This is a genomic window from Citrobacter sp. MGH 55 (assembly GCF_016906145.1).
Taxonomy (GTDB): domain Bacteria; phylum Pseudomonadota; class Gammaproteobacteria; order Enterobacterales; family Enterobacteriaceae; genus Citrobacter_A; species Citrobacter_A amalonaticus.
In genome coordinates, this window is the sequence record NZ_CP070239.1 from 3,906,730 (window position 1) to 3,963,616 (window position 56,887).

The 56,887-nt window shown below is 54.7% G+C and carries 55 protein-coding genes, 2 tRNA genes and 2 pseudogenes (1 of these 59 cut by a window edge); 34 read left to right on the forward strand and 25 right to left on the reverse strand.

Features of this window, described 5'->3' with window-relative positions; translation table 11 throughout:
* The 7 genes and pseudogenes from JTI98_RS16080 to gstA all read left to right on the forward strand — a co-directional run.
* Positions 1-255, forward strand: a pseudogene (locus tag JTI98_RS16080) (electron transport complex subunit RsxC); the annotation flags it as partial.
* Positions 256-1,314: an electron transport complex subunit RsxD gene (gene rsxD, locus JTI98_RS16085; RefSeq protein WP_216081525.1), complete on the forward strand. Its 1,059-nt coding sequence runs from the start codon at positions 256-258 to the stop codon at positions 1,312-1,314.
* A 3-nt stretch (positions 1,315-1,317) separates the two neighbouring features.
* Positions 1,318-1,938: an electron transport complex subunit RsxG gene (gene rsxG, locus JTI98_RS16090; RefSeq protein WP_044254656.1), complete on the forward strand. Its 621-nt coding sequence runs from the start codon at positions 1,318-1,320 to the stop codon at positions 1,936-1,938.
* Positions 1,939-1,941: 3 nt separating this feature from the next.
* On the forward strand, positions 1,942-2,640 hold the full coding sequence (locus JTI98_RS16095) for an electron transport complex subunit E (protein WP_102948039.1): 699 nt from the start codon (positions 1,942-1,944) through the stop codon (positions 2,638-2,640).
* Positions 2,637-3,272 (forward strand): endonuclease III, encoded by a 636-nt coding sequence (nth, locus tag JTI98_RS16100; protein WP_044328194.1) that lies wholly within the window; start codon positions 2,637-2,639, stop codon positions 3,270-3,272. The genes JTI98_RS16095 and nth overlap by 4 nt, the downstream gene beginning before the upstream one ends.
* 607 nt (positions 3,273-3,879) lie before the next feature.
* Entirely contained in the window at positions 3,880-5,385 is a 1,506-nt protein-coding gene (dtpA, locus tag JTI98_RS16105; protein WP_044328051.1) for a dipeptide/tripeptide permease DtpA, read from the forward strand.
* A gap of 105 nt (positions 5,386-5,490) precedes the next feature.
* On the forward strand, positions 5,491-6,096 hold the full coding sequence (gene gstA, locus JTI98_RS16110) for a glutathione transferase GstA (protein ID WP_043000793.1): 606 nt from the start codon (positions 5,491-5,493) through the stop codon (positions 6,094-6,096).
* A gap of 48 nt (positions 6,097-6,144) precedes the next feature.
* Here the strand turns inward: gstA and pdxY are convergent, their stop codons facing one another.
* From pdxY to anmK, 5 genes are all read right to left on the reverse strand, one after another.
* Complete coding sequence (pdxY, locus tag JTI98_RS16115; protein ID WP_043000794.1) at positions 6,145-7,005, reverse strand: pyridoxal kinase PdxY; 861 nt, start codon at positions 7,003-7,005, stop codon at positions 6,145-6,147.
* A gap of 66 nt (positions 7,006-7,071) precedes the next feature.
* Positions 7,072-8,346: a tyrosine--tRNA ligase gene (tyrS, locus tag JTI98_RS16120; protein ID WP_043000795.1), complete on the reverse strand. Its 1,275-nt coding sequence runs from the start codon at positions 8,344-8,346 to the stop codon at positions 7,072-7,074.
* Positions 8,347-8,472: 126 nt separating this feature from the next.
* Positions 8,473-9,129: a pyridoxamine 5'-phosphate oxidase gene (gene pdxH / locus JTI98_RS16125; RefSeq protein WP_043000796.1), complete on the reverse strand. Its 657-nt coding sequence runs from the start codon at positions 9,127-9,129 to the stop codon at positions 8,473-8,475.
* A 58-nt stretch (positions 9,130-9,187) separates the two neighbouring features.
* On the reverse strand, positions 9,188-9,511 hold the full coding sequence (gene mliC, locus JTI98_RS16130; RefSeq protein ID WP_044254665.1) for a C-type lysozyme inhibitor: 324 nt from the start codon (positions 9,509-9,511) through the stop codon (positions 9,188-9,190).
* A gap of 92 nt (positions 9,512-9,603) precedes the next feature.
* The gene (gene anmK, locus JTI98_RS16135; RefSeq protein ID WP_090050050.1) at positions 9,604-10,725 is read right to left on the reverse strand and encodes an anhydro-N-acetylmuramic acid kinase; all 1,122 of its coding nucleotides are present in this window, start codon (positions 10,723-10,725) and stop codon (positions 9,604-9,606) included.
* A gap of 271 nt (positions 10,726-10,996) precedes the next feature.
* Between anmK and slyB the strand changes: the two genes are divergently transcribed.
* A complete protein-coding gene (gene slyB / locus JTI98_RS16140) occupies positions 10,997-11,464 on the forward strand; it encodes an outer membrane lipoprotein SlyB (protein ID WP_043000799.1) in 468 nt (155 codons plus the stop codon).
* A 44-nt stretch (positions 11,465-11,508) separates the two neighbouring features.
* Here slyB and slyA read toward each other — a convergent pair whose 3' ends face one another.
* A complete protein-coding gene (slyA, locus tag JTI98_RS16145; protein WP_080343305.1) occupies positions 11,509-11,949 on the reverse strand; it encodes a transcriptional regulator SlyA in 441 nt (146 codons plus the stop codon).
* Between the two features lie 222 nt (positions 11,950-12,171).
* Between slyA and JTI98_RS16150 the strand changes: the two genes are divergently transcribed.
* The 3 genes and pseudogenes from JTI98_RS16150 to JTI98_RS16160 all read left to right on the forward strand — a co-directional run bounded on the left by JTI98_RS16150 (position 12,172) and on the right by JTI98_RS16160 (position 15,315).
* Positions 12,172-12,381: a DUF1656 domain-containing protein gene (locus tag JTI98_RS16150; RefSeq protein ID WP_043001939.1), complete on the forward strand. Its 210-nt coding sequence runs from the start codon at positions 12,172-12,174 to the stop codon at positions 12,379-12,381.
* A 2-nt stretch (positions 12,382-12,383) separates the two neighbouring features.
* Positions 12,384-13,241, forward strand: coding sequence for an HlyD family secretion protein (locus JTI98_RS16155; RefSeq protein WP_216081526.1), 858 nt, complete (start codon positions 12,384-12,386; stop codon positions 13,239-13,241).
* Positions 13,242-15,315, forward strand: a pseudogene (locus JTI98_RS16160) (FUSC family protein).
* On the opposite strand, the gene sodC reads toward JTI98_RS16160, so the two are convergent.
* The 3 genes from sodC to JTI98_RS16175 form a co-directional block, all read right to left on the reverse strand.
* Positions 15,258-15,779 carry a superoxide dismutase [Cu-Zn] SodC gene (gene sodC / locus JTI98_RS16165; protein ID WP_044328055.1) on the reverse strand — a complete coding sequence of 174 codons (522 nt, stop codon included), beginning with the start codon at positions 15,777-15,779 and terminating at the stop codon, positions 15,258-15,260. The pseudogene JTI98_RS16160 and the gene sodC sit on opposite strands and share 58 nt — an antisense overlap.
* A 78-nt stretch (positions 15,780-15,857) precedes the next feature.
* On the reverse strand, positions 15,858-16,754 hold the full coding sequence (locus tag JTI98_RS16170) for an aldo/keto reductase family oxidoreductase (RefSeq protein ID WP_043000803.1): 897 nt from the start codon (positions 16,752-16,754) through the stop codon (positions 15,858-15,860).
* Between the two features lie 49 nt (positions 16,755-16,803).
* Positions 16,804-17,043, reverse strand: a complete 240-nt coding sequence (locus tag JTI98_RS16175; RefSeq protein WP_043000804.1) for a DUF1289 domain-containing protein — start codon at positions 17,041-17,043, stop codon at positions 16,804-16,806.
* Between the two features lie 101 nt (positions 17,044-17,144).
* Between JTI98_RS16175 and JTI98_RS16180 the strand changes: the two genes are divergently transcribed.
* The 5 genes from JTI98_RS16180 (at position 17,145) to JTI98_RS16200 (ending at position 24,976) form a co-directional block, all read left to right on the forward strand.
* Positions 17,145-17,744, forward strand: a complete 600-nt coding sequence (locus JTI98_RS16180) for a TetR/AcrR family transcriptional regulator (RefSeq protein ID WP_058588016.1) — start codon at positions 17,145-17,147, stop codon at positions 17,742-17,744.
* Between the two features lie 57 nt (positions 17,745-17,801).
* Entirely contained in the window at positions 17,802-18,899 is a 1,098-nt protein-coding gene (locus JTI98_RS16185) for an alkene reductase (RefSeq protein ID WP_044265372.1), read from the forward strand.
* Between the two features lie 98 nt (positions 18,900-18,997).
* The gene (gloA, locus tag JTI98_RS16190) at positions 18,998-19,405 is read left to right on the forward strand and encodes a lactoylglutathione lyase (RefSeq protein ID WP_043000807.1); all 408 of its coding nucleotides are present in this window, start codon (positions 18,998-19,000) and stop codon (positions 19,403-19,405) included.
* 104 nt (positions 19,406-19,509) lie between these two features.
* Positions 19,510-20,157 (forward strand): ribonuclease T, encoded by a 648-nt coding sequence (rnt, locus tag JTI98_RS16195; RefSeq protein ID WP_043000808.1) that lies wholly within the window; start codon positions 19,510-19,512, stop codon positions 20,155-20,157.
* A gap of 145 nt (positions 20,158-20,302) precedes the next feature.
* The gene (locus tag JTI98_RS16200) at positions 20,303-24,976 is read left to right on the forward strand and encodes an ATP-dependent helicase (protein ID WP_216081527.1); all 4,674 of its coding nucleotides are present in this window, start codon (positions 20,303-20,305) and stop codon (positions 24,974-24,976) included.
* A gap of 65 nt (positions 24,977-25,041) precedes the next feature.
* On the opposite strand, the gene grxD is transcribed toward JTI98_RS16200, so the two are convergent.
* On the reverse strand, positions 25,042-25,389 hold the full coding sequence (grxD, locus tag JTI98_RS16205) for a monothiol glutaredoxin 4 (RefSeq protein WP_042319226.1): 348 nt from the start codon (positions 25,387-25,389) through the stop codon (positions 25,042-25,044).
* A gap of 335 nt (positions 25,390-25,724) precedes the next feature.
* Between grxD and JTI98_RS16210 the strand changes: the two genes are divergently transcribed.
* The gene (locus JTI98_RS16210; RefSeq protein ID WP_044265376.1) at positions 25,725-26,558 is read left to right on the forward strand and encodes a C40 family peptidase; all 834 of its coding nucleotides are present in this window, start codon (positions 25,725-25,727) and stop codon (positions 26,556-26,558) included.
* 126 nt (positions 26,559-26,684) lie between these two features.
* On the forward strand, positions 26,685-27,266 hold the full coding sequence (sodB, locus tag JTI98_RS16215; protein WP_043000811.1) for a superoxide dismutase [Fe]: 582 nt from the start codon (positions 26,685-26,687) through the stop codon (positions 27,264-27,266).
* 46 nt (positions 27,267-27,312) lie between these two features.
* On the opposite strand, the gene JTI98_RS16220 is transcribed toward sodB, so the two are convergent.
* Entirely contained in the window at positions 27,313-28,479 is a 1,167-nt protein-coding gene (locus tag JTI98_RS16220) for an MFS transporter (protein WP_043000812.1), read from the reverse strand.
* 167 nt (positions 28,480-28,646) lie between these two features.
* Positions 28,647-28,736 carry a YnhF family membrane protein gene (locus tag JTI98_RS16225; protein ID WP_086512609.1) on the reverse strand — a complete coding sequence of 30 codons (90 nt, stop codon included), beginning with the start codon at positions 28,734-28,736 and terminating at the stop codon, positions 28,647-28,649.
* A 293-nt stretch (positions 28,737-29,029) separates the two neighbouring features.
* Between JTI98_RS16225 and purR the strand changes: the two genes are divergently transcribed.
* The gene (purR, locus tag JTI98_RS16230; protein WP_216081528.1) at positions 29,030-30,055 is read left to right on the forward strand and encodes an HTH-type transcriptional repressor PurR; all 1,026 of its coding nucleotides are present in this window, start codon (positions 29,030-29,032) and stop codon (positions 30,053-30,055) included.
* Here the strand turns inward: purR and punR are convergent.
* Positions 30,052-30,984 carry a DNA-binding transcriptional activator PunR gene (gene punR, locus JTI98_RS16235; protein WP_216081529.1) on the reverse strand — a complete coding sequence of 311 codons (933 nt, stop codon included), beginning with the start codon at positions 30,982-30,984 and terminating at the stop codon, positions 30,052-30,054. The genes purR and punR overlap by 4 nt on opposite strands.
* A gap of 111 nt (positions 30,985-31,095) precedes the next feature.
* Here punR and punC point away from each other — a divergent pair, with 111 nt between their 5' ends.
* Positions 31,096-32,301 (forward strand): purine nucleoside transporter PunC, encoded by a 1,206-nt coding sequence (gene punC / locus JTI98_RS16240; protein WP_058588012.1) that lies wholly within the window; start codon positions 31,096-31,098, stop codon positions 32,299-32,301.
* 291 nt (positions 32,302-32,592) lie between these two features.
* Positions 32,593-33,741: a cyclopropane fatty acyl phospholipid synthase gene (gene cfa / locus JTI98_RS16245; protein ID WP_043000816.1), complete on the forward strand. Its 1,149-nt coding sequence runs from the start codon at positions 32,593-32,595 to the stop codon at positions 33,739-33,741.
* A gap of 41 nt (positions 33,742-33,782) precedes the next feature.
* Here the strand turns inward: cfa and JTI98_RS16250 are convergent, their stop codons facing one another.
* Positions 33,783-34,424: a riboflavin synthase gene (locus JTI98_RS16250; protein ID WP_043000817.1), complete on the reverse strand. Its 642-nt coding sequence runs from the start codon at positions 34,422-34,424 to the stop codon at positions 33,783-33,785.
* Positions 34,425-34,643: 219 nt separating this feature from the next.
* Here JTI98_RS16250 and mdtK point away from each other — a divergent pair, with 219 nt between their 5' ends.
* The 4 genes from mdtK to JTI98_RS16270 all read left to right on the forward strand — a co-directional run bounded on the left by mdtK (position 34,644) and on the right by JTI98_RS16270 (position 36,985).
* Positions 34,644-36,017, forward strand: a complete 1,374-nt coding sequence (gene mdtK / locus JTI98_RS16255; RefSeq protein WP_216081530.1) for a multidrug efflux MATE transporter MdtK — start codon at positions 34,644-34,646, stop codon at positions 36,015-36,017.
* 151 nt (positions 36,018-36,168) lie between these two features.
* Positions 36,169-36,245 (forward strand) — tRNA-Val (locus JTI98_RS16260).
* Positions 36,246-36,249: 4 nt separating this feature from the next.
* Positions 36,250-36,326: transfer RNA gene (locus JTI98_RS16265), tRNA-Val, on the forward strand.
* 353 nt (positions 36,327-36,679) lie between these two features.
* Complete coding sequence (locus JTI98_RS16270; protein ID WP_044328332.1) at positions 36,680-36,985, forward strand: monooxygenase; 306 nt, start codon at positions 36,680-36,682, stop codon at positions 36,983-36,985.
* Between the two features lie 36 nt (positions 36,986-37,021).
* Here JTI98_RS16270 and JTI98_RS16275 read toward each other — a convergent pair whose 3' ends face one another.
* Positions 37,022-37,819: an MBL fold metallo-hydrolase gene (locus tag JTI98_RS16275; protein ID WP_216081531.1), complete on the reverse strand. Its 798-nt coding sequence runs from the start codon at positions 37,817-37,819 to the stop codon at positions 37,022-37,024.
* 160 nt (positions 37,820-37,979) lie between these two features.
* On the opposite strand from JTI98_RS16275, the gene JTI98_RS16280 reads away from it, so the two are divergent.
* Both JTI98_RS16280 and JTI98_RS16285 read left to right on the forward strand, forming a co-directional pair.
* Complete coding sequence (locus JTI98_RS16280) at positions 37,980-39,590, forward strand: FAD-NAD(P)-binding protein (protein ID WP_216081532.1); 1,611 nt, start codon at positions 37,980-37,982, stop codon at positions 39,588-39,590.
* Positions 39,591-39,673: 83 nt separating this feature from the next.
* The gene (locus JTI98_RS16285; RefSeq protein WP_090050030.1) at positions 39,674-39,814 is read left to right on the forward strand and encodes a hypothetical protein; all 141 of its coding nucleotides are present in this window, start codon (positions 39,674-39,676) and stop codon (positions 39,812-39,814) included.
* Between the two features lie 118 nt (positions 39,815-39,932).
* On the opposite strand, the gene JTI98_RS16290 is transcribed toward JTI98_RS16285, so the two are convergent.
* Complete coding sequence (locus tag JTI98_RS16290) at positions 39,933-40,124, reverse strand: hypothetical protein (protein ID WP_216082281.1); 192 nt, start codon at positions 40,122-40,124, stop codon at positions 39,933-39,935.
* Between the two features lie 232 nt (positions 40,125-40,356).
* Between JTI98_RS16290 and JTI98_RS16295 the strand changes: the two genes are divergently transcribed.
* The 4 genes from JTI98_RS16295 to JTI98_RS16310 are packed head-to-tail and all read left to right on the forward strand — an operon-like array spanning position 40,357 to position 43,456.
* Positions 40,357-41,190, forward strand: coding sequence for an ABC transporter substrate-binding protein (locus JTI98_RS16295; RefSeq protein ID WP_216081533.1), 834 nt, complete (start codon positions 40,357-40,359; stop codon positions 41,188-41,190).
* A gap of 1 nt (position 41,191) precedes the next feature.
* Positions 41,192-42,010 carry an amino acid ABC transporter ATP-binding protein gene (locus JTI98_RS16300; RefSeq protein ID WP_216081534.1) on the forward strand — a complete coding sequence of 273 codons (819 nt, stop codon included), beginning with the start codon at positions 41,192-41,194 and terminating at the stop codon, positions 42,008-42,010.
* Positions 42,007-42,789 (forward strand): amino acid ABC transporter permease, encoded by a 783-nt coding sequence (locus JTI98_RS16305; protein ID WP_216082256.1) that lies wholly within the window; start codon positions 42,007-42,009, stop codon positions 42,787-42,789. The genes JTI98_RS16300 and JTI98_RS16305 overlap by 4 nt, the downstream gene beginning before the upstream one ends.
* Complete coding sequence (locus JTI98_RS16310; RefSeq protein WP_044254710.1) at positions 42,779-43,456, forward strand: amino acid ABC transporter permease; 678 nt, start codon at positions 42,779-42,781, stop codon at positions 43,454-43,456. Before JTI98_RS16305 ends, JTI98_RS16310 begins: the two co-directional genes overlap by 11 nt.
* A gap of 4 nt (positions 43,457-43,460) precedes the next feature.
* Here JTI98_RS16310 and ydhT read toward each other — a convergent pair whose 3' ends face one another.
* The 9 genes from ydhT to ttrS all read right to left on the reverse strand — a co-directional run bounded on the left by ydhT (position 43,461) and on the right by ttrS (position 52,283).
* The gene (gene ydhT / locus JTI98_RS16315; protein WP_216081535.1) at positions 43,461-44,270 is read right to left on the reverse strand and encodes a protein YdhT; all 810 of its coding nucleotides are present in this window, start codon (positions 44,268-44,270) and stop codon (positions 43,461-43,463) included.
* Between the two features lie 3 nt (positions 44,271-44,273).
* Positions 44,274-45,059, reverse strand: a complete 786-nt coding sequence (gene phsC, locus JTI98_RS16320) for a thiosulfate reductase cytochrome B subunit (protein WP_044326966.1) — start codon at positions 45,057-45,059, stop codon at positions 44,274-44,276.
* The gene (locus tag JTI98_RS16325) at positions 45,056-45,724 is read right to left on the reverse strand and encodes a 4Fe-4S dicluster domain-containing protein (protein ID WP_044326967.1); all 669 of its coding nucleotides are present in this window, start codon (positions 45,722-45,724) and stop codon (positions 45,056-45,058) included. Before JTI98_RS16325 ends, phsC begins: the two co-directional genes overlap by 4 nt.
* 50 nt (positions 45,725-45,774) lie before the next feature.
* The gene (locus tag JTI98_RS16330) at positions 45,775-46,425 is read right to left on the reverse strand and encodes a YdhW family putative oxidoreductase system protein (RefSeq protein ID WP_044254721.1); all 651 of its coding nucleotides are present in this window, start codon (positions 46,423-46,425) and stop codon (positions 45,775-45,777) included.
* A gap of 9 nt (positions 46,426-46,434) precedes the next feature.
* Positions 46,435-48,537 carry an aldehyde ferredoxin oxidoreductase gene (locus JTI98_RS16335; RefSeq protein WP_058588003.1) on the reverse strand — a complete coding sequence of 701 codons (2,103 nt, stop codon included), beginning with the start codon at positions 48,535-48,537 and terminating at the stop codon, positions 46,435-46,437.
* 20 nt (positions 48,538-48,557) lie between these two features.
* Entirely contained in the window at positions 48,558-49,184 is a 627-nt protein-coding gene (locus tag JTI98_RS16340) for a ferredoxin-like protein (protein ID WP_043000829.1), read from the reverse strand.
* A gap of 446 nt (positions 49,185-49,630) precedes the next feature.
* Positions 49,631-49,840: a fumarate hydratase FumD gene (gene fumD, locus JTI98_RS16345; RefSeq protein ID WP_044254724.1), complete on the reverse strand. Its 210-nt coding sequence runs from the start codon at positions 49,838-49,840 to the stop codon at positions 49,631-49,633.
* 93 nt (positions 49,841-49,933) lie between these two features.
* The gene (gene ttrR, locus JTI98_RS16350) at positions 49,934-50,536 is read right to left on the reverse strand and encodes a tetrathionate respiration response regulator TtrR (RefSeq protein WP_054176656.1); all 603 of its coding nucleotides are present in this window, start codon (positions 50,534-50,536) and stop codon (positions 49,934-49,936) included.
* The gene (ttrS, locus tag JTI98_RS16355; protein WP_216081536.1) at positions 50,511-52,283 is read right to left on the reverse strand and encodes a tetrathionate respiration histidine kinase TtrS; all 1,773 of its coding nucleotides are present in this window, start codon (positions 52,281-52,283) and stop codon (positions 50,511-50,513) included. Before ttrS ends, ttrR begins: the two co-directional genes overlap by 26 nt.
* 179 nt (positions 52,284-52,462) lie before the next feature.
* Between ttrS and ttrB the strand changes: the two genes are divergently transcribed.
* The 3 genes in view from ttrB to ttrA are tightly spaced (each overlapping or abutting the next) and all read left to right on the forward strand, a layout consistent with a single transcriptional unit that may run on beyond the window.
* Positions 52,463-53,191 (forward strand): tetrathionate reductase subunit TtrB, encoded by a 729-nt coding sequence (ttrB, locus tag JTI98_RS16360; protein WP_216081537.1) that lies wholly within the window; start codon positions 52,463-52,465, stop codon positions 53,189-53,191.
* Complete coding sequence (gene ttrC / locus JTI98_RS16365) at positions 53,191-54,213, forward strand: tetrathionate reductase subunit TtrC (RefSeq protein WP_216082257.1); 1,023 nt, start codon at positions 53,191-53,193, stop codon at positions 54,211-54,213. Before ttrB ends, ttrC begins: the two co-directional genes overlap by 1 nt.
* Positions 54,206-56,887, forward strand: the 5' portion of a protein-coding gene (gene ttrA, locus JTI98_RS16370) for a tetrathionate reductase subunit TtrA (protein ID WP_058587999.1). The gene runs 384 nt beyond the window's last position; only the first 2,682 of its 3,066 coding nucleotides appear in the window; the start codon lies at positions 54,206-54,208; the stop codon falls past the right edge of the window. Before ttrC ends, ttrA begins: the two co-directional genes overlap by 8 nt.

The following is a 56,887-nucleotide window of genomic DNA, read 5'->3' on the forward strand; positions in this document are numbered from 1 at the left end:
GCGAAGGCGCGCAAACAGGAACAGCAGGACAGCAGCGAACCTGCCGCACCGGCTGAACCGGTGGATCCGCGCAAAGCSGCCGTCGAGGCCGCTATWRCCCGTGCRAAGGCRCGYAAACAGGMRCAGYWGGCCAGCGRCGAACCRGCTGCCCCCTCCCTGGAACCGGTCGACCCACGCAARGCGGCCATCGCCGCCGCGATAGCGCGCGCAAAAGCTAAAAAAGACGCTCAGCAGCAGGTTGTTAACGAGGAATAAATGGTATTCAGAATCGCAAGTTCTCCCTACACGCATAATCAGCGTCAAACCTCGCGCATTATGCTGCTGGTCTTACTGGCTGCGGTGCCAGGCATCGCCGTGCAATGGTGGTTTTTCGGCTGGGGAACGCTGTTCCAGATCGTACTCGCCTGCGCCAGTGCGCTGCTGGCGGAGGCCGCCGTACTCAGATTGCGTAAACAGCCGGTAGTGGCGATTTTAAAAGATAACTCCGCGCTGCTGACCGGTCTGCTGCTGGCCGTCAGTATTCCTCCCCTCGCCCCCTGGTGGATGGTGATCCTCGGTACGGTATTCGCGGTGATCATTGCCAAGCAATTGTATGGTGGTCTGGGACAAAACCCGTTCAACCCGGCGATGATTGGTTATGTGGTGCTGCTAATCTCCTTCCCGGTGCAGATGACCAGTTGGTTGCCCCCGCAGGATATTGCCGCCAGCGCGCCGGGACTGGTCGATGCGCTGCAGGTCATCTTTACCGGGCATACCGCCAGCGGCGGTGATATGAATACGTTGCGTATGGGCATTGACGGGATAAGCCAGGCCACGCCGCTCGATACGTTCAAAACCTCTCTGCATGCAGGTCATTCTGTTGAGCAGATCATGCAGTACCCCATTTATAACGGTATGTTTGCCGGTGCGGGCTGGCAGTGGGTCAACCTGGCCTGGCTGGCTGGCGGTGTTTTTCTGCTACAGCAAAAAGTCATTCGCTGGCATATTCCGGTAAGCTTCCTGCTCTCATTGGGCGTCTGTGCGACGCTGGGCTGGCTGTTTGCCCCCGAGTCGCTGGCTTCCCCGCAGATTCATCTGCTCAGTGGGGCAACGATGCTTGGCGCATTCTTCATTCTGACGGACCCGGTGACGGCCTCGACGACCAATCGCGGTCGTCTGGTGTTTGGCGCACTGGCGGGCCTGCTGGTGTGGTTAATCCGTAGCTTCGGCGGCTATCCGGATGGCGTGGCCTTTGCCGTACTGTTAGCCAATATTACGGTGCCGCTGATTGACTACTACACGCGCCCGCGCGTGTACGGACACCGCAAAGGATAATCCATGCTGAAAACGATTCGTAAACATGGCATCACCCTGGCGCTGTTTGCCGCTGGCTCGACCGGACTCACCGCCGCCATCAACCAGTTGACCAAAACCACCATTGATGAACAGGCAGCCATTCAGCAAAAGGCGCTGTTTGATCAGGTCTTGCCTGCCGATCGCTATAATAACCGTTTGCAGGATCGCTGCGTCGTGGTCAGCGCCCCTGAGCTGGGCAAAGGCGAGCATCGCGTTTATATCGCTGAGCAGGACGGGACTCCCGTGGCGGCGGTACTTGAGGCGACGGCACCGGATGGTTATTCCGGTGCCATCCAGTTGTTGGTCGGCGCCGATTTCAGCGGTACGATTTTAGGCACTCGCGTGACGGAACACCATGAAACGCCGGGTCTGGGCGATAAAATAGAACGGCGTCTGTCTGACTGGATCACCGGTTTCAGCGGAAAAAAAATCCAGAGTGATAACGACAGCCACTGGGCCGTGAAAAAAGACGGCGGGGATTTTGACCAGTTTACCGGGGCGACGATTACGCCACGTGCGGTGGTCAATGCCGTCAAGCGTGCCGGACTGTATGCCCGGACGCTGCCGGCACAACTTCCTCAACTTCCGGCCTGCGGAGAATAAATCATGAGCGAAATTAAAGACGTCATCGTTCAGGGATTGTGGAAAAACAACTCGGCGCTGGTACAACTGTTGGGACTGTGCCCTCTGCTGGCGGTAACCTCTACGGCGACCAATGCGTTGGGACTGGGTCTTGCCACTACACTGGTATTGACCCTGACTAATCTGGCGGTCTCGACATTACGTCGCTGGACGCCGACAGAAATTCGTATCCCAATTTATGTGATGATTATCGCGTCGGTCGTCAGTGTGGTACAGATGCTGATCAACGCCTATGCCTTTGGTCTCTACCAGTCGCTGGGGATTTTTATCCCGCTGATCGTGACCAACTGCATTGTGGTGGGACGTGCTGAAGCCTTCGCAGCCAAAAAGGGTCCGGCGCTCTCTGCGCTCGACGGGTTTTCCATCGGGATGGGCGCAACCGGCGCTATGTTTGTGCTGGGCTCTCTGCGTGAGATTATCGGCAACGGAACCTTGTTTGATGGTGCGGATGGGCTGCTCGGTAGCTGGGCGAAGGTACTGCGCGTGGAAATTTTCCACACCGACTCTCCTTTCCTGCTGGCAATGCTGCCCCCCGGCGCCTTTATTGGCCTGGGACTCATGCTGGCGGTGAAATATCTCATTGATGAGAAGATGAAAAAACGTCGCGCCAGTGCGTCTGTCGCAACGGAGTTGCCCTCCGCTGAACCAGGGAATGTCTCATGAATAAAGCAAAGCGGTTAGAAATTTTAACCCGATTACGCGCGAATAATCCGCATCCGACGACCGAACTGAATTTCAACTCGCCCTTTGAACTGTTGATCGCCGTGCTGTTATCGGCCCAGGCGACAGATGTCAGCGTGAACAAGGCCACGGCGAAACTCTACCCGGTTGCCAATACCCCCGCCGCCATGCTGGAACTCGGCGTTGAGGGCGTGAAGTCCTATATCAAAACGATCGGCCTGTTTAACAGCAAAGCCGAAAACGTGATTAAGACCTGCCGCATCCTGCTTGAGCAACATCATGGCGAGGTACCTGAGGATCGTGCGGCGCTTGAAGCCCTGCCGGGCGTTGGGCGCAAGACGGCAAACGTCGTGCTGAATACCGCCTTCGGCTGGCCCACCATCGCCGTCGACACGCATATCTTTCGCGTCTGTAACCGTACCCACTTTGCGCCCGGTAAGAACGTTGAGCAGGTGGAAGAGAAATTGCTGAAAGTGGTGCCCGCAGAGTTTAAGGTCGACTGCCACCACTGGCTGATCCTGCACGGTCGTTACACCTGTATTGCCCGCAAGCCGCGCTGTGGCTCCTGTATCATCGAAGATCTTTGTGAATACAAAGAGAAAGTCGATATCTGACTCGTCGGGGCAACCCCATCCGCCCCGCCATAACTTTTTGTTATCCTCTACTTCTTCCTCTTCATTCCGTCAATGATTCCACGTCATCAGGTTTAGACAAATCAATAATCCTGGTGATTAGTGCCTATTCAGGTTAATCCTTTTTTTAATAACGAAAATTTCTATCCAACTGTGATCACGATCATAGTGATAACCCTATGTAAATTATTTTGTTGAATTTGGTTAATTCTACAATCAGATGACAAGGAGTCAGTTTTTATACACAAAACATTACACTGGCTATTTTTTAGATGCTGGCCTTTATCACTACATTAAACGGCATATAGCAGAACATATCGCCATACAGCGATTTTCAGGACCAGTTGACAGCGTAAAAAACTGCCATTTCGCAATTAAAAAAATTTAACGCTAGATAACATTTATCTACCCCGATGAATTCACCAGATGAGATATATGTAACAGGTTATTACAAAAGACTTGTCTGAAAGTGCAAGATAGTGAACATTACTTGCCGTTTCCCCTCCCACTATAACAATTTCACGGCTACCCAGTGGTATCACGTGACAGAACACCCCCGTTAATATGGGATGTAAAAAAAGAGGCTAAAGTGTCTACTGCAAACAAGAAACCAACGGAAAGCGTCAGTCTTAACGCTTTCAAACAACCGAAGGCGTTCTATCTCATCTTCTCGATTGAGCTCTGGGAGCGTTTCGGTTATTACGGCTTACAAGGAATTATGGCCGTCTACCTGGTTAAACAACTGGGTATGTCTGAAGCGGATTCAATCACTCTTTTCTCGTCTTTTAGCGCCCTGGTTTACGGTCTGGTCGCCATTGGTGGCTGGTTAGGCGATAAAGTTCTGGGTACCAAGCGCGTCATTATGCTTGGTGCGGTAGTCCTGGCTATTGGTTATGCCCTGGTGGCATGGTCCGGACACGACGCTGGCATCGTTTATATGGGGATGGCCGCCATTGCCGTGGGTAATGGTCTGTTTAAAGCTAACCCGTCCTCGCTGCTCTCGACCTGCTATGCAAAAGATGACCCGCGTCTTGATGGTGCATTTACGATGTACTACATGTCCGTCAATATCGGTTCATTCTTCTCAATGCTGGCAACGCCGTGGCTGGCCGCGCATTACGGCTGGAGCACCGCGTTCGCGTTGAGCGTTGTCGGTATGCTGATCACCGTGGTGAACTTCGCGTTCTGCCAGCGTTGGGTGAAGAACTACGGTTCTAAACCTGACTTTGAGCCGATTAACTTCCGCAACCTGTTGCTGACCATCGTCGGTGTTATCGCGCTCATCGCGATCGCCACCTGGCTGCTGCATAACCAGCAAATCGCCCGCATGGTTCTGGGTGTGATCGCGCTTGGTATCGTGATTATCTTCGGTAAAGAAGCCTTCTCTATGCAGGGTGCGGCTCGTCGTAAAATGATCGTGGCGTTCATTCTGATGCTGGAAGCGATCATCTTCTTCGTGCTGTACAGCCAGATGCCGACATCGCTGAACTTCTTCGCTATCCGTAACGTTGAGCACTCCATTCTTGGCATCGCGTTCGAACCTGAACAGTATCAGGCGCTGAACCCGTTCTGGATCATCATTGGTAGTCCTATCCTCGCGGCTATCTATAACAAGATGGGCGACACTCTGCCGATGCCGACGAAGTTTGCCATTGGTATGGTGCTGTGTTCAGGCGCGTTCCTGATCCTGCCGCTGGGTGCCAAATTCGCCTCCGATGCGGGCATCGTTTCCGTTAACTGGCTGATCATCTGCTACGGCCTGCAAAGTATCGGTGAGCTGATGATTTCCGGTCTGGGCCTGGCCATGGTGGCACAGCTGGTTCCACAGCGTCTGATGGGCTTCATCATGGGTAGCTGGTTCCTCACCACTGCAGGCGCCAACATCATTGGCGGTTATGTCGCCAGCATGATGGCGGTTCCGGAAAACGTAACAGACCCGCTGATGTCTCTGGAAGTGTATGGTCGCGTGTTCCTGCAGATTGGCGTGGCGACCGCAGTGATCGCTGTTCTGATGTTGCTGACGGCGCCGAAACTGAACCGCATGACTCAGGACGACGAACCTCGCGAGAAAGCGTCTAAAACCGCTACCGCGTAAATTTCTGGGAAACGCATAATGAAGCTGCTAACGTTGCGTTAGCGGCTTTTTTTTTGCCTGAACCCGAACCAGGATACGTTAAACCTCAGTTGAAAGGAGTTATCGATGAAACTGTTCTACAAGCCAGGCGCCTGCTCTCTTGCCTCCCATATTACCCTTCGCGAGAGTGGGAAAGATTTCACGCTGGATGGCGTGGATTTGATGAAAAAGCGTCTGGAAAACGGCGATGATTTTTTCGCGGTCAACCCGAAAGGACAGGTTCCCGCTTTGCTGCTCGATGATGGTACGCTGCTGACCGAAGGCGTGGCGATAATGCAATATCTCGCCGACAGCGTTCCTGATCGCCAGTTGCTGGCTCCCGTGAGCAGCATTTCACGCTACAAGACGCTGGAATGGCTTAACTACATTGCGACTGAACTGCATAAAGGCTTCACGCCGCTGTTTCGCCCTGACACTCCAGAAGAGTATAAACCGACCGTTCGCGCGCTTCTTGAGAAGAAAATGCAGTACGTTGATGCCGCTCTCAAAGAGGGACAATGGATTTGTGGCTCGCGTTTCACTATCGCGGATGCCTACCTTTTCACCGTACTGCGCTGGGCGTATGCGGTAAAACTCAATATGGACGGGTTAGAGAATATTGCGGCATATATGAAACGAGTGGCTGAGCGTCCGGGCGTTGCGGCAGCGCTGAAGGCGGAAGGAATACAGTAAGCGAATCAGGCCGGATGGCGGCGGTCAACGCCGCATCCGGCAGGCAAGTCAAAGCTGTGTGGCGCTAAAGTAGTGGTCTGGTTGAGCGATACGATCCTGCGCCGCCACCACCTGCAGTTCATATTCCTGCATTGCTTTGGTAGCAATCATAATCTCATACACCGCCGCCGTCACATGTTCCAGCGCCTGCTGGATTGTCGCCCCCTGCAGCAATTTCACTAACAGTAAACCACTGGTCACATCGCCCACGCCGACCGGCTGACGGACACCGAAATCCACCAGCGGACGACTGATGTGCCAGGCGTCATCGGCAGTAACCAGCAGCATTTCAAAACGATCCTGACTGTAACCCGCTCGCGCCAGGTGTTTGACCAGCACAATCTCCGGCCCCTGTGCAATGAGCTCGCGGGCGGCAGTAACCGCTTCATCCACGGTGTTCACCGCGTGTTCACAGAGAATTTCCAGCTCAATCAGATTCGGGGCGATGATGTCGCTGGCAGGTAACGCGTGGCGAACATGAAATTCGGCGACGCCAGGCGCGACAATACACCCCTTTTCCGGATGTCCCATCACCGGGTCACAAAAATATTTCGCCGCCGGATTCGCCGCTTTCACCTGACGCACAATCCCCAGAATATGCTCGCCCTGCTCGGCAGAACCCAGATAACCGCTCAGCACCGCATCACAGCGCTTCAGCTGATCGATATCGGCAATGCCCTGCACAATCTCCGTCAGATGCGAGGGCGGCATGACGCAGCCAGTCCATTTGCCGTATTGCGTGTGATTAGAGAATTGAACCGTATTGAGGGGCCAGACGTTGGCACCGAGGCGGCGCATCGGAAACTCCGCGGCGCTATTGCCAGCATGTCCAAAAACAACGTGGGACTGAATGGCGAGGATATTCTTCATTTTTTGCTTACCACAACCCTGAAAAAATAAAGGGGCGTGGTTTCCCACGCCCCTGCTAACTTTCGATTACTTCCAGCACACCAGACAGTAATTCTTCTTACCGCGACGCAGCAGCGTGTAGCGGCCGTACAGACGATCGCCTTCGGTGAAGGTGTACTCCGGATCCGACTGCTTCTCGCCGTTAATGGTGATCGCGTTTGACGCAATGGTCTTACGCGCCTGACCACGAGACGGCTGCAGTTCGGAATCCACCAGCGCCTGCATCAGGTCTGCGCCTTTTTCCATCTCGACCATTGGCACACCGTCCTGCGCCAGTTGTTCGAAGTCCGCTTCGCTCAAATCGCTCAGCGTGCCGTTAAACAGGCTCTCGGTGATACGTTTTGCCGCGATAAGGCCCTCTTCGCCATGCACCAGACGCGTGACCTGCTCGGCCAGCACGTACTGCGCACGCGGCGCTTTCCCGCTGTTCTTGTCTTCTTCTTCCAGCGCATTGATCTCTTCAATGTCCATGAAGGTGAAGAACTTCAGGAAGCGATACACGTCGGCGTCCGCCGTGTTGATCCAGAACTGATAGAATTTGTACGGACTGGTTTTCTTCGGATCCAGCCATACTGCGCCGCCTTCGGTTTTGCCGAACTTGGTACCGTCCGCTTTGGTGATCAGCGGAACGGTCAGACCGAAGACCTGATTCTGATGCAGACGACGCGTCAGGTCTATCCCGGAGGTGATGTTACCCCACTGATCGGAACCACCGATTTGCAGCGCCACACCATGCAGTTTATTCAGACAGGCAAAGTCATAACCCTGTAACAGGTTGTAGGAGAACTCAGTGAAGGAGATCCCTTGATCGTCACGGTTCAGACGTTGCTTCACCGCTTCTTTGTTGATCATCTGGTTGACAGAGAAATGCTTACCGATATCGCGCAGGAAGGTCAGCACGTTCATGTTGCCGAACCAGTCATAGTTATTCGCCGCGATAGCGGAGTTGTCGCCGCAGTCGAAATCCAGGAACGGAGCAACCTGTTTACGGATTTTGTCTACCCACTCCTGAACGGTGTCTTCGGTGTTCAGTTTACGCTCAGCGGCTTTAAAGCTCGGGTCGCCAATCAGACCGGTCGCGCCACCGACCAGCGCCACAGGTTTATGACCTGCCTGCTGGAAGCGTTTCAGGCATAACAAGGGAACCAGATGCCCCAAATGCAAGCTGTCAGCGGTAGGATCGAAGCCGCAATAGAGCGCGATCGGGCCTTGCGCCAGTCGCTCTGCTAACGCTTCCTCGTCCGTCACCTGGGCAACCAGCCCCCGCTCTTGCAATTGTTTAATCAAGTTACTGCTTGCCATCAAAATCTCCATGTATAAAACGACTGCACCTTTGCCGGTACACGACTTTTCGCCAGACGCGAAAGCTCTATAGAATAAAGCGCTGGCGCACACAGCGCTAGCGCTTAACGCAACAATTTTCCGGGTTTATGGTGCGAGACGGTCAATTTTCCATGCGTCATTTTCACGCTGGTATAAAAAGCGGTCATGCAGTCGGTGCTCACCGCCCTGCCAGAACTCCATCTGTTCTATGCTGACGCGGAATCCGCCCCAGAAACTGGGCAGCGGCACTTCGCCTTGCTGGAATTTCTGTTTTAATTCGAGGAATTTACTTTCGAGGATCCCGCGCGCGGAAATGCGGCTGGACTGTTTCGAGACCCAGGCGCCAATCTGGCTGTCACGCGGACGACTGTGGAAATACTTCACCACTTCCAGGGTCGATAAGCGTTCGGCTTTACCCGTCACCATCACTTGACGTTCCAGCATATGCCAGGGAAACAGCAGGCTGATGCGGGGATTTTTTTCGATTTGATGCGCTTTACGGCTGCCGAGGTTGGTATAGAACACCAGCCCTCTTTCATCGTAGTGTTTCAGCAACACAATACGCTGATACGGTTGGCCATTTTCGTCAACGGTCGCTACAACCATGGCGGTGGGATCCGCCAGTCTGGCGTCACATGCCTGAGCCAGCCAGCGTTCGAAAAGCGTTAACGGCTCAGCGGGAAGATCGCGGCGGCGCAGACCGCCTTTGGTGTATTCACGGCGCAGATGCGCGATTTGCTGCAATTCGTCGTTATCAGACATGGGGTTCGCTACGGATTGTCAGTGGGTGGCGCTATTGTGCGCCGCCCTGCTGGAAATCTCAACGCTTCGGGTTTTGTAACTGGCAGTTATTCAGCACGATACGGTCACGTTTGTAGACGGTCGCGCCGTCGCCTTTCGACCAGAACACATAGATTCCGTCGGTATAGCGCGCGCCTGACGCCGAAATACCCTGCTTCAGATTAAGCAGTTTGTTGTCATAAACAAAATTCACCTCCTGACGGGTATTATTCAATTTTACCGTCAGCGGTTTTTCATCACACTGGTATTCCAGCGTATCCGTTTGCATACGTTCAACAAACTGGTTGTAGACGCTACAACCAGAGAGCATAAGCGGAAAACAGATGAGTAGCAGTTTTTTCATAGACGTATCCTGTAGACTTTCCTGGTCCAGGAGGGTGAATTCACCCTCCTAATCTCCACAGTGTAACGGCAGAAGACGAAAGAAAAATTCAGTTAACTCTGAGTTCGTGGGTTGGCGGGAAACACCGCGCCCAGAATGCTTGCTTCAGAGGCACCGGTCACCGAGGGCAAATTGCCCGGAAGACCAGCCAGCGTGCGCCACGCCAGCCAGGCAAATGCCAACGCTTCCATATCATCGCCGCTGATCCCGGCCTCATCGGTGGTCGTCACTTCCGTTCCCGGCAGCAGTCCCGCCAGTCGGGTCATTAACAAAGGATTACGACTACCGCCGCCGCAGACCATCAGACGTTCACAGCCCCCACTCAGCAACACCTGTTCAGAGATGGTGACCGCCGTCAGCTCCGTCAACGTCGCCTGAACATCGCGCGGCGCAATCCCCGGAAACGCCGTCAGTTGCCGTTCAATCCAGCCGTAGTTGAAGTATTCACGCCCGGTGCTTTTCGGTGCAGGTAGCGAGAACCAGGGATCGCTGAGCATCGTTTGTAGCAACGGAATAATCACCGTCCCACCGCAGGCCCATTGCGCATCTTTATCATAGGGTTTGCCGCACTGCCGCCAGATCCAGGCATCCATCAGCATATTGCCGGGTCCGGTGTCGTATCCACGCACGGGCTGCCCTGGAATCAGCAGCGACAGATTCGCGATGCCGCCAATATTGAGCACCATTCTTCGCTCTGTCGGATGCGCGAGCAGCGCCTGATGAAATGCAGGTACCAGTGGCGCGCCCTGTCCGCCCAGCGCGATATCACGACGACGGAAATCGCCGACTACCGTGATTCCGGTATGCGCCACAATTTGATTGTTATCGCCGATCTGCAGCGTATGCGGCGCCGCGCCGGTGGGTTCATGCCACACCGTTTGCCCGTGGCAACCGATAGCGATAATGTCTTGCGGACGCAGTTTTTCCTGCGCCAGTAGCGCGTTGACCGCCTCGGCAAACAGTTTGCCCAACCGAACATCCAACTGCCCCAACTGGGAAAGCGTCAGAGATTGCCCCTGGCAAATATCGAGAATCGCCTGTTTAAGGGAAACAGGCATCGGCCAGGTGAGACTCCCCTGTTGGGCCACCATCGTGTCATCTATCGTCGCCAGTACGACATCAACACCATCAAGGCTGGTGCCTGACATCACGCCAATATAACGGCCCGATTTCATACATGTTCCTTTTTAAGCATGACTTTTTGCCAACACTCCATCATAAACGCGCAGTCAATGCTACGCTTCATTCACGTTTTTCCCGAAAGCACCCTCGCCGCGTTGATTTAATAAATTCACTGAATAGTTCGTTTAAAGTTGGTTAAGCTGCCTGTTATTATGATTTCTGCATCATTCAGACAGAACATGTGACCTTAAACGCGCAAATGCCATATAATTTGACCATGAGGGATGCTTGGGTAGCGTTTCATGGTGAACAGGAGATTTTTAAATGATTAAACGTGTACTGATCGTTTCACTGGCTGGCTTATCTTTAGTGGGTTGTGCCAACACGGATAGCCTTTCAGGCGATGTCTATACCGCTTCTGAAGCGAAGCAGGTTCAGAACGTTACCTACGGGACGATTGTAAACGTGCGTCCGGTAAAAATTCAGGCTGGTGATAATGATAACGTGATCGGCGCCATTGGTGGTGCTGTGCTCGGTGGCTTCCTGGGTAACACTGTGGGTGGTGGTACGGGTCGTTCTCTGGCAACGGCGGCGGGTGCTGTCGCCGGTGGTGTCGCCGGACAAGGCGTGCAGGGTGCGATGAACAAAACGCAGGGTGTTGAACTGGAAATCCGTAAGGATGATGGCAACACCATCATGGTTGTTCAGAAACAAGGTGATACGCGTTTCTCTGCCGGACAGCGTGTCGTACTGGCCAGCAACGGTCGTCAGGTTACCGTTTCTCCGCGCTAAGTGAATTAACGTGTGGTCAGATCCTGACCACACGTTTCATGACATTAATCGTGCGACTGTAGCTCAATAATATTGTGTTCAAGTCGGGTGATCAGTTTAATCAGCAGGTCAATTTCCTGCGCAGAAATCCCTTCCAGAATTTCACCACGCGTTTTGTTGATAACCGCTTCCATATCAGCAATCAGCGGCTCTGCCTTTTCTGTCAGTTTAATCCGTTTGGCCCGGCGATCGCTGACACAGGTCTGACGCGAAATAAGCCCTTTTTCTTCGAGCTGATCCAGCGTACGTACCAGTGACGGCTGTTCGATGCCAATCGCTTTTGCCAGTTGTATCTGTGATTGATCCGGTGGCAGTTGATGAATATTATGCAGCGTAACCCAGTGCGTCTGCGTCAATTCCAGAGGCTTAAGACGGTGGTCTATCAAAGCACGCCAAATGCGCACCAACCGTGCCAGATCAGAACCTAGTGGCGATTCCAATTTCATCTCCTTATAATTAGCTTGCTAAGATATTATACTGATTTTAGAATAGTGTGCAGCAATTGTATTGCTAAAACAAATGTATTGCTGCATTTGGTTACCGACAGACATATTTTTCAGACATTACGCGAAAAAAGCACGCTTCGTACCAGTTTTTGCTAAACCTGGATAAACGTAGCCTGACGCAAAGGACTATTGCTTGTGACCTCCGCACACAATACAACAGGGATGCCCTTACAGGATTTAGTGATTGGCGCATCTGTTTACTTCCCGCCGCTGTTCAAGGCCTTTGCGCTGGGATTTCTCCTCTGGCTTTTCATCCATCGCCTGCTGCGCGAACGGATTTACTCGGGTGAAATCTGGCATCCTTTATTGATGGATCTGTCAATTTTTGCCCTCTGCGTCTGTTTGGGTCTTCTTTTATTGGTTGCATGGTAATTATGACGCTGAAAACACTGAAATATTTCTCCACCATTGTGGTTGCTACCCTCGCCGTTCTGGCGGGATGGTTTATGTGGAATTATTACATGCAATCCCCGTGGACGCGTGACGGAAAGGTGCGAGCCGAACAGGTCAGCGTTACGCCGCAGGTGTCCGGCGCCATCGTCGATCTCCCGATAAAAGATAACCAGTTCGTCAACGCCGGCGATCTGCTTTTTCGTATCGATAAGACCCCTTTTCATATCGCCGAGCTCAACGCGCAGGCGCAACTGGCTAAAGCACAATCGGAACTGGCGAAAGCCAATAACGAAGCCACTCGCCGTCGTCACTTATCGCAGAATTTTATCTCCGCTGAAGAAATGGACACCGCCAATCTGAACGTCAAAGCGATGCAGGCAAGCGTAGACGTCGCTCAGGCGACGCTCAGACAGGCGCAGTGGCAACTGGCGCAGACGGATGTCCGCGCCCCGGTCTCCGGGTGGATAACCAATCTGTCGACGCGTACCGGTGACTTCGCCACCTCCGGTCAACCGTTGTTTGCCCTGGTGGACAGCCACTCCTTCTATGTGATGGGTTATTTTGAAGAAACCAAGCTGCGTCATATCCGCGAAGGCGCACCTGCCCAGATTACACTTTACAGCGGCAATATTAAGTTACAGGGTCACGTATCCAGCATTGGCCGCGCGATTTACGACCAAAGCGTGGAGAGCGATTCCGGTCTGGTGCCGGATATTAAACCCAACGTGCCCTGGGTGCGTCTGGCGCAGCGCGTTCCGGTGCGTATCGAATTTGACCAGCTTCCACGTGGCGTAACGCTCGTTTCCGGCACGACCTGTAGCGTAGCGATCGGCAACTAAATGAAGCGACTGCGCGTGTCTCTGGGCAATACGCCGTGGCTGAAAGCGACGGCCGGGCAGTGGCGCTATGCCTTGCGTAATACCCTCGCGATGTGCCTGGCGCTGACGTTTGCCTACTATCTCAATCTGGATGAACCCTATTGGGCGATGACCTCCGCCGCCGTGGTCAGTTTTCCCACCGTCGGCGGCGTAATCAGTAAAAGTCTCGGGCGCATTGCCGGCAGTCTGCTGGGGGCGACCGCAGCGTTAATTCTTGCCGGGCATACGCTCAACGAACCGTGGCTGTTTTTGTTGAGCATGTCCGCCTGGATTGGTTTCTGTACGTGGGCCTGCGCGCAGTTTACCAACAATGTGGCTTATGCCTTCCAGCTCGCGGGATACACCGCCGCCATTATTGCCTTCCCGATGGTGAACATTGTCGATATCACTCAACTCTGGGATATCGCCCAGGCGCGTGTTTGCGAAGTGATTGTCGGGATCCTCTGCGGCGGCACGATGATGATGATTTTGCCCAGCACCTCCGATGGCACCGCGCTACTGACCGCGCTGAAGAACATGCACGCGCGCCTGTTGGAACACGCCAGCCTGCTGTGGCAACCTGAGTCTACTGACGCCATCCGCTCGGCCCACGAAGGGGTGATCGGGCAGATTTTGACGATGAATTTACTTCGTATTCAGGCATTCTGGAGCCATTACCGTTTCCGGCGTCAGAATGCGCTGCTGAACGTCCTGCTGCATCATCAACTGCGCCTGACCAGCGTCATCTCAAGCCTGCGCAGAATGTTACTGAACTGGCCGACGCCTCCGGCCCACACACGTGATGTTATTGACCAACTGTTGACGGCACTGGCCCGTTCACAAACTGACAGTTATGCCGTCGCGCGGATTATTGCGCCACTCGCCCCCACCGACGTAAGCGACTATCGTCACGTCGCCTTCTGGCAGCGGTTACGTTATTTCTGCCGTCTCTATCTGCGTACCAGCCGTCAGCTACGCGTGATTGAAAATGGCGGGCCGCTTACTACCGTTAACATTCCGCGCGCGCCGGCGCTGGCACGGCATACCGACCACGCAGAAGCCCTCTGGAGCGGCCTGCGCACCTTCGTCACGCTAATGGTGATTGGCACATGGAGCATTGTTTCACAGTGGGAATCGGGATCGGCGGCGCTGACCCTGGCGGCCATCAGCAGCGTGCTTTACTCCGTCGTCGCCACACCGTTTAAATCACTCTCACTGCTGATGCGCACGCTGGTATTGCTCTCGCTGTTCAGTTTCGTGGTCAAGTTCGGGCTGATGGTGCAGATTAGCGACCTGTGGGAGTTCCTGCTGTTTTTGTTCCCCTTGCTGACCACCATGCAATTATTGAAATTGCAGATGCCAAAACTGGCGGGGCTTTGGGGGCAACTGATTGTCTTTATGGGTTCGTTTATCGCTGTGACCAACCCGCCGGTCTATGACTTTGCCGATTTTCTGAATGACAATACGGCGAAGATTGTCGGCGTGGCGTTGTCATGGCTGGCGTTCGCGATTTTGCGTCCCGGTTCGGATGCACGCAAAAGCCGGCGTCATATTCGGGCGCTGCGCCGGAGCTTTGTCGATCAGTTGAGCCGTTATCCGACGTACAGTGAAAATGAGTACGAGTCGCTGACCTATCACCACATCAGTCAGTTAAGTAACAGTCAGGATGCGCTGGCACGCCGTTGGCTGCTACGCTGGGGCGTGGTGTTGCTCAACTGTTCGCACGTCGTCTGGCAACTGCGCGGCTGGGAATCGCGTTCTGACCCGCTGTCGCAGGTCAGGGACATCTGTATTGCTTTACTGCATGATGTGATGAGCGAACGCGGCGTCCAGCAACGACCGCTTGCCGCGACGCTGGCTGAACTCCTGCGGATTTGCCAGACGCTGTCTCACCATCATCAACCCGCCGCGCAAGAGCTGGCGGCGATCGTCTGGCGACTGTATTGTTCGCTTTCTCAACTGGAACAAGCGCCGCCAGAAGGGTCGCTGACGTCCTGATTATTTGATCACACCACAAGCGAAACGCGCCCCACCGCCGCCCAGGGGTTTGGGCTGATCGGACATATTATCGCCACCGACGTGGATCATCAGCGCTTTGTCTTTGATGTCGTTAAGAGATTTCAGGCGCGTTGCCGTGACAGGAACAATGGCTTTACCTTCGTCATTCACCACCAGCACGGGCAAATCGCCCAGGTGCCCTTCGCCATCCGGTCCGGTGTGTTTACCGGTTTTGTGCGGGTCAAAATGCCCCCCCGCAGACTCAGCGGCAGACGCTTTACCGTCTTTAATGGCAGGCTGACAGCTGCCGTTGGCATGGATATGAAAACCATGTTCTCCCGGCGGCAACGCTTTCAGATCCGGTGTAAACTCCAGTCCGTTCTCGGTTTCCGCAATGGTGACCTCCCCGATGGACTGCCCGACACCTTGCGGGGTAACCAGATTCATCTCCACTGTTTCACTGGCGGCTTGCGCCCCCGCACAGGCTAACAGGGTTAACACAGCCAGACTCAATCGCTTCATAGGACCTCCGTTCTGTATGTATGTCGGTTAAGTGTAAACCAGTAACACCATTTTGAACGGAGATCCGCGATTTTACGCTTACGGGACGTCGTAACCCAGCGCGGCTTTACGGATACGGAACCACTGCTGACGACTCATTTTCAGAGACTCGGCTTTCACTGCCGCACGTACACGCTCGATTTTTCCGGAGCCTATGATCGGCAGCGGCTGTGACGGCAGACGCAGTATCCAGGCGTAAACCACCTGCTCAATGGAAGAGGCATTCAGTTCTTGCGCAATGACCGCCAGTTCGTTACGCAGCGGCTGGAACGCATCGTCATTAAACAGACGTCCGCCACCAAGGCAGGACCAGGCCATTGGGCGAATACGCAGTTGCTGAAGCTGATCGAGGGTGCCGTCTAACAGCAGCGGTTGGTGAACCGGAGAGATCTCCACCTGGTTGGTCGCCAGCGTGAACGGAAGGCGCGATTGCAGCAGCGTAAACTGCGCCGGGGTGAAGTTGGAGACGCCGAAGTGACGCACTTTTCCACTCTGATGCAGATGTTTGAAGGCTTCGGCGACCTCATCGGCATCCATCAGCGGGTCCGGGCGGTGGATCAGCAGCAGATCCAGATGGTCGGTCGCCAGATTGATCAACGACTGTTCCGCACTTTTCACAATATGATCGCGGTCGGTGATGTAGTGGCCGAGCGCGTTTTCCGCACGGGCGGTGGTGGCGATCCCGCATTTGGTGACAATCTGCATCCGCTCACGCAGATGAGGAGCCAGTTTCAGCGCTTCGCCAAAGGCGGCCTCGCACAGATAGCCCCCGTAAATATCCGCATGGTCCACGGTCGTGACACCTAAATCCAGGTGCTCTTCAATAAAGCTCACCAGCTCCCGGGGGGACATATTCCAGTCCATCAGTCGCCAGTATCCCATGACAAAGCGGGAGAATTCCGGGCCTTGTGGCGCAAGAGTAATACGCTGAACCATAACTGCTTCCTCGTGAAGTAAATTACAGCGAGTATATACAATTAGTGGCTTAAAAGAGTGAAGGCTGTTGAGGTTCTTCTGGCGCGGCGGGTTTATTTGCGCGTAATTTACGCAGCAGACGCTGGCGGCATAACCGCAGCACATCTTGTTTTTGTGCGTCGCTCATTTTTTGCCAGTTGAACCGCTCATCCCGACTGCGCAGGCACCCCCGGCAAAAACCGCGTTCATCTGACTGGCAAATTCCCCGACATGGGCTCTGAACGGGAAAAAACTCTAACTGCTCTGCCACGCCCTTTCCTCTTCATTAGGTCTTCACTCTATTGAAGACGTAAACACGATTTCTGGCAACCTGTCTTGCATTAGACCGACTGGTCTATTACACTCCCTGCCATGAACAAGCAAACTGAGTACGATACCCGCGAACACTTACTGGCTACCGGTGAGCATCTTTGCATGCAGCGAGGCTTTACCGGTATGGGACTGAGCGAGTTGCTCAAAACCGCCGGGGTGCCGAAAGGATCGTTTTATCACTACTTTCGCTCTAAAGAAGCCTTTGGCGTCGCAATGCTGGAACGGCATTTTGCCGGTTATCATCAGCGGCTGACGGTGCATTTTGACACGGGTCCAGGCAATTACCGCGATCGCATTCTGGCTTATTATCAGGAAACCCTGAATCAGTTTTGCCAGCAAGGAATCATCAGCGGCTGCCTGACGGTTAAACTCTCCGCCGAAGTGTGCGACCTGTCGGAAGATATGCGCACCGCAATGGACCAGGGGGCCGGGAGAATTATGGTCATCCTGGCGCAGGCGCTGGAAAAAGGACGTGATAGTCATTGTTTGACGTTTGCAGGAGAACCACTGCAGCAGGCGCAAATCCTTTATGCGCTGTGGCTGGGAGCAAATCTGCAGGCCAAAATTTCTCGCAGTGCCACCCCGCTGGAAAACGCGCTGGCACACGTGAAAAATATTATCGCAACGCCTGGTGCTTAACAGGCGTTTTATTTAACTGCTTACTAGACGACCGGTCTATTCATAACGGAAAACATTATGTCATCAGATAAACTGTTTACCCCACTGAAAGTGGGCGCGATCACCGCACCAAACCGTATTTTCATGGCCCCGCTGACGCGTCTGCGCAGCATTGAGCCAGGCGACATCCCGACTCCGTTAATGGCCGAGTATTATCGCCAACGCGCCAGCGCGGGTCTGATCATCAGCGAAGCGACGCAGATTTCCGCACAGGCGAAGGGTTATGCCGGCGCGCCGGGCCTGCACAGTGATGAGCAGATCGCCGCATGGAAGAAAATCACCGCCGGTGTTCATGCTGAAAACGGCCACATCGCCGTTCAGTTATGGCACACAGGCCGTATTTCTCACGCCAGCCTGCAACCGGGTGGACAGCCGCCGGTATCCGCATCCGCTATCAGCGCCGGGACCCGTACTTCCCTGCGTGATGAAAATGGTCAGGCTATCCGAGTGGATACCTCTATGCCACGCGCGCTGGAAACCGATGAAATCCCGGGAATCGTCAATGATTTCCGCCAGGCTATCGCCAATGCGCGTGAAGCCGGTTTCGATCTGGTTGAACTGCACTCCGCTCACGGTTATCTGCTGCATCAGTTCCTTTCCCCTTCTTCTAACCATCGTACCGATCAGTACGGCGGTAGCGTGGAGAATCGCGCGCGCCTGGTGCTGGAAGTAGTCGATGCGGGCATTAAAGAATGGGGTGCGGACCGTATCGGGATTCGCGTCTCGCCTGTTGGCACCTTCCAGAATGTCGACAATGGTCCGAACGAAGAAGCCGACGCGCTGTATCTGATTGAAGAACTGGGTAAACGCGGCATCGCCTATCTGCACATGTCTGAACCAGACTGGGCTGGCGGCAAGCCGTATACCGACGCGTTCCGCGAAAAAGTACGCGCTCGTTTCCACGGTCCGATTATCGGTGCCGGCGCCTATACGCGTGAAAAAGCAGAGACCTTAATTGAGAAGGGTCTGATCGATGCTGTCGCGTTTGGTCGTGATTACATCGCTAACCCGGATCTGGTGGCGCGTCTGCAACGTAAAGCTGAACTCAACCCGCAACGCAGTGAAAGTTTCTACGGCGGCGGTGCGGAAGGCTACACCGATTACCCGACGCTCTGATTCCCTCCATCGCATTCCTTCATTGATAGCGGCGTAAAAACGCCGCTATACTAAAACAACATTTTGAATGTATTGACCATTTTTTAAGGGGACATAACATGCGTTTACTTCATACGATGCTGCGCGTTGGCGATCTGCAACGTTCTATTGATTTTTACACTAAAGTTCTGGGCATGAAGCTGCTGCGCACCAGTGAAAACACTGAATACAAATACTCACTGGCATTTGTCGGTTACGGCGAAGAAAGTGACGAAGCGGTGATTGAACTGACCTATAACTGGGGCGTTGACAAATACGAGCTGGGTACGGCTTATGGTCATATCGCCCTGAGCGTCGATAACGCGGCTGAAGCCTGTGAGCGCATTCGTCAGAATGGCGGTAACGTCACTCGTGAAGCTGGTCCGGTTAAAGGCGGCACGACCGTGATCGCTTTTGTTGAAGATCCGGACGGTTACAAAATCGAGCTGATCGAAGAGAAGGACGCCGGGAAAGGACTCGGTAACTGATTCCTGCCGGGCGCAGTGGCTTTCTGCGCCCGTTGTTTTACTGCATCACTCCGCTTTTTTTGGCATAATGCGCGCTGCAATTTTTTCCGTACTAAGAGACCCTGATGTCCGATAACGCTCAACTTACCGGTCTGTGCGACCGTTTTCGTGGTTTCTATCCTGTCGTCATTGATGTTGAAACGGCCGGATTTAACGCCAGAACCGATGCGCTGCTTGAAATAGCTGCCATCACGCTGAAAATGGATGAACAAGGCTGGCTGATGCCGGACAGCACGCTGCAATTCCACGTAGAACCGTTTGAAGGCGCAAATTTACAGCCTGAAGCACTGGCGTTTAACGGTATCGATCCATCCAACCCGCTGCGTGGCGCGGTGAGTGAATATGACGCCCTGCACGCCATTTTCAAAATGGTCCGCAAAGGCATTAAAGACAGCGGTTGCAGTCGCGCCATTATGGTCGCCCATAATGCAACGTTCGATCATAGCTTTATGATGGCTGCCGCTGAGCGTGCGTCGCTCAAACGCAACCCGTTCCATCCGTTCGTGACGTTTGATACTGCCGCCCTGAGCGGACTGGCTCTGGGACAAACGGTGCTCTCCAAAGCGTGTCTGGCGGCTGGCATGGAGTTTGACGGTACCCAGGCGCACTCAGCGCTGTACGATACCGAGCGCACCGCCGTGCTGTTTTGCGAGATAGTCAACCGCTGGAAGCGTCTGGGCGGTTGGCCGTTACCGCTACCTGAAGAAGCCTGATTTGGTGACCTGATAACGCTGTTTATCAGGCCGCTCCCCCTTCCATCCATACTGTATATTTGACCAGTATCAATACACCCTGCGCATTTCCCGCTATTCTGTTAAAAGGTCTTGATTCGCCAACATCGCTAAAGGGACAGGGAACATGTCAGCAAAAAATGCGCCGCCTCCGCTGCCGGATATTTTCTCACCGGCAACCCGCGACTGGTTTACCTCGGCATTTCAGCATCCCACGCCGGTGCAGTCGCAAACGTGGGCCGTGACCGCCGCAAATCAGCACGCGCTGGTGATCGCCCCGACCGGTTCGGGGAAAACCCTTGCCGCGTTTCTCTATGCCCTGGATAGCCTGTTTCGTGAAGGCGAGGCAGCGCACGCCACCTCCTCCTCCGACAAAGAAAAGAAAGTCACCCGAATCCTCTATATTTCCCCGATAAAAGCCCTGGGTACGGATGTCCAGCGCAACCTGCAAATTCCCCTGCTGGGGATTAGCGAAGAACGGAAGAAATCCGGCGCGCCAGAGGTGGCTATTCGGGTTGGGATCCGCACCGGCGATACGTCGCCTCAGGAGCGTGCGAAGCTAAGTCGTCATCCGCCCGATATTCTGATCACCACGCCGGAGTCGCTTTATCTGATGCTCACCTCCCGCGCCAGAGAGACGCTGCGCGGCGTTGAAACGGTGATCGTCGATGAAGTACATGCGGTAGCAGGCACAAAACGCGGCGCGCATCTTGCGCTGAGTCTCGAACGCCTGGATGCGCTTCTGGCAACGTCGGCGCAGCGCATTGGTTTGTCGGCAACCGTGCGTTCGGTTACAGCCGTTGCCGCTTTTCTGGGCGGCGATCGTCCGGTTACCGTTATCAATCCGCCTTCTACCCGTCACCCGGATATCCACATCGTCGCTCCAGCCGCCAATCTTGATGACGTCTTAGCGGACAATAGCGACAGCGGCGAGGCCATTCACAAGGGTCGAGAAGGTTCCATCTGGCCGCGCATTGAAGCCGGTATTCTCGATCAAATCCTTAGCCATCGTTCCACCATTGTTTTCACCAACTCGCGTGGGCTGGCGGAAAAGCTGACGGCCCGCCTGAATGAACTGTATCTTTCGCGACAACAAGCGTTGCCCCAACCGCAGGCAGAGCCGGTGCACTTTGACTCGCTAACCGGGTCCACCAGTAACCGGGCGCAGGACGCCGCAGAATACATTGCCCGTTCGCATCATGGTTCGGTGTCCAAAGAACAGCGTGCCGTCACCGAACATGCGCTGAAATCCGGCGAACTTCGCTGCGTGGTGGCGACCTCCAGTCTGGAGCTGGGGATCGACATGGGGGCGGTTGATCTGGTGATTCAGGTGGCGACGCCCCTTTCTGTCGCCAGCGGCCTGCAGCGCATCGGACGCGCCAGTCACCAGGTCGGCGGGGTATCAAAGGGGCTGTTCTACCCCAGAACCCGTCGGGATCTGATTGACTCTGCCGTCATCGTCGAATGTATGTACGCCGGACAACTGGAAACGTTGACGCCGCCACGCAACCCGCTGGATATTCTGGCGCAGCAAACCGTTGCCGCCGTATCAATGGATCCACTCAATGTAGATGACTGGTATGCCCTCGTCCGCCGGGCTTCACCGTGGCAGGATTTGCCGAGAAGCGCATTTGACGCCACGCTGGATATGCTGGCAGGGCGCTATCCCTCCGGCGATTTTGCCGTCTTCCGACCGCGCATAATCTGGAACCGCGAAACCGGGTTATTAACGGCCCGTCCTGGCGCGCAGCTTCTGGCGGTAACCAGCGGCGGTACCATTCCGGACCGCGGCATGTTCAGCGTGCTGCTTCCCGAAGGGGATGAACAAGCCGGATCGCGTCGCGTAGGCGAACTGGATGAAGAAATGGTGTACGAGTCACGCGTCAACGACATCATCACGCTGGGTGCAACCTCGTGGCGTATTCAACAAATCACCCGCGATCAGGTTATCGTTGCCCCCGCGCCCGGACGCTCGGCCAGACTGCCGTTCTGGCGCGGCGAAGGCGTCGGGCGCCCGGCGGAACTGGGAGAACGCATTGGTGATTTTATCCATACGATGTCCGATGACAACGCAGAACGCCGGCTCTCACCCCGACTGCGCGATGACAATGTTCTGTCGAATATCAAAGGGTTAATTGACGATCAAAAAAATGCTACGGGCGTGCTCCCCTGGAGTCGTCATCTGGTGCTTGAGCGCTGTCGCGATGAAATGGGTGACTGGCGGGTTATTCTGCATTCCCCTTATGGTCGTCGGGTACACGCGCCCTGGGCGCTGGCGATTGCCGGACGCCTCCATGCGCAGTGGGGGGCTGACGCGTCGATTGTTGCCAGTGATGATGGGATTGTCGCGCGCATACCGGACAGCGACGGGAAACTGCCCGATGCCGCTATTTTCCTGTTTGAACCGGAAAAACTGCTGCGCATTGTCCGGGAGGCCGTCAGCAGTACGGCGCTGTTTGCTGCCCGCTTCAGAGAATGCGCCGCCCGCGCCCTGCTGATGCCGGGCCGCACGCCAGGGCGTCGTTCGCCGCTCTGGCAGCAACGCCTGCGCGCCAGTCAGCTTCTGGAAATCGCGGCGGGCTATCCTGATTTCCCCATTATTCTGGAAACGGCTCGTGAGTGCCTGCAGGACGTTTACGATCTCGACGCACTTGAGCAGGTCATACGCCGGTTGAACACCGGCGAGATCCAGATGTCTGAAGTGACCACGCCAACCCCCTCACCCTTCGCCACCGATCTGCTCTTCGGCTACGTCGCGGAATTTATGTACGCCACCGACGCGCCGCTGGCGGAACGTCGGGCTTCGGTACTGGCACTGGACAGCGAACTGCTGGGCAACCTGTTAGGCCAGGGCGATCCGCTGGAGTTGCTTGACCCGGAAATTATCCGCCAGGTTGAAGATGAACTTCAGCGGCGGGCGGCGGGCAGGAAAGCCCAGGGGATGGAAGGCGTTTACGATTTACTGCGCGAACTGGGACCAATGAGCGTCGACGAAATTGCCGCCAGACACGAAGGAACGCTCGCTGACATCAGGACGTGGCTTGATGAGCTGTCCGCTGAAAAACGTATCTTCCCGGTCGTTATCGCGGACACGGCGCAGATGGCCTGCATGGACGATGCAGCCAGACTTCGTGACGCGCTGGGAATTCGCCTGCCTGCGACGATTTCACCGGCATGGCTGCATCCGGTGAACGCGCCGCTGCGCGATCTTTTCCTGCGCTTCAGCCGTACCCACACGTTGTTTACTCGCACCCAGATTGCGCAGACGTTCGGGTTGGGGGTAGCCGTCGCCGGCGATCAACTGCGTCAATTGCGCGATGAGGGTGTCCTCATTCCGTTGCGTGCCGGTACATCTTCCACGCCTGACGAAGCGTCAACGTGGGTGAATGAGGACGTATTTCATCGTCTTCGCATCCGCTCGCTGCATGCGGCAAGAGAGGCAACCCGTCCGGTTCCGGCAACGAGCTACACCCGACTGTTGCTGGAGCGTCAGGGACTTATTTCATCCGCCGACGGCAGCCCGGCGCGCCTTCCGCCCTCCTCCACGGGTACGCTGGAAGGAAGTGACGGCGTCATGCGTGTTATTGAACAACTGGCCGGAGTCGGCCTGCCTGCCTCGTTGTGGGAAAGCCAGATTTTCCCTGCTCGTGTCCGTGATTATTCACCGGATATGCTCGATGAGTTGCTGGCGACGGGTGAAGTCATCTGGTCAGGACAAAAGAAACTGGGCGACGATGATGGACGGGTGGTACTGCATTTACGGGATTACCTGGCAGAAACGCTTTCCCCGCCATCCGGTGACAGCGAGGCGCTTTCAGACTTACAGCGCGCAATTTTGGACGTTCTTTCTGGTGGTGGCGCATGGTTTGCGCAGCAACTTAGCGCGTTGATTCAGACGCGTGCGACAGACGCTGGCGGCGACGAATGGTTAACGCCAGCCACGTTGCATGAGGCACTTTGGGGCCTGGTCTGGCAAGGGTATATCACAACCGATATCTGGGCTCCGCTGCGTGGCCTGTCGCGTACTGTCGCCGCATCGCGCCAGCCGTCACGACGTTCGCCGCGTATGCGTCGTGGACGCCCGGCCTATGCCGCGCCGCGCCTCTCGTCCATCGCTGTACCGGTTTCTTACACCACGCCTGCGCTGGCCGGTCGCTGGTCGCTGCTGCCGCGAGAGACGTTGAATGATACCGAACGGATGCTGGCCTGTGCCGAGAATATGCTCGATCGCTACGGCGTAATTGGTCGCCAGGCCGTGATTGCCGAGAATGTGCCTGGTGGCTTTCCCGCCATGCAGACGCTGTGCCGAAGCATGGAAGATTCTGGGCGAATTCTGCGTGGGCGGTTCGTGGAGGGAATGGGCGGCGCGCAGTTTGCCGAGCGGGACACTGTCGATCGTCTGCGCGATCTGACGCCGTCGACGTCTGAACAACAGGCGTTTACGGCGGTGGCGCTATCTGCGAACGATCCCGCTAATCCCTGGGGAACGCTACTACCGTGGCCGACGCATCCGTCATCTCTGGTTCCCGGGCGGCGTAACGGCGCGTTTGTCGTGATTTCCGCTGGACAGTTGCGGCTGTACCTTGCTCAGGGAGGAAAAAAGATGATGATCTGGACAGAAAATGAGGAGATGCCTTCGCCGGAGATTTTCAGGGCGCTGGTGAGCGCCTTACGCCGTGAACCGCGACTGCGTTTCACGCTGTCGGAAGTCAACGATAAACCGGTACGGCAAACCCCTCTCTTTACCCTGCTACGGGAAGTCGGGTTTTCCAGTTCGCCGCAGGGGCTGGACTGGGGATAGGAAGCGCAGAAATGAAAAGGAGCTTAACCTGAGTCAGGAAAAGCTCCCCTTTAACCGTCTACTGATTACTCAGCGTCTGATTCTTCAGATTTGTATTTTGCAGCGGTCTCTTTGATCAACTGCTGCAGTTCGCCGCGCTGGTACATTTCGATCAAAATGTCGCAGCCGCCAACCAGTTCACCGTCAACCCACAGCTGTGGGAAGGTCGGCCAGTTTGCATATTTTGGCAGTTCTGCGCGAATATCCGGGTTTTGCAGAATATCCACATAGGCAAAACGCTCACCACAGGCGGAAAGTGCCTGCACAGCCTGGGCGGAGAAGCCGCAGCTTGGCAGTTTTGGAGAACCTTTCATATACAGGAGAATCGGGTTTTCAGCGATCTGGCGCTGGATTTTTTCGATAGTGGTGCTCATTGTCTTGCTTCCTTAACTTCTTTTACGGCAGTCGACTGACATTGTAGCGTTTCAGAGCGACATCGGAAAATAACATTTTCATTACGCTTTACTATTTTATCGTCTGAACGCATAAGTTGCATTCCCAATAATAGTTTCCTCAGTGGCTGTGCCGAAAGTGTGCGCTAAATAAGCAGATTTAGCTTTGGCTGCTGTTTTTTTTTGCACTCAATAGCGAAACCGTATTTTTAACAATAAAAGCTATTAACTTTATTCGTTTCTATAGATTAGAATCATCAGGTTTTGTAAATCACACGCAGGTATGATTGCGACCTGCCTTAACAGAGGAATGCTCAGTGGCGCGGATAAACCGACTTTCCCTCACGCTCTGTGCTTTGCTATTTACAACGATTCCCTTTATGCCGATGGCACATGCGTCCAAGCAAGCCAGGGATACGGCTGGTCTTACGGATAGTAAGAAAACCAGCAACAAAAAGAAAAGTACGGCCACAGCAAAAAAAACGAATAAAACCCTTCAAAAAACCGTCAAGAAAACGACCAGCAAAACCAGCACGAAAACCGCCTCTTCTTCTAAGAAAAAAATCACCGCTTCTGCCAAAACCAGCAAAACAGCCAATCGCAAAAGTAAAGCCGTCGCAGCGAAAAAGACAGCCGCTGTCAGCTGGAGCGAAAAGTGCACCCCGCGTAAAGGGCACAAGCCGACGTGTGTGAAAGTGAAGAACACGGCGTCAGGAAAGATCGCGGATGCCCATAAAGTGAAAGTGCAAAAAGCGACCAGCACGGCGATGAACAAATTAATGAGTCAGATTGGCAAGCCGTACCGCTGGGGTGGTACGTCTCCGCGCACCGGTTTCGATTGCAGCGGTCTGGTTTATTACGCTTATAAAGATCTGGTTAAATTCCGTATTCCGCGCACGGCAAATGAAATGTATCACCTGCGTGATGCCGCACCGATTGATCGTGGGGAATTGAAAAATGGCGATCTGGTGTTCTTCCGCACTCAGGGACGTGGTACTGCCGATCACGTCGGCGTTTATGTCGGCAACGGCAAATTTATTCAGTCACCGCGCAGCGGCCAGGAAATCCAGATCACATCGCTCAGCGAAGATTACTGGCAACGCCACTATGTCGGCGCTCGCCGGGTCATGACGCCCAAAACCATTCGTTAAAACTTTACCCTGTTGTTAACGCAACAGGGTAAGTTCATCTTTTGTCTCACCTTTCAATTTGCTACCCTATCCTTACGCACAATAAGGTTATTGCGCGAAATACTATTAATAATAAGGAGAGAAGCAATGTCGTTCGAATTACCTGCACTACCGTATGCCAAAGATGCGCTTGCGCCGCACATTTCCGCCGAGACGCTGGAATATCACTATGGCAAACACCATCAGACCTATGTCACCAACCTGAACAACCTGATCAAAGGCACCGCCTTTGAAGGGAAATCACTGGAAGAGATCGTACGCAGTTCGGAAGGCGGCGTGTTCAATAACGCTGCTCAGGTCTGGAACCACACGTTCTACTGGAACTGCCTGGCACCGAATGCTGGTGGCGAGCCAACCGGCGAACTGGCTGACGCGATTACCGCCTCTTTCGGCAGCTTTGCCGAGTTCAAAGCGCAATTTACCGACGCGGCGATCAAAAACTTCGGCTCTGGCTGGACCTGGCTGGTTAAAGGAAAAGAGGGCAAGCTGGCTATCGTTTCCACCTCCAACGCTGGCACGCCGTTGACCACCGACGCCACGCCGTTGATGACCGTCGACGTATGGGAACATGCGTACTACATTGACTACCGCAATGCGCGTCCTGGCTACCTTGAACACTTCTGGGCGCTGGTAAACTGGGAGTTTGTAGCGAAGAACTTCGCCGCGTAAAAAAGATAACGCAGAAGGGAATCCCTTCTGCGTTTTTGTCCTGCCGTTAACTGGCGACGCACACCTGTTCAGGTTGTTTTCTCGCCGAGACAAACACCAGCAACAGCGCCATACCCGCCACAATCGCCCCCATCACAGGAACAAAGCTGTAGCCTAATCCGCCTGAAATGACGGCCCCGCCAGCCGCAGCGCCCAGCGCATTTCCAAGGTTAAACGCGCCAATGTTCACGGAAGATGAGAGACCCGGCGCTTCATGAGCCACACGCATGACGCGCATTTGTAACGGAGGGACGACCGCAAAGGTTGCCGCCCCCCAGACCACCATGCTGACCGCCGCGCCCAGTTCATTCTGCGCCAGGAAAGGGATCGCCAGCATAATTACCATCAGCAGCAGCAAAAAGCCCTTCAGCGTGCCGTTAACCGAGCGATCGGCCAGTTTCCCTCCTAGGTAGTTGCCAATGGAGAAGCCCACACCGATCAGAACCAGCATCCCGGTCACAAAGGCCGGTGTCGCATGGGTGATGCTTTGCAGAACAGGCGAAATATAGGTATAGAGCGTGAACATGGCGCCCGCTCCCAGTACGGTAGTCAGTAGCGCGGAGAGCACCTGAGGACGCATCAGCACCGCCAGCTCTTTTTTCACTTCCGGGCGCGCCCCGGCACCGCCTTTTGGCAATGATAAGAAGAGACTCAACATCGAGATAACCCCCAGCCCCGCTGTCGCCATAAACGACATTCGCCAGCCGATGGTTTCACCCAGCCAGGTCGCCGCCGGCACACCGCCGATATTGGCGATGGTCAGCCCCATAAACATGGTCGCAACGGCGCTCGCCTGTTTGTGCTTCGGCACCACGCTTGCCGCCACCACCGAGCCCAGGCCGAAGAATGCGCCGTGGTTAAGGCTGGTTAAAATACGTGACAACATCAGCGTGGTGTAATCCGGTGAAATCGCCGAGAGCACGTTACCGAGCGTAAAGATAGCCATCAGAAAAATGAGCGCATTACGGCGTCCGCGATGTGACAGCAACAGCGTCATCAACGGCGCGCCGACCATCACGCCAACCGCATAGGCACTAATCAGCATACCTGCCGCGGGAATAGACACATCAACGCCACGTGCGATGACGGGCAGCAGACCCATTGGCGAGAATTCGGTGGTACCGATGCCAAACGCACCAATGGCCAGCGCCAGTAACGGATAATTGATTTTCATGCAGTGATGACTCCGGCTCTTCGCGACAGGGCGCGATGCTTAACAAAGAGTCAAAAGCATGACATCAATCACAAAAAAAGAGAAGTTAACAAAAATACAAAAGACTTTTGCAGATTCAATAACAATATGGCGGGAGGTTCGAGGGAGCAGGAACTCCCCCGAAGGGATCAGTGCAGTGCCGCCGTCAGGCCGCCCGCAACGATTAAAGCCAGGACAATAAACGTGGTCACTAATGAAAATTTCAGATCGGTGCTCATCAACTTTTCTCCTTTTTATACCCACACAAAAAGTGATATAGCGCATTTTTACACACTTGAGTGTAAAAATCTCCCACGATTTAGAGTGATATGTGCTTTTAATACTTCCCCTTTTCGTAAAGATCAGACAAAATTCGACGCTTACTTGATTAGCGTACCGGCCATTGACCCCTTCCTGACGTTCCGTGTCGTTTCCCGGCGTGCCGCAGCCCTGACGTTGGGCACAGGATGAGTAAAGGCAAACGTTTACTTGGCGTAATTTAATGTTCAGGTTGGGTCTGGAGTGAGATTTAATGGCAACAATTAAAGATGTAGCGAAGCGCGCAAACGTTTCCACTACAACCGTGTCACACGTAATTAACAAAACGCGTTTCGTCGCTGAAGAAACATGCAATGCAGTGTGGGCGGCAATCAAAGAATTGCACTATTCCCCCAGCGCGGTTGCCCGTAGCCTGAAAGTTAACCATACCAAATCTATCGGTTTGCTGGCGACGAGCAGCGAAGCCCCCTATTTTGCTGAAATTATTGAAGCGGTTGAGAAGAACTGCTTCCAGAAGGGCTATACCCTGATCCTCGGCAACGTCTGGAACAACCTGGAAAAGCAGCGTGCCTATCTGTCGATGATGGCGCAAAAGCGCGTTGATGGCCTGCTGGTAATGTGTTCCGAATACCCCGATCCCCTGCTCTCAATGTTGGAAGAATATCGTCATATCCCAATGGTGGTGATGGACTGGGGCGAAGCCAAAGCCGACTTCACTGATACGGTGATTGATAACGCCTTCGAGGGCGGCTATATGGCAGGCCGTTACCTCGTCGAGCGTGGACATCGCGAAATTGGCGTGATCCCAGGACTGATGGAGCGTAACACCGGCGCAGGCCGTTTAGCCGGATTTATGAAAGCGATGGATGAAGCGCTGATTAAAGTGCCTGAAAACTGGATTGTACAAGGCGACTTCGAGCCGGAATCCGGCTACCGCGCCATGCAGCAAATTCTGTCGCAGGCGCATCGCCCAACGGCGGTCTTCTGTGGCGGCGATGTCATGGCGATGGGCGCCCTTTGCGCCGCTGATGAGATGGGTCTGCGCGTCCCGCAGGACGTGTCGCTGATAGGCTACGACAACGTGCGCAACGCCCGCTTCTTTACACCAGCGTTGACCACCATCCACCAGCCGAAAGATTCACTGGGTGAGACGGCCTTTAATATGTTACTGGATCGTATCGTCAATAAACGCGAAGAGTCGCAGTCTATTGAAGTCCACCCGCGCCTGGTGGAGCGGCGCTCCGTGGCGGATGGCCCGTTCCGCGACTACCGTCGTTAAGCCTCTTCTGCGGGAGCCTCATCGGGCTCCCGCAGCCACTCTTTGTTCAGCGTTTCACTGTCTCCCAGATAATCCAGCAGCCAGATCAGCGCAGGTGACATATCATTCTGCTGCCAGGTCAGGCAACAGGCCGCATCCGGGAAAGGATTCTCCAGATTTAACGCGACCCACTGCCCCTTGTTGAGATACGGCTTGGCGAAATGTGTCGGGACCATGCCGACACAGAGTCCGGCGCTGATACAGGTCGCGGAAGAATCCCAGTCCGGCACCACCACCCGCTTCTGATTGTCCAGCAGCCAGGTCACGCGTTTCGGCAGCGTGCGGGAGGTATCTTCCAGCACCAGCGACGGCCAGTTGCGCAACGTGTCATCGCTTAACGGCCCGCTCATGGCGGCCAGCGGATGCGTACTGGCAACGACACAACACCAGCTCAGCTTACCCATATCGCGGAAAGTGTATCGTCCGCCAACCGGGATCGCCTGGGTTGCCCCGATGGCGAGTTCGACCCGACCATCTGACAGCGCGTCCCAGACGCCATTAAACACCTCCTGGAAGACCAGTAGTTCCACGTCATCAAAGTGGCGGTAGAAATCGACGATCAATTGCCGCGTGCGTTCCGGGCGCACGATATTGTCCACCGCAATGGGGAGTTGCCCACGCCAGCCGTTAGCGATCTGCTGACACTGTTGACGCGTGATCTGCATTTTTTTGATGACAGAGCGGCCTTCTTTCAAAAACCAGGCGCCCGCCGGCGTTAACACCACATCACGATGGCGACGTTCAAAAAGCGGGACGGCCAGCCACTCTTCCAGTTGGCGAACCGTATAGCTGACCGCTGAAGGCACTCGGTGCAACTCCTGGGCCGCGGAACTGAAGCTCCCGTTGCGTGCCACGGCATCGACCACTTCCAGCGCATATTCTGACCACATAATCTGCCTACAAAATTTTTGAATGCAATAAACAAATATTACCGTTTCACAAGCCCAAATTCACTCCCTACACTCTGCGCCAGTGTGATTAATCAAAATTAGAGAACAATTATGCAACCAGGAAAAGGGTTTTTAGTCTGGCTGGCAGGGCTCAGCGTGTTGGGTTTTCTGGCAACCGACATGTATTTGCCCGCTTTTGCCGCCATTCAATCTGACCTGCAAACACCGGCCTCTGCCGTCAGCGCCAGCCTGAGTCTGTTTTTAGCAGGCTTTGCCGTCGCCCAACTGCTGTGGGGACCACTCTCTGACCGTTATGGCCGTAAACCGATCCTGCTGCTGGGTCTGTCTGTCTTCGCCCTCGGTAGCCTGGGTATGCTGTGGGTGGAGAGCGCAACGGGCCTGTTAGTACTGCGTTTTATTCAGGCCGTGGGAGTTTGCGCGGCGACCGTCATCTGGCAGGCGCTGGTTACCGATTACTATCCTTCGCATAAAATTAACCGCATTTTCGCGACCATCATGCCGCTGGTCGGGCTGTCTCCTGCACTGGCGCCGTTATTAGGCAGTTGGATTCTGACCCATCTTTCCTGGCAGGCGATCTTTGCCACGCTGTTTTTCATCACGCTGCTGCTGATGCTGCCCGCCCTGTTTTTAAAGCCCACCACCCGGGCTCGCGATGACAGCAAGGACAAACTGACGTTCACCACCCTGCTGCGTTCGAAAGCGTACCGCGGCAACGTCCTGATTTACGCCGCCTGTTCTGCCAGCTTCTTTGCGTGGTTGACCGGTTCCCCGTTTATTTTGAGTGAAATGGGCTACAGCCCGGCGGTGATTGGGCTGAGCTACGTACCGCAGACCATTGCTTTTCTGATTGGCGGCTATGGCTGTCGCGCCGCGTTGCAAAAATGGCAGGGACAACAGCTCCTGCCCTGGCTGCTGGTTATCTATGCGCTGAGCGTGGTGGCAACCTGGGCGGCAAGTTTTATCCATCACATCACGCTTGCAGAGATCCTGATCCCCTTCTGCATAATGGCGATTGCCAACGGGGCTATTTACCCGATTGTGGTTGCCCAGGCGCTGCGTCCATTCCCGCAGGCGACGGGTCGTGCCGCAGCCCTGCAAAATACCCTGCAGTTGGGTCTGTGCTTCCTGGCAAGCCTGGTCGTTTCCTGGCTTATCAGCACACCGCTGTTGACCACGACCAGCGTGATGTTGTCTACGGTGGTACTGGCTGGACTGGGCTATAAGATGCAACTGCAGCCTTCTAACGACAGTGCGCAGCATGATAATTGCGGGATTGCCCACAGCGAATCCCATTGATATCACTCATAATCACCGTTAATTAGTCGGCTAACAATTTTTGGTTGTATCATCGTTTTTTGAGGCCTATACTAAATTTCGGTTGTTAAAATTACGATAATTATTATGCGTTAACGGGAACCGGAGCGTTCCCGGTTCCCCATGGATGGCCTTTTCGGCAAGGGGTCCTCCCTTCCTCTGTTCTACGTCGGATAATAGACTCGCGGAATGTTTCCGTGAGATTTCTCACAAAGCCCAAAAAGCGTCTACGCTGTTTTAAGGTTCTGATCACCGACCAGTGATGGAGAAACTATGAGTTCATCGTGTATAGAAGAAGTCAGCGTACCGGATGACGACTGGTACCGTATCACTAACGAATTATTAAGCCGCGCGGGCATTGCCATCAACGGCTCTTCACCAGCAGATATACGCGTTAAAAACCCCGATTTTTTCAAACGCGTTTTACAAGAGGGGTCGCTCGGTCTGGGTGAGAGTTACATGGATGGCTGGTGGGAATGCGATCGGCTGGACCAGTTTTTTAGCAAAGTTCTGCGAGCAGGACTGGAAAACCAACTTCCCCACCATTTCAAAGATACCCTCCGCATCGCGGCCGCTCGCCTGTTCAATCTGCAAAGTAAAAAACGAGCGTGGATCGTCGGTAAAGAACATTACGATCTCGGCAACGATCTGTTCAGCCGTATGCTCGACCCCTTTATGCAGTATTCCTGCGCGTACTGGAAAGACGCGGATACTCTGGAGGCAGCGCAGCAGGCCAAACTGCGGTTAATCTGTGAGAAATTGCAACTGCAACCCGGTATGCGTGTGCTGGATATTGGCTGCGGCTGGGGTGGTTTATCGCACTATATGGCGACGCATTACGGCGTCAGTGTGGTTGGCGTGACGATTTCAGCCGAGCAGCAGAAAATGGCTCAAGCCCGCTGTGCCGGGCTGGATGTGTCGATTCTGTTGCAGGATTATCGTGATTTGCACGATCAGTTTGACCGCATTGTCTCGGTAGGCATGTTTGAGCACGTCGGCCCTAAAAATTACGCGACCTATTTTGACGTGGTTGATCGCAATCTGAAACCCGAAGGGCTGTTCTTATTACATACCATCGGTTCGAAGAAAACCGACAATAATGTCGACCCGTGGATCAACAAGTATATCTTCCCGAATGGTTGCCTCCCGTCAGTACGTCAGATAGCCAACGCCAGTGAATCGCACTTTGTGATGGAAGACTGGCATAACTTCGGCGCGGATTACGACAAGACGCTGATGGCATGGTACGAGCGTTTTCTCGCTGCCTGGCCTGAAATTGCCGAGAACTATTCCGAGCGTTTTAAACGGATGTTCAGTTACTACCTCAACGCCTGCGCCGGCGCGTTTCGCGCCCGCGATATTCAGCTCTGGCAGGTGGTATTCTCGCGCGGCGTTGAAGACGGCCTGCGCGTAGCCCGCTAAACTTTCTTATGCCCCCGCCGTCTTGCGGGGGCTGGAGGGTTTTACGCTTCGCTGGCGGTTTTCGTTACCGCCGCTTCACGCGCAGCCAACACGCGTTCTACCGTATCCACCACCGCCTGCGTTTGCGGATCGATTTCGATATTGACGCGCGCGCCCAGTTTTTTCTTACCCAGCGTCGTGCGTTCCAGGGTTTCCGGAATGAGATGCACGCAAAAACGCGTCGCGGTGACTTCTCCGACGGTCAGGCTGATCCCATCAATCCCGATAAAACCTTTGTACAAGATGTATTTCATTAGCGTCGGATCCTGGACTTTGAACCAGATCTGACGGTTGTTTTCGGAGGTTAAAATCTTTGACACTTCCGCGGTGGTCATGATGTGACCGGACATCAGATGCCCGCCAATCTCATCGCTGAATTTTGCCGCACGCTCGACGTTAAGCAGGTCGCCCACCTTCAGATCGCCCAGATTGGTGATCCGCAGCGTTTCTTTCATCAAATCAAAACTAATGCGATTGCCGTTAATTTCTGTGACGGTCAGGCAGCAGCCGTTATGCGCCACCGATGCGCCCGTTTCCAGCGCGTCCAGCATGTATTCAGGTAATTCCACTACATGGGTGCGAAAATTGGGTTTTTCATCGATCGACACCAGTTTTGCGGTGCCCTGCACAATACCTGTAAACATACCTACAACTCCTGAATTCAGTTAAGCCATTTCTGCCTGCCACAATAGCAGTTGGAAAATCAGGTTGCCAGTGAAGTGCCCCTTGACCTGTTTTTTTCACTGGTGAAATTAGCATTCATCGCTACAATAGACTGAAATTTCCCCTTACATCTTCTTCTTGCTGCCACCCGTGGCGGCTTTTTTAGTCTCTCAAATAAAAACAAAATGATAGGTGTACACGTGCAGAAGTATATCAGTGAAGCGCGTCAGTTATTGGCTCTGGCAATACCGGTGATTCTTGCGCAAATCGCCCAAACCGCAATGGGGTTCGTCGATACCGTGATGGCGGGTGGTTACAGCGCCACCGATATGGCGGCCGTCGCCATTGGGACCTCCATCTGGCTGCCCGCCATTCTGTTCGGCCACGGGTTGCTGCTGGCGCTGACTCCGGTGATTGCTCAGCTCAATGGTTCCGGACGCCGCGATCGCATTGCGCATCAAGTACGCCAGGGCTTCTGGCTCGCGGGTTTCGTCTCACTGCTGATTATGATTGTGCTGTGGAACGCCGGTTATATCATCCGCTCTATGCATAACATCGATCCGGCCCTGGCGGATAAAGCCGTCGGTTACCTTCGTGCATTGTTATGGGGCGCGCCGGGCTATCTGTTCTTCCAGGTTGCGCGTAACCAGTGTGAAGGTCTGGCGAAAACCAAACCCGGCATGGTGATGGGTTTTCTTGGCCTGCTGGTCAACATCCCGGTGAACTATATCTTTATCTATGGTCACTTCGGCATGCCGGAACTCGGCGGTGTCGGCTGCGGCGTGGCGACTGCGGCGGTCTATTGGGTGATGTTCAGCGCCATGCTCTGGTACGTGAAACATGCGCGTTCAATGCGCGATATCCGCAATGAACAGCGTTTCAGCAAGCCGGATAACGTGGTGATGAAGCGCCTGGTGCAACTGGGTCTGCCGATTGCGCTGGCACTGTTCTTTGAAGTCACATTGTTCGCCGTGGTGGCGCTCCTGGTTTCACCGCTGGGCATTGTCGATGTCGCCGGTCACCAGATCGCCCTGAACTTCAGTTCGCTGATGTTTGTTTTGCCGATGTCACTGGCGGCGGCGGTCACTATTCGCGTGGGCTATCGTCTCGGACAAGGTTCAACGCTGGATGCGCAAATCGCCGCGCGTACCGGTTTAGGTGTTGGCGTCTGCATGGCGTGCCTGACGGCTATCTTTACCGTGACGCTGCGTGAGCACATCGCCCTGCTCTATAACGACAATCCTGAAGTGGTGACGCTGGCGGCGCAACTGATGCTGCTGGCGGCGGTTTATCAGATTTCGGACTCCATCCAGGTCATCGGCAGCGGGATCCTGCGTGGTTACAAAGATACGCGTTCGATTTTCTTTATCACCTTTACCGCCTACTGGGTGTTGGGATTACCGAGCGGTTATATTCTCGCCCTGACCGACCTGGTGGTGGACAGGATGGGGCCGGCTGGATTCTGGATGGGCTTTATCATCGGCCTGACGTCGGCGGCGGTTATGATGATGCTGCGAATGCGCTTCCTGCAACGTCTGCCTTCTACGGTGATTCTGCAGCGCGCTGCGCGATAAAACGACGATAGCCGCCAGCTGGCGGCTATTCTCTCGACATTTTGCGCACTTCCTCCGCAATCGAGTGAAATCCGGAAGAAAATTACCATTTCCCTCTTGCCACCTCCCGGCTCTGCCGCTAATATTCGTCCCCGTTGTCACACACAACGTTGCGTTCATAGCTCAGTTGGTTAGAGCACCACCTTGACATGGTGGGGGTCGTTGGTTCGAGTCCAATTGAACGCACCATTTTGCGTCCGTAGCTCAGTTGGTTAGAGCACCACCTTGACATGGTGGGGGTCGGTGGTTCGAGTCCACTCGGACGCACCATTTCACCGCCTGGTGATAGGGTGCCTGTTCTTTTTCCCTGCTCTCTTATTTTTCTCTGGTATTATTTCTCATCACTCAGTTTCGCGTAATAAAAATCAATAAATTACCCATTCATTGATTCATATTCCTGACTTGCGGGTGTGGGGGAAGTCTTCGCTTACCTTCCCATTAACCGTGTTGTATTGATGCAGCTTATTAACTACTTTCACTCCTCGCTTACCATGACCTCCACCGCAGCATGAATGGGGTTTGCGCGCCCTGATTCTGGTACACTCCCCGACATAGTGTCAGGGAGAAGAGTTCAGTTCATTGTCACTGTGAATGATCATTACGTCGTTGAATGGAGAATGGATATGCCGAAATTGTTACAACTTCACTTCGCTTTTACTGGCCCATTTGGCGCAGAAATGGCTGAGCAACTGCGTGGTCTGGCGGAGTCGATTAACCAGGAGCCGGGATTTATCTGGAAGGTGTGGACGGAGAGTGAGCAAAACAAGGAAGCGGGAGGGATCTATCTTTTCGAAAGCGAGGAGACCGCGCTGGCTTATCTGGAAAAACATACCGCGCGTTTAAAAAACCTTGGCGTTGACGAAGTCATCGCGAAAGTGTTTGACGTGAATATTCCGTTGAGCGAAATCAACAACGCCAGAGTGGGTTAATAATGCCGCAGAGGGGGATTTTCCCCCTCTGCGGATTTAACGTGACATCAGGCTGGAGAGATATTTTTCCCCCGAGCGTTGCACGATTTGACTGGCATTGCGGGTAATATTCTGCCCTTCAAATGCCCCGTACAGACTGGAAAACGTCACCGTGTTTAACCGCTGGATGATCCCACCGACGGTTTTCGATGACAGCGGCAACATGTTCGGATAGCTCCACATAAACGACACCGCGTCAGCACCGGGAGTGACCTGCAAGATATCTCCGGCGAGGATCGTCCCTTCCCCCTCCTCCAGAGACAGAACCGTTCCCCCGGCAAAATGGCCGCCCAGACGCAATAAAGTAACGCCAGGAAGCACGTTGTGTTCTTCCCCTTCCCATAGCCGAATCCAAGGGCTGTCGCGCATGATCCAGGTCCTGTCAGCCGCGTGGAGCCAGACGGGAGCGTCAAACGCCTCCGCCCAGTCCTGCATGGTGGTGTAGTAATGAGGATGCGAAATCGCGATGGCGCTCAATCCCCCCATGGCGCGGATGAGTGTTCGGGTTGCCGGATCCAGATTCGCAACGCAATCCCAAAGAATATTTCCCACCGGCGTCCTGAGCAGAAACGCCCGCTGGTTTATGGCAAAGGAAGGAACCGTTTTCAGACTGAAAAGTTGCGGCGTATGCTGCTGCCACTTATTGGTATGGCTGGCGATGAGCTCATCAAAGTCCATCCAGGCCTGCCCGGATACAGGGACATATTGCCGCTCATCGTCGCAGATTTTACAACGTTTAACGTTGCCGTGGTGGTTATCGTATGAGGTGCCACAGGCTTTACACAGCGTTATCATCGTCACTCCTTTCCTCACAATAAACACCGTTAAGTATGGCAGAGGACACCGCTCGTCAGACACGTAAGCGATTCCAGACCGAAACATCCGGGCCTTCCTCATCTACACTGACATGATGTAACCGCAATCCCAGCGGCAAAATAACAGGACGGACAGGAGTATGAAAAAAATCGCGATTATCGGAGCTGGCCCCACAGGCGTCTATACCTTTTTCTCATTACTAAAAGAGGAACAGCCACTGGAGATCGTCGTTTTTGAACGCGGAAACCGGGCAGGAATTGGTATGCCTTACACCCATTCTGATAATAGTCCAATGATGTTGGCAAATATTGCCAGTATTGAGGTTCCCCCTCTTTTTGACACCTGGCTTGAGTGGTCGCAAACCCAGGAAGCGCAGTACCTTGCACAGTTTGCCGTTAAGAAAGAAACGCTGCACCAGCGTCAGTTTCTGCCACGCATTCTGCTCGGCGACTATTTTCGCGCGCAGTTTTTGCAGGCCGTCCACCATGCAGAAAATCGAGGATTTAAGGTGAGGTTGTACGAATCCTGTGAAGTCACGGATGTCTCAGCTGTGTCCACTGGCGTACAACTCTGGACCGATCAACACACAGAGCCGCTGCATGTCGACTTAGCAGTGATTGCCACGGGACACGTCTGGCCGGACGATGACGAATCCACGCACGCATTTTATCCCAGCCCCTGGTCCGGCTTGATGGACGCGGACGTGCCCGCTGCCAGAGTGGGCATTCTTGGAACCTCATTGAGCGCTCTGGATGCCGCAATGGCGGTTGCGGTACAGCATGGAACCTTTCACGAAACAGAGGAACATCAGGTCAATTTCTCACTGAATAAAGGCAGTGAAGCACTGGAGATTACGCTGATGTCACGTTCCGGCATTTTGCCGGAAGCCGACTTCTACTGTCCTATTCCCTATGAACCGCTGGAGTACGTTACCAATGAGGCTATTCAGCGCGAAATCGCTGCCGGTTCAACAGAACTCCTCGATCGCGTTTTTAGATTGATGCAGCAAGAACTCGCCTTAGCCGATCCCAAATGGGCCAGGCAAATGTCGCTCTCCTCACTGGATGCGGATAGCTTTCCCGTCGCGGTGTTTGCCGACAGAGCGCGCAGCGATCCGTTCGAATGGGCGGCCACAAATCTGAAAGAGGTCGACGAGAATAAGCGTAACAAACACACTGTTGCCTGGCGCTATACCTTGCTGCGTTTACATGAAAAGGTTCAGGAGAGCGTTACGCACCTGAATGAACATGATAGTGAACGATTTAACATCGGTCTCGCTCGCGTATTTATTGATAATTATGCGGCGATCCCCTCAGAGTCAGTTCGCCGAATGCTGGCGTTACACGCAGCCGGTATTCTGCGCATTCTCACGCTGGGACAGGATTACAGGAAGGAGATAAAAGCGGATCGTACTGAGATTACGACGCACAACGATCGCCTGTCCTTTGACGTATTCATCGATGCACGCGGCCAAAAACCGCTGAAGACCAAAGACTTACCGTTCCCGCGATTACGCCAGCAATTACTGTCGTGTGGAGAGGCAATTCCGGACGTTGGCGATGATTACACGCTTCAGGCACCAGAGAACGTTCGCGGACGAATTGCCTTTGGCGCCTTGCCCTATTTAATGCACGATCGCCCCTTTATCCAGGGGCTCGTCGCCTGCCAGGAAATTGGCAACGCGATGGCCAGGGCAGTATCAAAACCGGCTTCCCGCCTGCGCAGACGTTTATCGATTTACGATCGCTAACGCCGCACGCATTGTGGATGCATCCAGATTCCTATTTGCTCTATACTTGTCGGAAGTCAAAAACGAGCGAATAAAGGTGAATAATGGAAATTGATCTCGATAATCTGGTCTTTAACGGACTGGAAGAGGCACAGGAACGTAACGCTGAACGTCTGGACGATGCGGACAAAAAAGCAGAATCGGTGATTGCCGATGATGACTGCGGCGACGCCTGCAAAATCTGATTTGTTTCAGCCTACCGCGCAGTTCTGCGCGGTAGTTCCTTCAACGTCTTTTATTTCCTTTGCATCTTCGTGGTGAGTGCAGATTTCATTCCAGTACACCTCGCGCATCCGACGATGTTCAGCGTGTTGTTTGATCACGAAACCACTCCGGGTCAATGTTAGCAATGTCCACGCCGTACAGGCTGGCGACAGGAAGAATGGACTCCACAACGCGCTGCAGATTGACCTCTGCACCGGGCTGTCGGGTCGGCTTTGGCGTGATGGCAACACGCATCCAACGACGCGCCATCTGCATGTTTACCTTCTCCATCTCCGGCTCCTCTGTTTTGTCAGGTGCTTTTCATTGCAGCGCAAACCGCACAAAAAATGAAATGCGAATTCTGCGCACCGTTATCTGTTTTTGTTCGTTAGTAACCCTTCGTTAACACACTGTTCACTAATAACTTTTTGCATATAAATAAGATTTTTTTCTTCTTTTGCTGCGGGTTCGGGTTGTGGGAGCGTAAAAGGACAAACCAATAATTTCAGGGATATCAAAGAAAATGATGGCAACGAAAACACAACGTACGAAAAAAACGATTCTCGCCCTCGGCGTCATGCTCGCCACGAGTTTTTTGAGCATTCAGGCGCAGGCCGATCAACTCGCTGATATCAAGGCCGCAGGCGTGGTCAAGGTTGCGACGTTTGACGCTAACCCGCCGTTTGGCTCCGTCGATGCGAAAACCCATCAGATCGTGGGTTACGATGTTGATTTCGCTCAGGCGCTGGCAGCATCGCTGGGTGTGAAACTGGAACTGGTCGCCACCAATCCCGCTAACCGTATTCCGCTGCTGCAATCGGGGAAAGCCGATCTGATCGTCGCTGATATTACGATCACCCCCGAGCGCGCCCAGGTCATCGATTTCTCTGTGCCCTACTTTGTCACCGGTCAGCAATTCCTGGTGCCTGCCTCGTCACCCAATAAGCTGGATGAGTACAGCCGCGCACGCATTGGCGCAGTGAAAGGAACCACCGGTGAGCAGGCGCTACATCAGCGGTTCCCGCAATCCCGTGTGCTGGCCTATGACGATATCCCGCTGGCGTTAACCGCCCTGCGCAACGGCAACGTGCAGGCTATCACTCAGGACTCCACTATCCTGGCAGGTTTGCTCAGTGGCGCACCGGACAAAGCGCAGTTCAAAATCCTGCCGGATTTACTCAGCAAAGAGGAAATCGGCGTGGGCGTGAAGAAAGGCGAACCGGCGTTGTTGAAAGCGGTTAACGATGAATTATTGCGACTCGAATCCAGTGGGCAGGCAGGCAAAATTTATGATGTCTGGTTTGGCCCGGAAACGAACAATCCGCAGCCGCGCGCCTTTAAAATTGAGGCCAGATAAGATGCTGGCTGGTTTATTCACCCCGTCCGCAGCCGGAGCTGCAGATTTCCACACATTGCGCCAGGCGCGAGTTGAGTTACGCGACGTGGTGAAAGCGTACGGCGATCACCGGGTACTCAACGGCGTCAGTCTCACCGTCGAACCCGGTGAAGTTGTGACTATTCTTGGCCCCTCGGGATCGGGGAAATCGACCCTGATCCGCCTGATTAACCAACTGGAATCATTGAGTGGCGGCGATATCTATATTGATGACAAACCGGTCGGTCAACTTAAGGGGGCCGCGCTGCGACAGCTGCGTAGCCGCATTGGTTTTGTATTCCAGCAGTTCAATCTGTATGCCCATCTGACGGCGCAGCAGAATATCACTCTCGCGCTGGAGTACGTCCACGGCTGGAATAAAACCGACGCCACACAACGCGCCTATGCCCTGCTGGAACAGGTCGGGCTGGAAGAGAAAGCGAGCGCTTATCCGGCACAGCTTTCCGGCGGTCAACAGCAGCGGGTGGCGATTGCCCGCGCGCTGGCCTCTTCGCCGCAAATTCTCCTGTTTGATGAGCCCACCTCTGCACTCGATCCGGAAATGATCGGTGAGGTGTTACAGGTCATGAAACGTCTGGCGCACAGCGGTATTACAATGATTGTGGTCACCCACGAGATGCATTTTGCCCGTGAAATCGCCGACCGGGTGGTGTTTATCGACGGCGGTGATATTCTCGAAATCGCCTCCCCGGAGGCCTTTTTTACCCGGCCGCAGCACCCGCGCACCCAGCGCTTTCTGCAAAAAGTGCTGGATCCGTTGCATCAGGAGTTATCACGATAATGCCGTCAATGGACTGGCAGGGAGTGCTCACCGGCCTGCCCCTGCAATGGATCCTCTCCGGATTTCTCACCACGCTGTGGGTCAGCGCCGCAGGCATTTTCCTCGCCACGCTGTTGGCCATTTTGCTGTTAGCCCTTCGTCTTTCCGGCCATCGCATGGGCCGTCGCCTGGTGGCTGGTTGGGTATCGCTGTTTCGTAACACCCCGCTGCTGGTCCAGTTGCTGTTCTGGTACTTCGCCGGCTGGAACCTGCTGCCGCGCAGTTTTATTGCTTTTGTCAACGCAGAGCATGGCTGGTCAATCCTGCCCGGCAACGTCTGGTGGCTGACCCCCGAGTTTCTTTGCTCAGCGTGGGGACTCGGCGTCTTTACCTCGGCATTCCTGGTCGAAGAAGTCGCCTCCGGGTTACAGGCCGTCTCCGCCGGACAACGCGAAGCCGCGATCTCACAGGGATTTTCCTCATGGCAGACCTTCCGCCATATCCTGCTGCCGCAGGGACTAACCAATGCCTGGCAACCGGTGGTTGGGCAATATCTCAACCTGATGAAACTATCGTCATTAACCAGCGGGATTGGCTTTGCGGAACTGACCTACCAGGTTCGCCAGATTGAAAGCTACAACGCCCATGCGCTGGAGGCCTTTGCCGTGGGCACTGCGCTTTATCTGTTCACCGGCGTGGCGCTCGGTCTGCTGTTGACCCATCTGGGGCCCGCCCCCCGACTGGAAAAAAAGCCGCAAACCCGCCGGTTCCGGTTCAGGAGTCCCCAGCATGATCGCTAATATTGCGGTGATAACCGACAATCTGGATTATCTCCTGTGGGGACGACTGGCCGACGGTCAACCTGGCGGTGTATTGTTGACCCTGATGATGGCGCTGGGTGCGGCGGTGCTGGCCTTACCTGCCGGTATTGCCCTTGCCGCTCTCGCCTGGCGTTTTCCGGGCGTCATCCGTAAGGGATTGTTCATCTGGGCAGAGCTCATACGCGGGATACCGCTGATCTTCGTTATTTTCTGGATGTGGTATCTGCTCCCTATGCTTACCGGCAGCGATCTGCCCGGTGCGGCAACGGTGACGCTGGCGCTGGCCTGGTTTACCGCTGCGTCGGTGATGCATTCTGTGTACGCGGGACTCAACGCACTACCCGCCGGACAATATGATGCGGCAGTGGCGCAGGGTTTTAGCTCTGTTCAGGCATTAAGAAGGGTTCTGCTACCGCAGGTGTTACGCCATATCCTGCCCTCCCTGACCGGGATATGCATTGGTCTGCTGAAGGACACATCGCTGGCGTTTATCGTCAACGTACCCGAACTGACAACCGTGGCAGGGCAAGTGAACAGCCGGGAACAGATTTACCCGGCGGCTATCTTCATCTTTACGGGCCTGGTCTACTATCTGCTTTGCTACGGGCTGGAGAAAGCGACCCGGCGACGGTTTGCGCTTCGTTGAACGATCAGCACTCAACAAACTGGTGCGCATCGTCGAGTCGGTATTTCACACCGGCGCGGATCCCGGCTTCACCTTCAACCGCGACGGCGAAACGCATGCGTTTGCCGTCATGATACGCCAGCGCCGCGCAGCCGCCCGGTCCCAGCACGACGGAATCCACCACCCCGCTACTGGCAACAATCGCGTTATCGCCGTTACAGATGATATGCACATTATCGCCGCTGTTAGCGATTTTTGCATTGGCGCCAAAACAGACTATCTGGCTCAGGTCGCCGTTACTGGCGACATGGTTTCTATCACCGAGCGAACTCACCCGCACACGCATCCCGCTGCTGGCGATCCGCGCTCCGTTACCGGCACTACTGATTCGCGTTGAGTTCCCTGCCACAGCCAGCCGCGCGCGATCCCCGGAACTGCTGATATGGCTGTTGTAGCCAACGCTGCCAATGCGCACGCAGTAACCCGCACTGGCAATTTGTGACGCATAGCCTGCGCTGGCGATCTTCATGTTATCACCCGCACAGCCCAGATTCGCGTTATCACCCGCGTTCGCCACCTGCTGATCGCCCATTGAGGCATCTGGCCGCGCCAGTCGCGACATGGCGGAGATATCCTGGCGAGCGAAATTTTCTTCATCCAGCCAGCGCGACCAGGCGTATTCCACCAGGCTGTTCGCCCAGTCGAGATAACCTTCGCGACTCAACGCCCGATGCACATCAGCGTAGTTGCCACCTTCAGGAAAACGGCGCAGAAACCAGCGGTACATCACCGCGCCAACCCGCCAGTTGCGTAAATCTTCTCGTGTGATCAGCATACGTTAATGCCGGTGATAGCCATCGACCATGCAGCGGAACGTCTCGCCAGGCGTGCGGCCCGTAGTGCACAGGTAGAGGTGACCAAAAATAAAGAACAGGCTGATGATTGCCAGCGCGAAGTGCGCCTGCAACAACCAGTAGCGTACGCCGGGGAACAGGTCGCCCACGACCTGCGGATAGAGCGCCAACAATCCGCTCAGCAGCAACAATGGCAACAATCCGTACATCACCCCGACATAGGCCGCCTGCTGTAACGGATTAAACTTCGAACGCGGTGTTGCCGGGAACGGATGCGCTTCCCCCTGCATAATGCCAAACAGATAGAAACGGGTCTGTTTCATCGCTCGCGCCACCCAACCCTGGGGACGGATAATGTAATGATGACCGTTCCCGCCCAACGCATTGATCAGCACGAAACCGACCCAGCACGCCAGCAGCAGAAATCCGCAGACTTCGTGCACCGTCAGCAAGCTGTTAATTACCGCCGCGCTGACCAGCGAGAAATGGTTGATTAGCCCGCTACCGAGCAGGAGTAAAAACAGCAAGGCATTCGACCAGTGCCACAGGCGTACCGCGCGAGAATACAGGTAAACCTTCTCACCATGCCCGGCGGCTGCCTTGTTGGCCGCGCGAAAGCGAAGCCAGGCGTGTAACCCCAGCACCAGCCACATCGCCACCAGCAGAAGTCCGGCGATCACCAGCCAGACGGGCCAATACTCGGGAGAAAATACCGGCACATAATTTGCCAGTTGGGCCTGGAACTGTTCAGCATTCTGCGACGCGTTCATACATTATCCTTTTTAATCAAATGTTGACCGAACCGACGATACAGATGTGGCTTACCCGCGCCCGGAAGTTGATACTGGTAATAGTTATTTTCCTGAAGCCAACGCTGGATGTCCGGGCTGTCTTCGCGTCCAAACAGCAGCGCATGTTCCGGACAGGCGGTCACGCAAATGGGCGGAAAACCTTTTGCCAGTCGGGACTCGGCGCAAAAATCGCATTTGTCCGCCACTTTGGTTTGCGGATTCAGGTAACGCACCTGATAGGGGCACGCGCCGATGCAGTAACTACAGCCAATGCAGCGCGAACTGTCGACACGAACGATCCCGTTCTCATCGCGCCAAGACGCACCGGTCGGGCAAACCTCAATGCAGGGGGCGTCATCGCAGTGCTGGCAGGACTGACGGAAGTAGTGATACAGCGTCTCGTTGTCATTATCTGAAACGGGAATATGCGCAATCGACAGGCGACTTCCCTGCGCGGGAACATGATTCGTTTTGCGACAGGCGCGGGTACAGATGTTACAGCCATTACATCGCGATTCATCATGAATCATGACGTAACGAACGGGGCCGCTGGCTGTTGTCTTCGCCAGCAGCGTCTGGCCGGGTCCGCTGAAGAAAATGACCGTTCCCATGCCAAGCACAAATTTTCGTCGAGTGAAGGACATCTTGTTATCCTCTAATGCTGTGGTCGCGCTCGTCCACGCTTTCCATGAATTCAGGGATTCTGAAACTGCTCAACTTCCAGCCATTCGCACAAGCCGTATGCTTTGCCGTAACTCATAAAGCGTTCGCTGAATAAATACGGCACGTCGTTCGACGACGAGACCGGGCGAATATCGGCATAGTCGGGGTGCGTTTCAATCGCGGCCAGCGCGGCTTCTATCTGCTCAGGCGCGAAACCGTAAGGCGATTGTTCCAGCATGGCGATTTTGTACGGACGCGGATAGGTCTGACAGTCAAAGCGCACCGCCAGTGCGATTGCCCGACAGATATCCTTTTCCACCACCTGAACACACATGCCGGCATAGTTGGCGGTCATGGTCTGGGTTGAGTAGTAATATTCATCCTGAGAGCCCTGCACACAGGCGATATCCTCGCCGGCAAGCCCCTCTTTGAGCGTGTCCAGTAGCGGTGTGAGCGCCGCCTCTTCTACGGAGTACGGCGGCTGCAAGAACAGCTCGCGCGCGACAAGCTGGCCGTTCGCCGAATGCTGGCGGATAAAATCCGCCATAATCTCAGCAGGGCTTTCTGCTACCGCCTGTTCATCCGCGCAGGCTATCGGCTCATGTCGCCCCTGCAACCACTGCCGCTTTTCGAGATCGACATCCGGCGCGATAAGTTGGCTCACTTCCTCTGGTTGGCTCATGTTTTTTCCTTACGCCGGCAACAGATTCTGCGCGGCCAGGTCATCGGCGACATCTTCCAGGCCGAGTCGATTCAACGTCTCACGCGTCGGGCAGCCCAATTCAGGGTGCCAGCCCATCTCTTTATAAAACAGCGTCAGGGATTCACGCATATCGTCGCGGTCCATCTTGTCGGTGCCTTCGCTAAAGACCGGAATCTTCGGATCTTTATCAAACACCCACGAGCAGATCAGATCGTGCGCATTGCGCATATCGTTGGTCTGCATCAGTTTCACCGTGTAGGCGCGATGTAGAGTGAAGATACGTTCTGCGGCTAAATCGAGGCTGGCCTGAGTGGTTTCGTCACCGGTTACGGCCTGAAAGAATTTGGCTTCCAGATCGAGATCCCCGCGATAGTTGCGACTTTTCAGCGGCGACACGGTCATCGGCCAGACCCAGTTACACAGCGTGACGGCGTTATGCAGGCACACTTTCAGCAGCGTCCATTTGGCATATTTAATTTTTGCCGCGTTGATGGGCGTGTAATTTTTCGTTTCATCGTAGGCGTCTGGTGAACCAAACAGTTCCGCGGCGACTTCCCGCTGGAGTGTTAAAGGCAAACCCGAGCCGATGAAATTGATGTGGGTGTGGGTCATACAATCGCGGTTGAACATGCAGTTGGTGATGGCCCCCACCTGCGCCGAGGCTTCGTTGGCGTGGTGAACCGGAAAACCAAACGGTGACCACAGTTTATTTTTTTCATACGCCCAGTATTCATCACCCAGTTGCCAGCGCTCGGCAATGGCATACGACCCATCCGCCAGATGGCTAAGTTCACCCACGCGATGCGCCAGACGATAATAGAAATCCTTGATGAAATTCGGATCGCCCGCTTCCAGTTGATCCCAGCGGATCTGGGCATATTCTTCCGCCGGCAGCACGCGTTTAAACACCCCTTTGCTGTAGCAATACGTAAAGTCGCGGTGCAACTGGCCGTAGTTACACCAGATGCCGTAGTCATCAAATAGATTCAGACCCACCAGGTTGCCGATGACCCGGCCATCGCCTTTGTCTTCAAAGTCCTTCGGACCGTTCGGGAAAATGGTGGTATGGACGAAGTTCGCCACGCAGGTATTCCCGCCGGTGCTCGGCACGCCAAAGTCCTTCACACGAGGAATGTTCATCTGCGTCATGCAGCGAATCGGACAAGAATGGCAGCCGCTCATTTTCACCGTGTACTTTTCCGCTGCCGGACCTAAATCGAAGACCGATTTGTAGGTCCTGAAGCCGACGGTGTTCTGATTACCCGGCGGGATCTCGCCGGTCTCGATCGGCCCACCTTCCGCCGCGCCCCAGAACAACCCTTTGCGTGCAGTCCAGCGTGACGCCGGCGAGGAATATTCCGCCCATGCCTGCGGTGTGCTGGGCACAACATGGTTATTATTCGCGCCAATCAGCTCCGTCATCATGTAATCATTCAACCGCTTCATCTCTTTGCGATCGGCAATGTTGACGCCTTTGGTCCCTTCCACGGCGATGGCTTTCAGATTTTTCGACCCCATCACCGCGCCGGTCCCTGCGCCACCGCTGTGGTTGCGGCTATTGAGCATACAGGAGAGCGGCACGAGGTTTTCACCCGCCTGACCAATCGCCGCCACGCAGGTTTCTGGTGACGTCATCCGGCAAATTTCTTCCGTGGTTGCACGGGTGCCTTTCCCCCACAGAAAATCGGCTTTTTCAAGCGTGACCTTGTCGTCTTTAATATTGAGCCAGACGGGGGATGCCGCCTTGCCTTCAATGATGATGGCGTCATAGCCGGCAAATTTCATTTGTGCCGCAAAAAAACCGCCCATATGTGCATCGACAACCAGATTGCCTTTTGTGAATGTGGAGAGCGACGTGATATTAACGCGAGAACTGCATGGAGCGCCGGATCCGGTAAGCGGTCCCGTCGCAAAAACTAATTTATTGCCTTCATCAAAGGGTTTAGTGCCAGCGGGAACTTCGTCGTACATAATTTTGTAGCCGAACCCCATACCGCCGACAAATTTTTTAAATTTACTGGAATCTTCAAGGGTAATATCGCCTGTTGTAAGATTGACCCGTAAAATATTACCTGTCCAACCGTTAGCCATAATGTTTTCCTTTGCAAGATTCAAACAGTAATATCTTTCCACTCGATGATTTTTAATGCCCCGGTCGGGCAGGCACTGGCACACTCACCGCATAACACACATTTTGACGATTTCTTCGTTTCGGTATTGACGGTGGCCATCATCCACGGACACGCGGTAGTACAGGCGCTGCACCCGATACAGCGTCGGTGGTCAACGGCAATGCAACCGTCTTCCTGGCTCCAGGTAATCGCCCCAATGGGGCACACCTTCATGCACTGCGGATCTTTGCACTGACGACAGGTGTCCGGGGTGTAGTTCAGATCGCCATACAGGCCGCCGCCGGAGCCTGGCCCCTTGTCGCCAAAGAAATAATGACGGTGAATTTTAATGCGGGAAAAGAAGGTGCCGACGGCACCATCATTGTAATTGGTACAAGAAATTTCACAGCGATGGCAACCGGTACAGCGGGCGCGTTGGGTTACCAGCACCCCTTTCGGCGTGGAGATCAACCCCACGGTGCCGCTATCGATATCTTCTTGCTTACAGCCAAAAAGCGACAGTAACGCGGGCGCGATGGTTAACCCTGCCAGGCCTTTTCCTGATATACGCAGGAATTCCAGCCGCGTTAAGCCAGTATCTAATAATGGACGATCAACCTGGTTCATTTATTTTGCATCCTCTTCGCAAACGCAGTGCCGACAACACGTCCCAGGCTGATGCTAATTATGCTGAAACAGAGCCTCTGATGTTGCCTCCCACAGCTGAAGTTCTGCCATAACCGGATTGCATAAATAACGCAACTTAACGCAAATAAACTAATCCTTTAGGGTTAGGCGAAATAAATAATGGGAGTTATTGGTAGGTATAACTTTGATCATTATCAATTAAAAATGGGAAGGGAAATATTAAATGCGTAGTGATATTTATTATCATAAAGACAGTGAAACACTGTTCCACAAGATTACAAATAAATGTGAAATTGTTCCCAACTATAAATTAAAAAGCGGTCGTGATATATTAACAAATATAGCGAATTAGCCAATAACGGTAATATTGTCCCTGAATAATTCGCGTTTCAGGAAATAAGGGATGCGTTCATCCCCTAATGCGGTTAGCTGGCCAGCGCTTTGATTACCGTTTCCATTGCCTGTTTTTCGAGGTCGCTACGCTGAATACGCTGGTTCGCCAGTGCGGTTCTCAGTACCCCGGCAATCACGATATGTTTGGGTTCCTGTCCCAGATCGCGCATTTCCAGCACCACTTTGCCAACCACTCTGCACATCTCACGGTACAGTTCATCGTCTTTTGTCAGGTTTCCCATTATTGTCTCTCATTGCTGGTCCAGTTAAACAGCATATATCAGACTGGAGGGGATGACAAAAAACAAAGAAAATCAAATAAATAACTCACGGTACTATTCAACGATATGCGTTTCTTTCAATTGTTGCCATTTGTTGACCAGTGCCGCCAGATTTGCCGCCTGCATTTTTTCCATCACCCTGGCGCGATGTACTTCTACCGTGCGTACCGCGATGTTCATCACCTGCGCAATCTCGCGGTTCATCAGTCCATTAACGACGAAACCTGCTAACTCACGTTCTTTTGCCGTAAGTGCGCGATAACAGGTGATGATCTGTTGTCGGGCTACGGCCTGTTCCGATACCACCAGCGCACGCTCCAGCGCCGTTTGCAGCGGTTTGGCGCTGACCGGTTTTTGCAAAAAGTCTACCGCCCCCTGCTTCATCTGCTCGACGGCCATCGGCACGTCGCCATGTCCGGTCAGAAACACCACTGCCAGCGTACTTTCGCGCTGGCGCAACACCGCATGGACATGCTTACCGTCCATGACCGGCATCCGCATATCCAGCAACAGTACGCCCGTCTGATACAAATCGGCCTGCGCAAGAAAAACAGCCCCTTCTTCCCAGCACGTGACCGGATAGCCCAGGCTCTCCAGAAGAAAGGCGCAGGCATCGGTGACCGCCACATCATCATCCAGTAAATGAATTATCGCCATTGCCGCTCCTGTCCTCCTGTTGAGTAAAATCCAGTACAACCGCCACGCCAGGCAGCCCGTCAGGCGCGGTCTGATTTCGCAGGTTAATCTCTCCCTGACCGTAACGTACCAGCCGCTGACAAATCACCAGCCCCAGTCCCATCCCCTCTTTCCGACTGGTTTTGAAGGGCTGAAAGGCTTGCTGCAATAAGGCATCGTTGATACCGCCGCCATTATCCTGCAACGTCATGTGCACGCCCTGTGTCGACGCTGAGGCGTCAATCCACAACGCGGTGGCACCCGCCTGCGCCGCGTTGAGGATCAGATTAGCCAGCACCTGCTCCAGCAAAACCGGCGGCAGCAACATCGTCAACGCGCGATCGATATTGCTGTGTAAAATTAACATCGGAAACTGCTGTGCCATGCGTAACAGTTGCCAGACATGTTGAACCGCCTCGCGAATGCTGATGTTCTCCCACTCTTCCGTGCGGATCGGGCTTCCCTGAGCCTGACTCACCCAGCGCCGCAAATTACGCAGCGTCTCGGCCCCGCGCTGCGCCTGCCGATCGATATGCTCGAGCGCAGGCAGTAACGCGTGCGCCGGATCCTGAGACTGCAGGCGAATCAGGCTGCCCTGCGCGTAATGGCGAATAGCCGACAGCGGTTGATTCAGTTCGTGCGCGAATCCGGAGGTCATTTCGCCGAGAACGCTCATCTGCCTGGCCGTTTCCAGCGCCTGCTCCTGCTGGCGCAACTGGACGCTGTTGCGTTCAAGTTGTTTACCACGGCGACGAACCAGCAGCATCACCCAGATGTAGTTCAGGGTCAGCAAAAGCAGGATCAGCGCTGTCCCGCCCATCAGCCACTGATGTTGTATCAGCCAGCTTTTCACATCCAGCCATAAGCGTCGCTGCTGTGGATGCTGCTGTACGTCGCGCAGTAACGCCTCCACCTGGCTGGTCGACGCCGGCGCCCCCCAATGGAACGCGGAGGTGTCAGGTGCAGCCAGCAGCGCGCGGGTGACGCGATCGGCCAGCGCATCACTGACCGCAGGCAACGCGGCAAACGACCAGTCAGGATAGAGCGGCGTACTGGCTAAACAGGCAATATTTCCGGGACGGTTGAGCACCGCGACAAAATCGGTTTTATCAACCAGTCCCTCTTCGTCCATTTTTTCCAGCAGGCAGACCGGAACAATCACCGCCTGCACCGCGTTTTCACGGAGTAAATAAAGAAGCGCATCGGCTGGAAAACCAGTAAAACGCAGGTTGAGGTCACGCTCCGGGCGCAGGCCAGCGTCGCTCAACGCTTTGTATCCCAGCAGATAGCCGCCGAACGCCTGAGGATCAATGGCCCCCACTGTTTTACCGATCAGATCGTGCACGCTGGTGATACCGCTGTCGCGCCGGGCAAGGATCGCACTGCCAATGACGTTCCCCGAGCCGCGCGCAGAACGCAGAGACGCCAGCCAGCGCAGCGGTGAATGGCTGTTCAGTTGCACAAACTGTGCCGGGTTGGTCACCACAAATTGTACGCTTGCGTTGTTGACCGCCGCCTGCATCTGGTGCAGATCCAGCGGCAGAATGTGGAACCGTTCTCCGGGAATCTGCTGATTAAGCTGCGTTTCCAGCGCCTGCCAGTGATTACGGGTGGAGACCTCACCCCGCATCGCCAGAATCCCGATATTCCATGCGCCCGCCAGCGAAGCGCCGCTGAACATTAAGGCCGACGCCAGCAGCGTCAGCCTCATCACCTTTTTACCTCTCACACCCTTATCCCCGTTGATTATGTTGTTTTAGATCAACAACCCGCCGGGTATGTGGTTAACCACAATAGAGCTGCCCCCGCCACGATTTTTACACTGTAAATCATCGACATTCTTTATTCATCACACGCAACCCAACGGCGTGACAAATGTTTCGTTGTTGCCTTGAGACGGGAGAAAAAATGGACAGCAGTAAACGGCAGTTTCTCCAGCAACTGGGCGTCCTGACCGCAGGCGCGTCGCTGGTTCCACTGGCGCAGGCGAAATTTTCTTTTTCACCTGAACGCCACGGCGGTTCCACACAGCAGCGTTACGCGATGCTTGTCGATCTGCGCCGCTGCATCGGCTGTCAGGCCTGCACCGTCAGTTGTGCGATTGAAAACCAGACGCCGCAGGGCGAGTTCCGTACCCATGTGAATCAGTATCAGGTCCAGGTGGCGGATGAGGTGACCAATGTGCTGTTACCGCGTCTGTGCAACCACTGCGACAATCCGCCCTGCGTACCGGTTTGTCCGGTGCAGGCCACCTTTCAACGCGAAGACGGTATCGTCGTGGTCGATAACACCCGCTGCGTCGGTTGTGCCTACTGTGTGCAGGCGTGTCCTTATGACGCCCGTTTTATCAATCATGAAACGCAGACCGCCGATAAATGCACGTTTTGCGTCCATCGTTTAGAGGCCGGACTTCTCCCCGCCTGCGTGGAGTCCTGTGTTGGCGGCGCGCGCATCATCGGCGATATCCGCGATCCGCAAAGCCGTATTTCGCAATTAATCCGCACCCATCATGACACCATCAAAGTGTTGAAACCGGAAAACAACACCGTGCCCCATGTCTTCTATCTGGGACTGGATGAGGCGTTTGTCTCCCCGTTGATGAGCCGCGCACAACCCGCACTCTGGCAGGAGGTCTGATAATGTCACCCTTAATCATTGAAGAGGTGCTGACCCGTCCACAGGCGGTGAGTTGGCTTCCCTGGGCAGTACAGTATTTCTTTTTCATCGGTATTGCCGCCTGCGGGGCGCTGTCTGGCGCCGTCCTGCACTGGCGGAAAAAGGATAATCCCGCGCTGGAAAACCTGACGCTGCTGATTACGCTAACCTGCGCAATCACCGCACCGCTGGCGCTAACCGCCGATCTCCACCAGACAGCCCGTGTCTGGCATTTCTATGCGTACCCTACGCCGTGGTCATGGATGCCGTGGGGCGCCCTGTTTTTGCCGCTGTTTACCGCGTTCCTCGGACTGTGGTTTCTGGCGCAGGTTTACAGACAACTCACCGGTAAAAGTTACGCTGTCACAAAATGGTTCGCGTGTGCCAGCGCGCTGACCGCGATAGGATTGTTGCTCTATACCGGGCGGGAAGTCTCTGTGGTGCAGGCTCGCCCCGTCTGGTTCAGTTATGCCTTTGTGCTGGTGATGTTCCTGAGTGCGCTACAAACCTTTTTAGCGTTGTTAATCGTCGGGCTGCGCGATGATTTTCCAACGCAAAAGCGCCTCGCGCTCGGACAACTGCTGACACTGCTCGCCCTTGCAGCCGTCATTATTTTCTGGGTCTGCGGCGATACGCTTTCCGGTATGGCCATCCGCCAGTGGATGGCAATCTCCGCATCGGCACGCCATTACGCCTCAGGCTGGCTGGCATTCTGGCTGATCTCATTGCTGTTTAGCGTTATCGCCCTGCGTCGTCCGCTGTCATTGCCCCTGCGTAGCCTGCTGGCGTTGAGCGCGATGGCGCTATGCTGGCTCATGCGCTGGACGCTGCTGATTCAGGGGCAGACGCTGCCGAAATTCAACGCCCAGTTCAACCCATACGCCCTGCCCGCCGGAACCGACGGTTGGCTTGCCATCCTCGGCACCTTCGGCCTGTGGATAGCGCTGCTTATTATTATTCGCGAAAGCGTGAACGGACTCGCAAGGAGACTGCAACATGGCTAATTTAACCCGTCGTCAGTGGCTCAAAGTCGGCCTGGCCGTCGGCGGTATGGCGACATTCGCCCTCAGCTATCGTGACGTCGCGAAGCGTGCCATTGACGGCTTGATCAACGGCACCTCGGGTAAAATCACCCGCGACCACATCACCGGTAACGCGCTGATCCCGGAAGCCAACGCGCACCCGCGCTGGCAGCAGAATACGCAGCAAACCATCGCCATGACCCAATGTTTCGGTTGCTGGACACAGTGCGGCGTCAGGGTACGCGTTGATCAACAAACCAACCGGGTGCTACGTATTGCCGGCAACCCGTATCATCCGCTTTCTCATGAGCATCATATTGACGCGTCGGTGCCATTCAGTACGGCGATGGCGCAACTGGCGGGCGAGAACGGTCTTGATGCTCGCTCGACGGCCTGCGCCAGGGGCGCGACGCAACTGGAAGGCCTGTACAGCCCGTTGCGTATTCTTGAGCCGATGAAACGCGTCGGTAAACGCGGCGAAGGTAAATGGCAGCGCATCAGCTTTGAACAATTGATCAATGAAGTGGTGGAAGGCGGCGACCTGTTTGGCGAGGGTCACGTTGACGGCCTGCGCGCCATTTACGCCCCGTCGACCCCCATTGATCCGCAACATCCGGGGTTTGGTCCTAAATCCAACCAGCTTCTGGTCACCAATACCAGCGACGATGGGCGAGATACATTTTTACGCCGCTTTGCTCTCAACAGTTTCGGTAGCAAGAACTTTGGCGCGCATGGCTCCTATTGTGGACTGGCCTATCGCGCAGGTTCCGGCGCGCTGATGGGCGATCTCGATAAAAACACCCACGTAAAGCCCGACTGGGATAACGTCGAGTTCGCACTGTTTATGGGCACCTCGCCCGCACAGTCGGGCAACCCGTTTAAACGCCAGGCCAGACAGCTTTCCAGCGCACGCCTGCGCGGTGATTTCAGCTATGTGGTCGTCGCCCCGGCGCTGCCGTTAACCACCGTGTTAGCTGACGATCACGGTCACTGGTTACCCGTGATCCCCGGCAGCGACTCTGCGCTGGCGATGGCAATGATCCGCTGGATTATCGAAAACCAACGCTACAACGCCGATTATCTGGCGCTGCCCGGCACAAAGGCCATGCAACACGCTGACGAGAAGAGCTGGACCAACGCCACGCATCTGGTGATCGCCGACGATCTTCCCGGACTGGCGGGACAGCACTTAACGCGTCGCCATCTGGACCCTTCCGCGGCCAATGATCCACTGGTTGTTAATGAACACAACGAGCTGATCCCCGCCAGTGATTGCCTGCACGCCACGCTGTTTGCCACGCGCCAGGTCACGCTCGCCGACGGACGTAGCGTGACGGTGAAAAGCAGCTTCCAGTGTCTGAAAGAATCGGCGGAAAAAATGACGCTCGCGCAGTACAGCCAGCAGTGCGGCGTGGCTGAGGACAACATCATCGCGCTGGCGGATGCCTTTACCCGTCACGGACGTAAGGCGGCGGTCGTCACCCACGGCGGCATGATGGCAGGAAATGGTTTCTATAATGCGTGGGCGGTGATGATGCTGAACGCGCTGATCGGCAACCTCAGTCTGGAAGGCGGCGTCTTTGTCGGCGGCGGAAAATTCAACGGCGCAACGGACGGCCCACGCTACAACATGGCGAGTTTTCCGGGAAAAGTGAAACCTAAAGGGCTGAGCATCGCGCGAAGCAAAACGGCGTATGAATCTTCTGAAGAGTACCGTGACAAGGTCGCCGCCGGGCGTTCCCCCTTCCCGGCCAAAGCACCGTGGTATCCGTTTGTCGCCGGTCAACTGACTGAGTTGCTGAGTTCCGCGCTGGAGGGGTATCCGTACCCGCTGAAAGCGTGGATCTCCAACATGACCAATCCCTTGTATGGCATACCCGGTTTGCGCGCGCTGGCCGAAGAAAAGCTGAAAGATCCGGCACGGTTGCCGCTGTTTATTGCCATCGACGCGTATATGAACGAAACAACGGCCCTTGCGGATTACATCGTACCGGACACGCATAATTTCGAAAGCTGGGGATTCAGCGCGCCGTGGGCTGGCGTCGCCAGTAAAGCCACCACCGCTCGCTGGCCGATTGTTACCGCTGCCACCGCCACAACCACCGACGGTCAGCCGGTTTCGATGGAGGCATTCTGCATCGCGGTGGCAAAGCAACTGCATCTACCGGGGTTTGGCGACAATGCGATATCCGACAGCGCAGGGAACCATTATCCGCTCAATCGTGCCGAAGACTACTATCTGCGCGTTGCCGCCAATATCGCGTTTATGGGGAAGGCCCCGGTCGCCGAAGCGGTAACGGAAGATATTGAACTCACAGGCGTCCGCCGCATTATGCCCGTCATTCAACAGACACTGAAAGCGGAGGAAGTCCGTCGGGTGGCGTTTATCTATTCACGTGGCGGTCGGTTCGCACCGGACAAGAGCGGACGGGCCGAAAACCAGGTCGGCAACGCGTGGGAAAAACCGCTGCAAATCTGGAACGCCGAGGTTGCCGCTCATCGTCATGCTATCACTGGCGAGCGCTACAGCGGCTGTCCGGCGTGGTATCCGGCAAGGCTCTCTGACGGACGTTCGGTGGACGACCTGTTCCCGCTGGCACAGTGGCCGTTCAAACTTATCTCGTTTAAGTCCAATACCATGGCCAGTGCGTCTGCG

What these genes read in the sequence shown, in the direction of transcription:
- JTI98_RS16270 (WP_044328332.1), top strand. Translation starts at nt 36,680, where the DNA reads ATGCCGAAATTGTTACAACTTCACTTCGCTTTTACTGGCCCATTTGGC.
- JTI98_RS16330 (WP_044254721.1), bottom strand. Translation starts at nt 46,425, where the DNA reads ATGAGCCAACCAGAGGAAGTGAGCCAACTTATCGCGCCGGATGTCGAT.
- phsC (WP_044326966.1), bottom strand. Translation starts at nt 45,059, where the DNA reads ATGAACGCGTCGCAGAATGCTGAACAGTTCCAGGCCCAACTGGCAAAT.
- JTI98_RS16325 (WP_044326967.1), bottom strand. Translation starts at nt 45,724, where the DNA reads ATGTCCTTCACTCGACGAAAATTTGTGCTTGGCATGGGAACGGTCATT.
- JTI98_RS16310 (WP_044254710.1), top strand. Translation starts at nt 42,779, where the DNA reads ATGATCGCTAATATTGCGGTGATAACCGACAATCTGGATTATCTCCTG.
- punC (WP_058588012.1), top strand. Translation starts at nt 31,096, where the DNA reads ATGCAACCAGGAAAAGGGTTTTTAGTCTGGCTGGCAGGGCTCAGCGTG.
- slyA (WP_080343305.1), bottom strand. Translation starts at nt 11,949, where the DNA reads ATGAAATTGGAATCGCCACTAGGTTCTGATCTGGCACGGTTGGTGCGC.
- ttrB (WP_216081537.1), top strand. Translation starts at nt 52,463, where the DNA reads ATGGACAGCAGTAAACGGCAGTTTCTCCAGCAACTGGGCGTCCTGACC.
- rsxD (WP_216081525.1), top strand. Translation starts at nt 256, where the DNA reads ATGGTATTCAGAATCGCAAGTTCTCCCTACACGCATAATCAGCGTCAA.
- JTI98_RS16250 (WP_043000817.1), bottom strand. Translation starts at nt 34,424, where the DNA reads ATGTTTACAGGTATTGTGCAGGGCACCGCAAAACTGGTGTCGATCGAT.
- JTI98_RS16155 (WP_216081526.1), top strand. Translation starts at nt 12,384, where the DNA reads ATGACGCTGAAAACACTGAAATATTTCTCCACCATTGTGGTTGCTACC.
- pdxY (WP_043000794.1), bottom strand. Translation starts at nt 7,005, where the DNA reads ATGAAGAATATCCTCGCCATTCAGTCCCACGTTGTTTTTGGACATGCT.
- punR (WP_216081529.1), bottom strand. Translation starts at nt 30,984, where the DNA reads ATGTGGTCAGAATATGCGCTGGAAGTGGTCGATGCCGTGGCACGCAAC.
- JTI98_RS16185 (WP_044265372.1), top strand. Translation starts at nt 17,802, where the DNA reads ATGTCATCAGATAAACTGTTTACCCCACTGAAAGTGGGCGCGATCACC.
- JTI98_RS16225 (WP_086512609.1), bottom strand. Translation starts at nt 28,736, where the DNA reads ATGAGCACCGATCTGAAATTTTCATTAGTGACCACGTTTATTGTCCTG.
- JTI98_RS16295 (WP_216081533.1), top strand. Translation starts at nt 40,357, where the DNA reads ATGATGGCAACGAAAACACAACGTACGAAAAAAACGATTCTCGCCCTC.
- pdxH (WP_043000796.1), bottom strand. Translation starts at nt 9,129, where the DNA reads ATGTCTGATAACGACGAATTGCAGCAAATCGCGCATCTGCGCCGTGAA.
- fumD (WP_044254724.1), bottom strand. Translation starts at nt 49,840, where the DNA reads ATGGGAAACCTGACAAAAGACGATGAACTGTACCGTGAGATGTGCAGA.
- JTI98_RS16285 (WP_090050030.1), top strand. Translation starts at nt 39,674, where the DNA reads ATGGAAATTGATCTCGATAATCTGGTCTTTAACGGACTGGAAGAGGCA.
- JTI98_RS16170 (WP_043000803.1), bottom strand. Translation starts at nt 16,754, where the DNA reads ATGGTTCAGCGTATTACTCTTGCGCCACAAGGCCCGGAATTCTCCCGC.
- rsxG (WP_044254656.1), top strand. Translation starts at nt 1,318, where the DNA reads ATGCTGAAAACGATTCGTAAACATGGCATCACCCTGGCGCTGTTTGCC.
- gloA (WP_043000807.1), top strand. Translation starts at nt 18,998, where the DNA reads ATGCGTTTACTTCATACGATGCTGCGCGTTGGCGATCTGCAACGTTCT.
- ttrR (WP_054176656.1), bottom strand. Translation starts at nt 50,536, where the DNA reads ATGGCGATAATTCATTTACTGGATGATGATGTGGCGGTCACCGATGCC.
- JTI98_RS16150 (WP_043001939.1), top strand. Translation starts at nt 12,172, where the DNA reads ATGCCCTTACAGGATTTAGTGATTGGCGCATCTGTTTACTTCCCGCCG.
- JTI98_RS16275 (WP_216081531.1), bottom strand. Translation starts at nt 37,819, where the DNA reads ATGATAACGCTGTGTAAAGCCTGTGGCACCTCATACGATAACCACCAC.
- JTI98_RS16340 (WP_043000829.1), bottom strand. Translation starts at nt 49,184, where the DNA reads ATGAACCAGGTTGATCGTCCATTATTAGATACTGGCTTAACGCGGCTG.
- JTI98_RS16290 (WP_216082281.1), bottom strand. Translation starts at nt 40,124, where the DNA reads ATGGAGAAGGTAAACATGCAGATGGCGCGTCGTTGGATGCGTGTTGCC.
- grxD (WP_042319226.1), bottom strand. Translation starts at nt 25,389, where the DNA reads ATGAGCACCACTATCGAAAAAATCCAGCGCCAGATCGCTGAAAACCCG.
- sodB (WP_043000811.1), top strand. Translation starts at nt 26,685, where the DNA reads ATGTCGTTCGAATTACCTGCACTACCGTATGCCAAAGATGCGCTTGCG.
- ydhT (WP_216081535.1), bottom strand. Translation starts at nt 44,270, where the DNA reads ATGCTGATCACACGAGAAGATTTACGCAACTGGCGGGTTGGCGCGGTG.
- JTI98_RS16300 (WP_216081534.1), top strand. Translation starts at nt 41,192, where the DNA reads ATGCTGGCTGGTTTATTCACCCCGTCCGCAGCCGGAGCTGCAGATTTC.
- sodC (WP_044328055.1), bottom strand. Translation starts at nt 15,779, where the DNA reads ATGAAGCGATTGAGTCTGGCTGTGTTAACCCTGTTAGCCTGTGCGGGG.
- anmK (WP_090050050.1), bottom strand. Translation starts at nt 10,725, where the DNA reads ATGAAATCGGGCCGTTATATTGGCGTGATGTCAGGCACCAGCCTTGAT.
- JTI98_RS16200 (WP_216081527.1), top strand. Translation starts at nt 20,303, where the DNA reads ATGTCAGCAAAAAATGCGCCGCCTCCGCTGCCGGATATTTTCTCACCG.
- slyB (WP_043000799.1), top strand. Translation starts at nt 10,997, where the DNA reads ATGATTAAACGTGTACTGATCGTTTCACTGGCTGGCTTATCTTTAGTG.
- cfa (WP_043000816.1), top strand. Translation starts at nt 32,593, where the DNA reads ATGAGTTCATCGTGTATAGAAGAAGTCAGCGTACCGGATGACGACTGG.
- nth (WP_044328194.1), top strand. Translation starts at nt 2,637, where the DNA reads ATGAATAAAGCAAAGCGGTTAGAAATTTTAACCCGATTACGCGCGAAT.
- JTI98_RS16220 (WP_043000812.1), bottom strand. Translation starts at nt 28,479, where the DNA reads ATGAAAATCAATTATCCGTTACTGGCGCTGGCCATTGGTGCGTTTGGC.
- JTI98_RS16280 (WP_216081532.1), top strand. Translation starts at nt 37,980, where the DNA reads ATGAAAAAAATCGCGATTATCGGAGCTGGCCCCACAGGCGTCTATACC.
- purR (WP_216081528.1), top strand. Translation starts at nt 29,030, where the DNA reads ATGGCAACAATTAAAGATGTAGCGAAGCGCGCAAACGTTTCCACTACA.
- gstA (WP_043000793.1), top strand. Translation starts at nt 5,491, where the DNA reads ATGAAACTGTTCTACAAGCCAGGCGCCTGCTCTCTTGCCTCCCATATT.
- JTI98_RS16335 (WP_058588003.1), bottom strand. Translation starts at nt 48,537, where the DNA reads ATGGCTAACGGTTGGACAGGTAATATTTTACGGGTCAATCTTACAACA.
- JTI98_RS16180 (WP_058588016.1), top strand. Translation starts at nt 17,145, where the DNA reads ATGAACAAGCAAACTGAGTACGATACCCGCGAACACTTACTGGCTACC.
- JTI98_RS16095 (WP_102948039.1), top strand. Translation starts at nt 1,942, where the DNA reads ATGAGCGAAATTAAAGACGTCATCGTTCAGGGATTGTGGAAAAACAAC.
- rnt (WP_043000808.1), top strand. Translation starts at nt 19,510, where the DNA reads ATGTCCGATAACGCTCAACTTACCGGTCTGTGCGACCGTTTTCGTGGT.
- tyrS (WP_043000795.1), bottom strand. Translation starts at nt 8,346, where the DNA reads ATGGCAAGCAGTAACTTGATTAAACAATTGCAAGAGCGGGGGCTGGTT.
- mliC (WP_044254665.1), bottom strand. Translation starts at nt 9,511, where the DNA reads ATGAAAAAACTGCTACTCATCTGTTTTCCGCTTATGCTCTCTGGTTGT.